Below are 53986 nucleotides of genomic sequence, written 5' to 3'. Positions count from 1 at the left end.
GATTTCTTGCCTCTGCACATGAAGAGGCTCTCAGGATTGCGTAATCCCTGGAAAGCGCATCGGTGATCATATTCATGATCATCTCGTCATCTTCTACAATGAGAACGAATTTCTGCTGCATCGCCTTTCCCTGAATGCCGTGCCTCATGTTACACTCACTTTCCGAGTCACGATAACAGTTTTAGCATCGACACTATCAAAAAACTTCCCTCTGTCAATGCATCGGTGCATCTCAATAAACATAATTCCGAGATTCTATCATGGCCCTGGTTATTCCTCACGAGTTCAGTAACAGCGACACCCTACACAGGTAGGATTGACTTGCGGTGCATAACCGATAAACTATGAGTATACTTTCCAGCAGACAAGGGGAGCTGTGATGGAAAAGAGAAGGGATATTCGGTTCCAGACAAAACTCTATGTCAGGCTCAAATCTGAGACACTGACCTCATGGGGTTTGCTGATTGACGTATCGGTAAATGGCGTTTTTTTGCAGTGCAACAGGGATTTCCCGGCAGGAACGCACATTGAGCTGGAAATATTCATGCCGGATAACTCTGTCTCTTTCTTGAAAGGTATCGTAAAAAGGAAAGTGCTCATGCCTGACACCTCACGGAAGTACGGCCTGGGAGTTGCACTTACCGAAAAGGGAACACTGTTCAGCCATTTTCTCAGGCTTCTGCAGGAACAGATTGCCTCACGTGCAAAAACCTCTTCAGCAGTACAGGAACACCATACCACAGTGTAGGTTATGCAGAGCTATTGCAGCCATTTATGCATACAAAGGTGCAGGCAGAACGCAACCCGGCATATGGTCAGGCACATGTTGCATAGTCTATTGGCAACCTTTTTTTTCCTGATACTTCAGGCAGACGCAATGGCTTCTCCTGATATCGCGGAGACGATGCTTGAGATCAGGGCAATCTCTTTTCCGCTGCTGCTCGTAAGTCTTGTCATTCTGCTCTATACCATCATGCGTTTGCTCGAATACCGGAGAGTGATTGAAAAGAGGACAAGGGAACTCAGGGAGAGTGAAGAACGATACGCATTGGCCGCGCAGGGTGCAAACGACGGGCTCTGGGACTGGGACCTCAAAACTGATCAGATATACTTCTCCCCCCGCTGGAAAACCATGATCGGGTATCAGGATGACGAACTCGGCAACAGCCCCGATGACTGGTTCAGGCATGTACACCCCGATGACATCGGGAATCTGCGGAATGAGTTTTCTTCACACCTGAAAGAACCCCGTGGCCACCTGGAAAAGGATTTCCGCATGAAGCACAAGGACGGTACTTACCGCTGGATGCTCTGCCGCGGCATCGCGGTGAGGGACGATGAGGGAACGCCTGTCCGGATGGCAGGTTCTCAGACCGATATTACTGACAGGAAAGACATGGAGGAGCAGCTGATTTTCGACGCGTTTCATGACAGGCTAACAGGACTGCCAAACCGCGCGTTGTTCATGGACCGCCTTACGGTCTCGTTTGCCCGCAAAAAGCGCCACAGGGATTACCGGTTCGCCGTGCTGTTTATGGACCTTGACAGGTTCAAGAACATCAACGACAGCTTCGGGCATCTGTTCGGCAATCAGCTGCTTGCAGAAGTGGCGGGGAGACTGAACACGAACCTCCGGGAAGGTGATACATTTGCCCGTTTCGGCGGTGACGAGTTTGCCATTCTGCTGGATGATATCGGCAACGCGGATTTTGCGCGACTTGTCGCCGAGAGGATTCACCAGGATATGTCCCTGCCATTTGATATCCATGACAGTCAGGTGTTTGTGACCGTAAGTATCGGCATTGCCGTCAGTGACCCTTACAACCGGGCGGAAGATATCGTGCGGGATTCGGATATCGCGATGTACAAAGCCAAGTTTCACGGTCGCGGATGCCACATGATATTTGATGAAGCCATGCGCAGGGATGTCCTGAGCAGCCTTCAGCTCGAAACCGACCTGCGTCACGCGATCAATAACAGGGATTTCCTCATTTACTATCAGCCCATTGTGTCCCTGGAAACCGGCAGGATATTCGGATTCGAGGCGCTTCTGCGCTGGTATCATGCAAAACACGGCTTCATCCCCTCGCCGGAATTCATCCCGCTGGCCGAAGAAACAGGGCTTATCATTCCCATCGGCAACTGGGTGCTTGAGGAATCCTGCCGGCAGATACGGAAATGGCAGGATCAGTTCCCCTCATCACCTCCGCTCACCATCAGCGTGAACGTGTCAAGCAAGCAGCTTTCGCATCCGGACTTTATCCCGCACATCAAATACGTGCTGGAAAGTTCCGGCCTGCAGCCGGGGTGCCTCAAGCTCGAGATCACGGAAAGCTTTCTCATGGAGGACCCGAAGATATCATCCGTGCTTTCGCTCCTGAAGTCAATGAATGTCAAGATTCATATCGACGATTTCGGAACCGGCTATTCGTCCCTGAGCTACATCCAGCAGTTTCCTGTGAGCGCTCTGAAGATTGACCGCTCCTTTATCCACAGGATAGGTGAACAGGGGCAGGATTCAGAGATTGTCAGCGCAATTGTGAATCTTGCGCATAACCTGAAAATGGAAATTATCGCGGAGGGAGTCGAAAAAGGGGAGCAACTTCCCCTCCTGAAGGCGCTGAAATGTCAGTATGTCCAGGGGTATTTCTTCTCGCATCCGCTCAACAGCACAGAGGCTGAAAAACTGTTGATGTCCAGCGGCATATCAGTGTAACGAAAGAGCGGCTCCCTTCCTTTCAGATTGTTCAATGATGTATTGCGCAGAAGCACAATCTATTTGCAGCATATTCGCGTGGGGTCCTGTGTCTGTTATCCGACAGCAGAAAATGAAAATTTTATCGATATCCAGATAAATATTGACCAGTAAAGAACGAAGAAGATGCTGGGAATCAGCCATGAAAAGAAGTTTGGCTTTGCGGCACCGATGAACCCGTCCATTCGTGTGAGACCTTCAGTTGGATATGTAACGTTTTCCTTCTTATCCGCGCTTTCAAGACTTCCCAGTGACGGGTTGAAAAAGATTGCTTCATCAGAGAATATGAACTCTCCGGCATCATCAAGCTGTCTCTCAAGGAATCTCAGATGAAAAAAGTGCAGCTTGAGTTTGAGATGCAGTCTGAGGGACGAGGATGCCCAATATGAGCAGATAAACATGCCGATCACGAGAATGACTAATATAAAAGACAGTTCAAGGGGCGTGATTAACAATCTTTTCGTCTGCATGAATGTTGAAATATAATGGAATGAAAACATAAAGATAAGCACGTTCAGGGTCAGAAGAACGAGTTCCGTCCACCGCAGGCGGTTTTCCATACTGTTGATTACAGATATGAGAGTGAGATATTTTTTCAGCGTATCCTGCCGACTATTTTCTTCCATCCCGTTCCTTTCCGTGCCATGCAATCGTATGGCACGCTTGTTTATCCCTATAAAATGTGAGACTTATACAGAAAATTGTATATAATTCCCGCCAAAAAAGCAAAATATATATGGATTCTTTCCGGAAAGATTCCGTTCCAAGCCCTACTTCAGTGTATCGATAAAAATGTCACTGAGCATCCCCCTTTTTCGTTTTTTTTTGGTATCATTCTATCATGCATTCTTTATTTGGTCTTCAGATGAGTACCGCGACAAAGAGATTTTCAGATATGAAAGGCTTTGCGCTTCTTGAACTCCTCATCGTATTTGCGGTTATCGGTATTATTGTCGCATTAGCCATGCCCGCATATCTCGGAATGCAGGATCGCCTGAAAAGAGGTGCTGTTCTCAGGGCATCGGCAGCAATCGAGCCGGAACTCCAGGCATGGCTTAATGGTGCTTTCAAGGGAAACACCGGGTTATCCGGTGCTTTCAGGGAAGTTGACTCAAACGGAGACGGATTAATCGACAATGCGGACATGAACAACAGTCAGCTTTTTTCCCTTTTTCTCGCCGGTACGCTCGACAACCAGTTTGTTCTCGCGAGACAGACTCTACATAAGGAGATGTCTCCGTGGGATCCGAATGTCAGCTTGTTTGCTGCGGGCGCTGCCAGCGTATCTCTGGTAAGCCAGATAAACGTTGCACAGAACGGGCCCGGCGAAGCTGCGTTCCTCAGGGTAATAGCAACAGATAAAGGCGGAGGCATTCTGCACAATAAGTCTGTCTACGCGGATTAATGCATATTTTGTGAATCAGGGGCAGGCTTCATGCATCCGAAGTGATACCATGAACATTATGGAGAGGCGGTGTTCCCCTTTTTTCGCCTGATATGGTAATTTTGGTGTGATTCGGCTTTGATTCCCGGTTAACCGAGATCAGGGCCTTCACGACATCCCATCGAAGTTTCTTTTCTTCCGCCATCCGGGTTATTTCCTCGAGCGCAGTCCGGTTGTCATACGCGGAAGAACGGTAAGGACGGGGTGCAATCAGGGCATCGTAGATGTCGCTGACAGTAATAATCTCCACTAAGATATCCTTCATCATAATTCCCCGGGGATATCCTGAACCGTCTTCCCTTTCATGATGCTCCAGCGCCACCTTGCAGACCAGACGCCTGCTGTTGTTGGAGTAATGGGAAAGCAGCACATACCCTGCAATGGTATGGTGCTCAAGGAGCGCCTTTTCCTTTTTCGTCAGCGGGGTGGTTTTTTGCAGCACAGACAGGGGCACGCAGATCTTGCCGATATCATGGGTGGGACCGGTTGCTGCCACCCTGATCCTTTTCTGGGTGTCTGACAGAAGAAGCTTCGTCAGCAGGGTAGACAGCGCAAATACTATGAGGATATGACAGTACGTCTGGAAGTCATTCTGCTTGACATACTCGATCGTTTCGAGAACAGGCACAGGGAGATTAATCGTGTCAAGCAGGTTCATCAGCTCATCAATCTGCCTCTGGTCAAAGAAGATGGTCACATACGGAGGGATGCTCAGAAAATTCAGGAGGTCTTCCTTTACCGTACTGAAGCCAAGAAGTGAACAGGTTTTATAGGGAATGCGCCTGAATGAGGAGAGTGCGTCATCAAGGGTGTTTCTTGTGAGAACGGTGCCTGGGGCAAACAATACCTGGTTATCAAGAGTGAATACCGGGTGGAGGAGTCTTAAATTCGGCATCTTTTTGTCCTCACGGACTACCTTATCACCGGAAATAAAGGGAAGTCAATACATTTTTGTCGTGTTTTCGGCTGAACCCTCAACCGCGCGCAGGGCTATTTCTTTTTTCCTGCCTTTTTCAGGAAAGAAACGATAAGCACTATCGCAATGATGAGAATAATGAATTTGCCCGCCATCGCACCAAGCGAACCGATGGTTCTCAACCCAACCTGGGTAATTGTTTTTCCGAAAAGCAATATGAGGATAATAGCCCCTATTAACAGGGCAATTTTCTGATATTTATTCATGCTCTTGTTTTCTTCTTCCTGAAATGCTGATAGCCTTCAGAAATAAACGGTTTTTCCCGCCCTTCTCTATCCACCATTACCATACCAGATTGTACAACATCTCCGATATAGTGTGCCTTTACCCTTGTTCCTTTCGGCACAGTGAAAAGGAGCTCATAATCCTCGCCGCCTGATAGCGCGAGTTTTTCCGGAGACATCCCGAGACGCGCCGAAACCGTTCTCAGTTCTTGTGACAGCGGAATCCTGTCACGATATATTCTGGCCCCGGTGCGGCTCTCATGGCAAATCCTCGTTAAATCGATCAGGAGCCCGTCGCTGACATCAATGAGCGCAGTTGCCTTTCCGGCAATGGGTTCCGGGGTCCTTGCCTCAGGCAGAAGATGCCGGGTAACGAGGGGCTGAACGTCTTTCCATGCGCACCCGAGACGGAGAAAGGCAGCCTTGGCGTCCTGAAGCGCTGCGCGCAGACCTCCGCCCTTCCCCTTACCACTTAATTTCATGGGTAAAACGCGATGATCTCTGACATTAACCCTTTTCAGAGACAGAGGCACGTGCGTATTTGCCCTTTTCAGCAGTTCCAGGCCGCAGGCGGAATCCCCGAGATCCCCGGTGACATAAATCCGGTCGCCTGCCCGTGCCCCTGAGCGCCGTATACACTTCTTCGCATGCCCCAAGACCGTAGCTGAAAGGCACATGTCCCTCACAGACGCCGAGAGATCGCCTCCGATGACCGTCACTCTGTACAAGGTGCAGGCATCTCTGATTCCTTCAAAAAACATATCAAGAAATTCCTGCGGGATATTTCTGTTTACCGCAAGATTGAGGAGACACGAAAAAGGTGTTCCTCCCATTGCATAAATATCACTGACATTCACGGACAGCAATTTAAACCCCAGCTGATAAGGTGTGATGAACCGGAGATCGAAATGCACCTTTTCGACCATCATGTCGGTAGTCGCGAGAAGCGTCTCACTGACCGGCCTGACTGCTGCGGCGTCATCTCCGATCCCGATTAGGACCCTGCCGGATTTTTCCGAAAACATCTTCCTGATCTGTTCCAAAAGGAGAATCTCGCCGATTTCCGAGATCTTCATATCACTCTTTGCTGCGGGTAAAGTGTGTCATATTTTGCTGCATACCCGGGGAATACCCCCTTCGCAGACATTGTTTTCCTCTGCCGTCATACCCCGGCAAGCCACCATTGCAGGATTCAGCCAGTAATTGGTGCCATGGGAACAGGTAGTGTTCGGGATAGAGCACGTTACCCCTCTCCGTCCCGTGAGAAACTGCCAGGAATCACGGTTGCAGGACTATTCGCATCTGTCCGGCAGCCATCATCGACGGCCTTTTTTAAGCTGACGGGCGTTATGTGCCGGAAGATTTTTTCGTGCTTTTTTGCCGCTATTCTTTAAGGCAGCCTTCAGCACTTCATCCATGGTCTCAACAAATATGAACTCCATGTCCTTCTTGATGTATTTGGGAATGTCTTCGAGATCCTTTTTGTTCCTCTTCGGGATGATGACTCTGTTGATTCCCATTCTCTTCGCAGCAAGCGCCTTCTCTTTCAATCCTCCTATGGGAAGAACCCTTCCGCGAAGCGTGACTTCTCCGGTCATTGCGATGTTCTTGCTCACCGCTCTTCCTGTAAGTGCTGATGCTATTGAAGTCCCCATGGTGATGCCTGCTGAAGGTCCGTCCTTCGGAATGGCACCGGCAGGAACATGGATATGAAGGTCAGTCCTCGAAAAGATATCCTCTTTGATTCCGAGTTTTCTTGCCCTCGATTTTACATAACTCAGGGCAGCCTGGGCAGATTCCTTCATGATGTCACCGAGCTGTCCTGTCAGAGTAAGCTGCCCTTTTCCCTTCATGGTTGTCGCCTCGACGTAAATAATGTCCCCGCCTGTCTCTGTCCATGCAAGCCCTGTAGCGACACCGACCTCGTCGTTTGCGATTTCCTCCTCGGGCAGGTACTTGGGTACCCCGAGGTACCGGTGAATGTTCTGTGCGCTTATCACAAAGATCTTGTCTTTTCCCTCAGCGATCTTCTTTGCCACTTTTCTGCAGAGGTTCGCAATTTGCCGCTCGAGATTTCTCACCCCCGCTTCCCTTGTATACTGGGAAATAAGGCCGAAAAGCCCGGGATCGGTTATTCTCAGGATCTTGTTGCTGATACCATGTTCTTCAAGCTGTTTCGGAATCAGATAGTTCTTTGCGATGCCAAGCTTTTCCTCCGTCGTATACCCGGACAGATAGATGATCTCCATCCTGTCACGGAGAGGGCCCGGTATGGTATCAACAAGATTGCCGGTTGTGATAAACATGACGTTGGACAGGTCAAACGGAACGGCGAGATAATGGTCAGCAAATGTATTGTTCTGCTCGGGGTCCAGCACTTCAAGAAGCGCTGATGAAGGGTCCCCCCTGAAGTCCATGCCTATCTTGTCAATCTCGTCAAGCATAAAAACAGGATTGTTTGTCCCTGCGGTCTTAATGCCCTGGATTATCCTTCCGGGAAGCGCACCGACGTAGGTTCTCCTGTGGCCTCTTATTTCTGCCTCGTCCCTTACTCCCCCGAGAGATATCCGTACAAATTCCCTTCCCAATGTCCTTGCGATGGATTTGCCCAGGGATGTCTTGCCGACACCGGGAGGGCCGATGAAGCTGAGGATCGGGCCCTTCATTTTCTCCTTTAGCTTTCTGACACTGAGGTATTCCAGAATACGCTCCTTCACCTTCTCAAGATCATAGTGGTCCTCATTCAGCACCTTCTCCGCGGCCTTGATATCAAGGTTATCCTTTGTTGATTTGGCCCATGGTATTTCTACCAGCCAGTCGAGGTATGTTCTGACCGTTGCAGCTTCGGCACTGTCCGGATGCATCTTCTCAAGCCGCTTTAACTGCTTTTCAGCTTCCTTCAGAACCTTTTCCGGCATTTTTGCTTCTTCGATCTTTTTTCTGAATTCCCTTATCTCTTCCGCCCTTTCATCGATGTCTCCGAGTTCTTTCTGTATTGCCTTAAGCTGCTCCCTCAGGAAATACTCGCGCTGGGTCTTGTCAATCTCTCCCCTTGCCTCGGACTGTATTTTCTGCTGGACCGTCAGGAGTTCGATCTCCCTTGACAGTATTTCACTCATTCTTTTCAGCCTGACCATCGGGTCTTTGATTTCCAGCATTTCCTGTGACTGCTCTGCCTTCAGACCGATATTCGACGCTATCAGGTCTGCAAGTCTTCCCGGCTCGTCGATATTTTCGACTACTCCCATGATATCAGGCAAAATGGATTTTCCCAGCGATACGACCTTCTCAAGCTGGCTTTTCACATTCCTGATCTGTGCTTCATCTTCAATGGTCAGCTTCTCCTGTTTGTCATCCTCAATCTTTTCCACAGTCGCGGTAAAAAAAGGATCAGTCTGGGAAAACTCCAGCGCCCTCGCCTTGGTCATGCCTTGCACAAGTATCTTCACCCTGCCGTCAGGGAGTTTCAGCATTCTCATGACAAGGGCGACCGTGCCGACAGTGAAAAGATCCTCCGGCGTGGGATTTTCTATGTTTAGATCCTTCTGTGTCAGGAGAAGTACCATCCTGTTTGAACTCAGTGAAGATTCAATAGCCTTTATCGAGATGTCTCTTCCCACAAACAGGGGAAGTATCATATAAGGAAACACCACAATATCCCGTACCGGAAGCACCGGCAAACTTTCCGGGATTTCTATCTCCTTATCGACCTTCTGTTCCGCATCCAGCACATCAACCATCGTAACCCCTCAATCTTATTTTTTTATTGCTGCAGCTACCTGGATAATATAGTCCCTGAACTGTTCGGAGACCGTATGGTTTCGCAACGCCAGATCAACTGTCGCTTTCAGATAGCCCAGTTTGTCACCCGCGTCGTATCTTTTTCCCGTAAAGAGATATCCGTATATCTGCCGCTTTTTCAGCAGCGCAAAAAGTGCGTCAGTCAGCTGAACTTCTCCTCCTTTTCCGGGACTCACACCCTCGAGTATATCGAAGATGTCAGGTGTCAGGATATATCTCCCGATTATTGCCATATCAGAAGGAGCATCGTTCAATGCCGGTTTTTCCACAAGGCTGTCGATTCTGAACACATTATCTCTTTCCTTTTTTCCGTCCACTATACCGTATTTGTTCACCTCTGATGCCGGAACCTTCTGCAGTGCCAGGATGGGCGAGTCGAACTCCCTGTAGAGGTGTATCATGTCCCTGAGCAGGCAATCCTCCGGATCGATAATGTCATCACTTAATATGACCGCAAACGGTTCATCCTTCACAAAAGGTTTGGCACAGGAGATGGCATGTCCCAGTCCGAGGGCTGCTTTCTGCCGTATGTATGCAAAATTGAGCTTGTTCAGCCTGTTGATCTCCTCAAGCTGCCTTTTTTTCCCGGTCTTTTTCAGGCTTTCCTCGAGCTCATATGCGGAATCGAAATGGTCTTCGATTGCCCTTTTATATTTGCCGGTGATAATAATGAACTCTTCTATTCCACAGGCACTAGCCTCTTCGATTGCATACTGTATCATAGGTTTGTCAACGATCGGCAGCATCTCTTTCGGTGAGGCCTTCGTTGCGGGAAGAAATCGTGTCCCAAGCCCGCCTGCGGGCAGTATTACCTTCCGGATTATTTTTTTCATATTACACATTAATATTACATCAATGAAAGTGATAATTCAAGAAACCGCAATGCCTGATCAGCGCAGTTGAAATTCCTTGACAACATTCAAAAAAGACTTCTAAAGTATATTTATATAGTTTTTTCTAAAAAAAGGGAATAATCATTTTTCGGACAGGAAAAACTGTCAGGCATTGCGGGAAACACATGCGCGCAGCACAGGACTCAGTGCATGACAGACCGGATTGACATATCGACGAAAGGAGGTGATGGGAATGAAATTCGCGAAGATAATCCTCAGTGTGCTGGTAGCAGTCGCTTTCGTCGGGAGCGCCATTGCTGTCGGACCAGGCAAGTCGGTCGAATATGCCGGAGGAGATGCCGGAAAGGTGCTATTCAATGGCGATACGCATGGTCCCAAGCAGGGGATGAAATGCGCTGACTGCCATCCAAAGCCATTCGGCATGAAAAAAGGCGCCTTCAAGATGACCAGGGAAGATCATGAGAAGCCAGATTACTGCGGCAAATGCCATGACGGCCAGAAGGCTTTTTCACAGACTGCAGAGGCTGACTGCGGCAAATGCCATATGAAGCAAACCGAAGAAGCACCGAAAACAGAAGAAGTCACGGCAGAAACACCTGCAGAGGAAAAGAAGTAATGACAGAGGAGGGCGGACGAGTGTCCTGCCCTCCTTCAGTTCAGACTTTTGTCAGCCACGATGCGAACGTGCCGTTCTTTCCCTTGACTATATCAAAAAAGATAGACTGAAGTTTTTTCGTTATTTTCCCCGGCCTTCCCTCGCCGATCACCCGTCCGTCTGCCTCCCGTATGGGCGTAACCTCTGCTGCGGTGCCGGTGAAAAACGCCTCGTCCGCGATATACAGCTCATCCCGCGTGAACCTTTCCTCCACAACCTTTATCTTCTGCTCCCGTGCGATCTGCAGGATGCTGTTTCTTGTAATGCCCTCCAGGATCGAAGTCAGCGGGGTAGTCTTCAACACACCATTCCTCACGATAAAGATATTTTCGCCGCTGCCTTCGGAGACATACCCTTCGGTGTCAAGCAGCAGCGCTTCATCATATCCGCAAGATATCGCTTCCTTTTTGGCAAGCTGGGAATTTACGTAGTAGCCGCATACCTTGCCTCTCGTCATGTTCGCATTCACATGATTCCTGATGAATGACGATGTCTTGATCCTTATTCCCTCTTTAAGCCCCTTGTCTCCCAGATACGCTCCCCACGACCAGACCGCGATTGATACGTGGACAGGGTTCCCCCTGGGATACAACCCCATTGCGCCATACCCGATGTATGCGAGCGGCCTGATATAGCATTCCCTGATCTTATTGACCTGTATCGTTTCGATAACTGCATCCCGTATCTGTTTCGGCGTATACGGAATTTCCATGAGAAAGATATGTGCGGAACTGAAAAGCCGGTCCACATGCTCGTTCAGCCTGAAAACGGCAGGGCCTTTTTTCGTCTCATAACACCGTATCCCTTCAAATACCCCGAGACCGTAATGCAGGGTATGGGTCAGGACATGCACGTGGGCCTTATCCCAGTCCACAAACTTCCCGTCCATCCATATCTTATCAGTCTTTGGAATCATACGTGTTAATTTATACCAGTATCCATATTATAAAGTCAATCACATCTTGTGGGGCGCGCTTATGCCGAGTATGCCAAGGCCCTCCATGAGGACGATCCGAACAGCCTCGCACAGGGCAAGCCGTGCCCTGGTCAGTTCTGGTTCGTCACCCACGATCCTGTATTTGTTGTAAAAGGGGTGGAACATGCCGGACAGTTCCTGGAGATAATAGGTGATTCTGTGCGGTTCATGCGAGAGCACAGCACCCTCAAAGACAATCGGATACATCAGGATTTTCTTGACAATCCTGCTCTCTTCCTGAGCGGTCAGGAGGGACAGATCAGCGTTATGGAGGGAATCCGTATCCGCTCCCGTCTCATTGGCATGGGCAAATATGCTGTTGATCCGGGCATTCGCATACTGGACATAAAATACGGGATTCTCGGATGACTGCACCTTTGCGACTTCCAGATCAAAGTCCAGATGGCTGTCGGGTCTCCTGGTAAGGAAGATGAATTTCGTGGTATCAGCGCCGACCTCCTCAATAACCTCACTGAGCGTCACGAATTCTCCTGCCCGCTTTGACATCTGCACGGGCTTTCCCCCCCTCAGCAATGATACCATCTGCACGAACAGAACCCTCAGTTTTTCCTTCGGATATCCCAGCGCTTCGATTACCGCGTGTACCCTGGGAATGTATCCGTGGTGGTCGGCACCCCAAATATTGATCAATTCATCGAATCTCTTTTCTATCTTTTTTCTGTGGTATGCGATATCAGACGTAAAATAGGTATATTCCCCGTCCTGTTTGATGATAACCCTGTCCTTTTCATCACCGAAATCGGCTGCCCTGAACCAGGTCGCCCCATCCTTTTCATAGACCAACCCCCGTAATCTCAGGTCTTCAATCGACTTTTCCACTTCACCGCTGGCAAAAAGCTCTCTCTCACTTTGCCAGACATCAAAGGTGATGCCAAACGACCGAAGATCATTCTCTATCGAGGAAAGTATTTTCTTGTACGAAAAATCTATGAAGATCTCCGCTGCCTCTTCAAAACTGGCCTGAAGGAACCTGTTGCCGTAATCATTGATAAGCTCTTTTGCAATATCTTCGACATATTCGCCTTTATATCCTTCCTCCGGGAAGGCATACTCGATGCCGAGAACCTGCTGATACCGGGCAAAGACAGAAAGTCCGAGCAGTCTCACCTGCTTGCCGGCATCATTGACGTAGTATTCGCGTTCAACCCTGAACCCTGCGGCGCCCAAAAGGTTTGCAAGCGCCTCCCCTGTTGCCCCGCCTCTTCCATGGCCGAGATGCAGGGGACCTGTCGGGTTCGCACTGACAAATTCAATCTGGACCTTCTTCCCTTTGCCGATGTCACTCCGGAGAAACCTGCCCTGCAATTCGAGCAGCTTTTTCACCTCACCGGAGAGATACTGTTTCGAGAACGTGAAGTTCAGAAATCCCGGCCCTGCAATATCGATCTTTTCGAAGACTCCACCGGTTTCCATAGCGTTGACCATGTCTTCCGCGATTTTTCTCGGTGGCTTTTTCAGTACCTTTGAAAGAGTCATTGCCACCGGAGTCGCAAGGTCTCCCATCGTTTCCTGCGGGGGAACCTCTACTTCCACAGGCGGAATTATTCCTACACCAAGTGCCTCAAGAGCTTTTTCAACAATTCCTGTGATGTCTTTTTTCATGAATAACTACTATACAATAAACAATCATGCAGAATGCAAACTATCTTTTTGCCTGTCCGGCTGTCAGGGGAGAAGAAATGCAGGCGAGTGAAATTACAACTAAAGTTGCAATTTCAGGGAAACCTTTTTCCTGATTCTCTCAAACCAACAGGTGATTGACAGGAGGAGGGTTTTCTATTATTAATGAATACCAGCATCTTGAAATATATGGAAGGGGGCCTGAAAAACTTCATTATGTCTGGCAACGCATGCTCGGCCTGTTCATGGACATCACCTTTTCCAGCGAAGAGTCTTCCGGTATTTGACGAACGATGATCAGGGAAAAGAGAACACACTACAGACTGCGGATAGTGCTGCCGCTTTTATACCGCAATTCCCGTCATGACGGAACTGTAAAAAAGGCTCTTACCTGCGACATCAGCGACTCAGGGCTTTCGTTTTACTCGAGTTCTCCCCAAAAAAAGGGAACAAAACTGCAAATAACGCTTATGAATATCTTTGCTGCTCCCAAAGACTGCACGGTCATCTGGCAGGAAAAAAAAGACAGCAGGACATACAGAGTTGGCGTGCATTTTCAGAAAAACAAAGTGCAATCTTACCTCCAGCGATAACGATTGTCATTTCGAGGAGCGAAGCGACGAGGCACTCCCCTTCATGAAGGCAACAAAACACTATTGTCACGCGCCTTCCAGGTGCCTGCGATGACCTTGTGATCACCCGTGTGAGATACGTATCGCTGGATTTGAATCAATGCTGTGTGATAAAGCACTGGGGATCATCGGCAAGGAAATCATTTTCATCCCGTGCCCTTGAAAAGGCATAGGCAATTGCCCTGCATCCCCTGCAATGTGCCCAGTTCTTGCAGTTGCCACATTTCCCCTTATATCTGCTCCTGTCCCGCAGAGCTTCCAGAACACCTGATTCCGCCCATACCGTTCTGAAGGAATCCGTGCGTATGTTTCCGACCGGGATATACATTCGTCTGCAGGGCACAAGTGTACCGTCAGGCAGAATAGTTATCCCTGATACCCCGGCGGCACATCCCCCGAGAGGAAGGTCCCCTCTGTCTTTATTGCTGTGTGCCGGAAATACCTGCGCAGCGAGAGGGTCTCCTGTCACAATCTCAAGTGAACCGGTATCACGAGTGAAGATCTCTCCATAAAGTTCCTTCACCCTCTCACGTTCCAGGGTATTGTGCACCATCGCGGCTCCCCTGCCATACGGAACGAGCCTTGAAAAACCGATTCTGTGTACACCGATTCCTGTCGCAAGCTCGATCATATCCACGAAATACTCCGCATTCAGGGATGAAAGTGTAACATTCAGTGTAACATTCAGCCCTGCATCAAGAAGACATCTCACCCCATTGAGAGAACGCGAAAACGCCCGCTTGCCCCGTATTGTGTCATGTATTTTTTCAGGACCTTCAATGCTTACCTGTACCCCCTTCACACCCAGATAAAACAGGGCTCCGGCCTTTTTTCTGTTGACAAGTATTCCATTTGTCAGCAGGTACATGTCGAACCCGCTGAAATCTATTTCGGACAGGATATCGAGGAGATCATTCCTGAGAAAGGGTTCGCCCCCTGTCACATTGAAGCTCGGGGTAAACTCTACGCCATACAGTTCCTTCCAGGTATGAAGCGTAGCTGAAACTTCACGGATCAGCCCCCGGATCTCTTCAACGGACATTTCATCCACGTGCATGCCGGTCTGATAGCAGTGACTGCAGTGAAGATTACACCTCTCGGTCAGATGCAGCTGGACAAAAAAGTCAAACAGATGACTGTTTGCCATTTACAGCTCCTTGTCACTCAATATACTATTAGGCTGGTAATAATGATACCTTTTTGATGAAACTTGTCAAGTACGTCCTGCCGGAGAGTGAAAAAACAGGGGCTGCATGAAGGACTTCGGGTTGTTCATCGCCGACACGCAGGACACCCGGCAGTCACCACATCATATCAAATATCATTGCATTGCATGAGAACCGCAGGTCTACTGCCGGTAATACCTTACTTTCTTGATGCCTGTTACCCAGGAGAGCAGCATACTGACAATGCTGATAATCAGGGCTCCCCAGAAGGCAGGCCAGAATCCGTATATCTGAAGTCCGAGGTTCAGGGGACCGGACAATTTTGCAGTGATCATCAGCATGAGGGTATTGACAACGAGCGTAAACAACCCGAGCGTCAGGATGATCAGGGGAAATGCAAAGATAGTAACAATCGGCTTTATAAAAGAATTTACTATCCCGAAGACTGCACCGATGACAATCATCTTCCACCATTCTCCTGAAAAGGCAATGCCGTCCAGAACTTTCACCGCAACCGCTATCGACAGGGCATTGATCATTATCCTCAGAAACAGATACATCATAGAAAATACTCCTGTTCCCCTTTTTTAAGTTCCTTTATTGTGGGTAACACGAAGTTTAAAGTCCTCTCAGCTTCTCCTTCCGTGGTCATGGAGGAGGCGTATTTTCCCGTTACCTGCGCCACCATCCCCTGTACCGGTGTCTGTCATATGGCGACCACCGGGGATAGCGACCGTGAAAGGGACGATCATAGTAGGATTTGTGGTAGGAATAGTAGAGCGAGAGTGAAAACGGGATATAGGCATACGGATAACCATCATAATAGGGATTATAGTAGTAGGTGTCCGGATAGTAGGAATCGTGCCAGTCAAGATAACGCTCAACAGAGCGGGCATTCCATGTGTCATAGTATGCGGGCGGGTAGCACCCGGCGAAAACCGCTATCAATAATGCAAAAACAGCTATTCTGAGCATTGCACACCCTCTCCTTCTGTTGAATGCTCACCCAAAACCTGCTCAGGACATTCACTGCTGCATACCATGAGTATAATGCAAACCTCACAGGGTCGTCCAGTCCTGCACTTCAGGGCAAAGGTTTTTGGCAGTAATCGTCAGCGTCCGGGCAGTATGCAGCGGAAGAAAACCGCAGAACACTCATTGCGCTTCGGTTTTTTCTCTGTGCTTTTTGGCATTTGTCGTTGGCTGTACATCCTCTTCTTCGTCCTTATAGTCCCTTTTCTTTTTCATGAGCCGGAAAAACCCGTATACAGTCACCAGAGCTGCAAGGAAGAATAGTATCGCATAGAGGTTGTTGCTGACATACAAAAACCAGGTATGCTTTCTTTTCAGATGTGCCTTCCAGTGGTTTTCGACTTCGAACAGACTGTGTGAAAGGTTTTTCTGCACTGCCTCATCCACCGGATGTCCTTCTTTCATATCTGCGAGAACCATTAATAACCGTGATGATCCGTATTCACCGACGATATATTCCATAAAACTCCTGCTTTCCTCATATGCAAGGATGAGCGAATGTTCATCCATGGGAAACCTCTCCAGTGCCCTCATCTCTATCAGCCTGTCAGATATCGTTGCCTTAGTGAGATATCTGTCTCCGTCTTCCATCATAATCTCTGCAATCCCGCCGGTCGACCACTGGCAGACTCCTTCATCCAGCCACCGCGGCAACCGCACTTTTTCGATATGGCGGTGCAAAATCAGGTGGCAGAGTTCGTGTTTGAGGGTCGTTTCCAGAGTAAACGGCCTGGTAAGAATTCGTGAGGTGTCAAACGCGATAAGGTTCCTGTCAGCTACCGCAAAGGCAAGAATAAGATCGCTGCCGGTTATTTTCCTGAAGGTCTCCCTGTCCTTCACCAGAAATATCTTCGGCCGGAAATCCACTTTCCAGTGAAAGGTCTCTTCAAGATCTTTTCTGACAGAAGGGTAAACCCTGAGAACCTCCCGGGCAAGGTTTGCTAATGACTCTTCGGCAAAGACCTCTGCTTCGTCCGACCGCACTGCACTGTCTGCAGCATGTAGAATCTGCAGGAAAATTCCGCAGACAAACAGCAGAGAGAAAACGCAGTGTCGCAGGAAAAACATAGTTCCCTATTGTTGCTTTTTTCACCGCAATATGGCAACAATCCTTTTTGTTGATTTTTTTATCTAGTGCTATAATATGCACAAGTTTTCCGGAAATTTCCCGTGTCATTCTACAAGACTGGATGGTAAAACGCACATGAAATCACTCAGGATCGCGCTTGCACAGATTAACCCTACTGTCGGAGATCTTGGAGGGAATGTTGCGAAGATTCTTGCATATATAAAACTCGCACAGAAATCCGGCGCTGAAATAGTCGCATTCCCCGAACTGGCGGTAACAGGCTACCCTCCTGAAGACCTCCTTTTGAAAACACAGTTTATTGATGACAATCTTGATGCTCTGAAACTGATACAGAAAAATGTCGGCGAAATAACCGCGATTGTTGGGTTTGTCGACAGGAAAGACGACATCTATAACGCTGCAGCCGTCATCAGCAATAAAAAACTCATCGACGTGTACCACAAGATGTACCTGCCGAATTACGGGGTTTTTGATGAATACCGCTATTTTCAGGCCGGCACAAGAATTCCTGTCTACCAGATCGGGGATACATGTATTGGTATCAATATCTGCGAGGATATCTGGTACCCTGAAGGTCCTGCCCGGGTTCAGGCACTTGCCGGTGCCGAAGTAATCATCAACATCAATGCATCACCGTACCATATCGGCAAGGGGAAATTCAGGGAAGATATGCTGTCTACCAGGGCTTCCGACAATATCGTCATACTTGCCTATCTGAATACCGTGGGAGGTCAGGATGAGCTTGTCTTTGACGGACAGAGCATGATCCTGGACCAGAGCGGTGCAGTAATCGCGAGAGGAAAGCAATATGAAGAAGACCTTATCATTATGGACCTTGACCTCGAGGGGATCATGATGAGCAGGCTTCATAATCCCCGGAGAAGGCAGGAAGTCATCAAACTGGATACGCACGCATACGAAAAAATTGCCCTCTTGCCAAAAAAGCGACCGGGCGGCAGAAGGGCAAAGATTCGTCCCCGTCTGCCCGCCCCTTACCGCCCTGCCATGGAACCATCCGAAGAAATCTACCGGGCCCTTATCCTCGGCACATCTGATTATGTCAATAAAAACGGTTTTACAGGAGTCGTCATCGGCCTGAGCGGCGGGATCGATTCCGCGCTTGTTGCCTCTGTTGCAACAGATGCTCTCGGCAGGGAAAACGTGATGGGTCTTTTCATGCCCTCTCCGTATACTTCGCAGGAGAGCAGGGAAGATGTCTATGCGCTCTGCTCAAATCTGGGCATAAAGGTCATGGAAATGCCGATAGATACGATATTGCAGGACTACCTCACCTCCCTCCACACGCATTTCAGCGAAAATCCGGGAGATGTGACAGAGGAAAACCTCCAGGCAAGGATACGGGGGAACATCCTTATGGCCTTTTCAAACAGATTCGGATGGCTTGTCCTGACAACCGGCAATAAGTCAGAGATGAGCGTCGGGTATGCAACCCTTTATGGTGATATGGCGGGCGGTTTCGCAGTTATAAAAGACGTACCGAAAACCATGGTCTACGAACTGTGCAGATGGAAAAATTCCCATGCAGGCGAAACGGTGATTCCCGAAAGGATTTTTTCGAAGGAACCGTCTGCCGAGCTCAGGCCCGGACAGAAAGATACTGATACCCTTCCGCCCTATGCTGTGCTCGATCCTGTTCTGAAGGCATATATTGAAGATGACAAAAACTTTACGGAGATATCTTCACTCGGCTGCGACCCCGAATGCGCAAAAACCATTATCAGGATGATCGACCGGAGTGAGTACAAGAGAAGACAGTCCCCGCCGGGCATAAAAATAACCCAGCGGGCATTCGGAAGGGACAGAAGATTCCCGATAACAAACAAATACAGGGGGTATTAATGGAAGAGTTCAGAGTATGTCCTGAATGTGATTACCAGAGAGGGTTTCACGTCTTTTTCAAAAAACTCCGGGCAAAGATAAGGATTTGCCTTATATGCCCCCAGTGCGGGCAATCCTATGCAATAGGATGGGCAACCGCAACGATTAAAAGATTTAAACCCGAGAAAGGACTGAAATACTGATGAGAAACCGCATATTGAGCTGTACGATACTGTTGCTTGCGCTGCTCTGTCTGTCCATTCCCGCTCTTTCTGCCGATACCAGAGTTACCACGGTCAGGAAACAGCCCGAGATACAGCAGATCAAGCCGAAAAAGCCGGTAAAGATCAAACTGAAAAGGACTTCAGACGGGAAATATACCTGGGACCTCACCGGCGACGATGTGGATGAAATTGTCAGGGCTGACAGGCGCCTGAAGAAACAGCTGAATATCGAGTGAAAGGCACCCTCTACATCGTCTCTACGCCGATAGGGAATCTTGAAGACATTACCCTGAGGGCGCTGCGGATTCTGAAGGAAGCTGATCTGATAGCTGCTGAAGACACACGGCATTCCCTCAAACTCCTCAGGCATTATGGCATAGCAAAGCAGTTGACAAGTTACTGGGGCGAAAGGGAAAAGACAAAATCAGAAGAGATCATAAGGATTCTTCTCGCCGGAAAATCTGTTGCCCTCATCTCAGATTCCGGAACACCGGGAATATCAGACCCCGGGACTGTCCTGATCGCGAAAGCTATTGGCGAAGGCATACCCGTTGTCGCAATACCCGGTCCCTCAGCGTTCCTTGCAGCATTATCATTATCCGGTCTGCCTGCTGACGAGTTCACATTCGTCGGGTTCCTTCCGTCAAAAAAGACGGAACGCCTTAAGGCTCTGGAAGATCTGAAACTTGAGAAAAGAACACTTATTTTCTATGAGGCGCCGCACAGGATAACTGATACTCTTGCGGACATGACCGGGTTTTTTGCCGGAAGAAAAGCGGTGCTGGTGAAAGAAATCACCAAATTCCACGAACACGTGTTCAGGGGTTTGCTGACTGACATAAGCGCAGAACTGCACGAAGCCACAATAGCGGGGGAATTTGTGATCATTCTTGAAGGAAACACAGAAAAATATCCCTTGTCTTCAGACGATGCGCTCGCTGAAATCCGCGCACTTATGAAGAAAGGTATGGGGAGAAAGGAAGCCGTCAAAAAGGTCGCGGAGGCTTACGGAATGCGCAGGAAGGAGCTTTATGACAGGAGCCTGCTATGAATTCGCTTGACTTTTTCGGCACTTAGCAATAAAATTTTTCAATAATATCTGAGAGGTGTAAGTTGGGACATAAGCTATTGCTTGCAGACGACAGCATTACCATCCAGAAGGTTGTTGAACTCATTCTCGCTGAAGAGAATTTCGAGATAAGATCAGTGAATAACGGAGAAGAAGCGCTGGCTATTATTCGCTCATTCAAACCTGACGTGGTGCTTGCCGACATAGAAATGCCGAAAATGAACGGTTACCAGCTCTGTGAAAAGATCAAGGAAAATCCTGCTACGTCAGGAATCCCTGTGATACTTCTCACCGGAGCATTTGAGCCGATTGACGAAGAGCTCGGAAAACAGGTTCATGCAGACGATTTTATCGTAAAACCGTTCGAATCTCAGGAACTGGTAAACAAGATACACGCAGCTCTGTCCGCATCTGAAGGGGTCGGGGTAGAAATAGTCAGTGCTCCGGATGAGATGGAAGGAATCGTTGAGGCCGAGGCAGTCGGTTTTGAGGAAGCCACTCTCGAGGAAGACCTCTGGGCGATGGAAGAACTACCGGAAACTGCCGACGAATTCAAGGGCTGGCCTTCGGAAGAAGGTACGGAAGCAGGCACCGAAGAATTTGTCGAGTTGGCAGAAGAGGCTGAAACGATCTCTGAAGCAGATATTGCGGAAGAGCCGGCATTTACCAAAAAACCGGCAGCCGCAGAATTTGCGGTTCCGGTTGCAGACGTTTCCGTTCCATCAGGCGACGAGCTGAAGGCAGTATTCGAAAAAGCTGTTCATGCAAAGATATCTTCATCTTTATCCTCGATTGATATAAAAGAAGTTCTTCTTTCCTCAATGATGCCCATAGTGAAAGATTCTGTCGAAAAGATACTCTGGGAAGTTGCACCTGACCTTGCAGAACGTATGTTGAAAGAGATGCTGAAAGGTTCACTCGAATCCCTGACAAAAGAAGTTGAAAAAGTCATATGGGAAACCGTACCTGACCTCGCAGAGACGTTGATTTCGAAGGAAATAGAGAGGATAAGGTCAGAATTTTAGACAAGGGTTTCAATCCACAGGGCATCGAGGAAAAGTGGTACCAGTACTGGGTTTCCCATGGGTATTTTTCACCCGATTCGGACTCTCGCGGTGCTGCTTTTTCTCTGGTCATTCCCCCGCCAAATGTTACAGGCTCCCTGCATATGGGGCATGCGCTGAATACCGTTATCCAGGATATTCTTGTCCGGTGGAAACGCATGTTGGGGCACAAGGTTCTCTGGTTGCCCGGCACAGACCATGCGGGAATCGCCACGCAAAATGTTGTGGAAAAGCAACTCACATCTGAAGGGCTCGACAGGCATACACTCGGGCGCGAAGCCTTTATCAAACGGGTTTGGACATGGAAGGCCGAATACGGGGGGAAGATCATCCATCAGCTCAAGAGACTCGGTGCCTCGTGCGACTGGTCACGGGAACGTTTTACGCTCGATGACGGCCTTTCAAACGCTGTCAGACAGGTTTTCGTCAGACTCTATGAGGAAGGCCTCATATACAGAGACAACAGGCTCATTAACTGGTGTCCGCGCTGCCATACTGCGCTTTCAGACCTCGAGGTCGAACATGAGGAGTTCGAGGGAAAACTGACGCATATTAAATATCCCGTTTCAGGCAAGGAAGGAAAATATGTCATCGTCGCGACAACACGGCCTGAAACGATGCTCGGCGACACGGCTGTTGCGGTCAATCCCAAAGACACCCGATACAAGAAACTTATTGGAAAGGAACTCAGGCTGCCTCTGACGGACAGAACAATTCCGATTATTTCCGATAATGCGGTCGATCCTTCATTCGGAACCGGCGCCGTGAAAGTGACACCTGCGCACGACTTCAGCGATGAAGCGATTGCAAGGAGACAGACCCCTCAACTTGAATTCATCAAAGTCATCGGGGACGACGGCAGAATGACTCCCGCTGCAGGAGACAGGTATGCAGGCCTCGACAGATATGAATGCAGAAAGCATGTCCTTGCAGACCTGAAAAAACTTGGTTTGATCGGAAAGGAAGTCCGGCATACATATGCAATCGGCCATTGTTACCGCTGCAAGACCATCACGGAGCCGTTGTCTACGCCCCAATGGTATGTAAACGTCCAGCCAATGGCGTCGGAAGCCATGAGGGTGGTCAGGGAACGTTCAATAAACATAGTACCCAGGTCATGGGAAAACACCTACTTTGCCTGGATGGGCGACATAAAGGACTGGTGCATTTCCCGCCAGATCTGGTGGGGACACAGGATACCTGTATGGTACTGCGGGAAAATGCAGAATGAGACATGCAGGGAGAAAAACGGAATGATTGTGTCCATGGAGACTCCCGGTCTTTGTCCGTACTGCGGTGCAGACTCTCTTTCACAGGACGAGGATGTGCTTGATACATGGTTCTCGTCGGCATTGTGGCCATTCTCTACACTTGGCTGGCCCGAAAATACCGATGATCTCAAAACGTTTTATCCCACCAGCGTCCTCGTGACCGGGTTCGACATAATCTTTTTCTGGGTTGCACGGATGATCATGATGGGAATGAAATTCATGGAAGATGTACCGTTCCGTGATGTATACATCCATGCACTTGTAAGGGACATAAAAGGCCAGAAGATGTCCAAGTCAAAAGGCAATGTTGTGGACCCGCTCATTATGATAGACAGATATGGCACGGATGCCTTCAGGTTCACTCTCGCTGCCTTCGCGGCACAGGGCAGGGACGTTAAGTTTTCAGAGGAAAGGGTCGAAGGATACCGGCATTTCGTGAATAAACTCTGGAATGCGTCCAGATTCATCATGATGAATACGGAAGAGTCTTCCGGCGCCAACCATATGCCGGAAAGCGAATTAAACATTTCTCTTCCCAGCAAATGGATACTGAGCAGGCTTGCGGTAACCGCAGATGAGGTCAACACCGCGCTCGAAGAATACCGGTTCAATGACGCATCAAGCAGTATATACCAGTTTATTTGGCACGAGTTCTGTGACTGGTATATCGAGATGGCCAAGACCGAATTCCGGGACCCGCAAAAGGAAAGAGGGGTCAAATGGTGTCTTGTCCATACGCTCGACACTTGTCTCAGGCTTCTTCACCCCTTCATGCCCTATATCACTGAAGAAGTCTGGCAGAAAATCAAACCTCGGAGAGCAGAGAAGGGAGATACCGGAGACAGGACGGCAGAGAGTATCATGAGATCCTCCTATCCGGGGGCATTACGGTCGGATCACAGGTCCGAGGCTGATATGTCACATATCATAGAAGCGATCACTGGAATCCGGACTATCAGGGGAGAACTGAATATCACACCGTCCACCAAACTGAATGCGTCCATTAAGCCTTATTCCGTTTCTTGCGAGAGGATCCTGAAAGACAATATCGGATATATAAAAAGCCTTGCCAGGCTTGACAGAATAGAAATAAGCACCACTATGCAAAAACCCCCGGGATCTGCGACCTCTGTCAAAAGTTCCATGGAGATCTTCGTTCCGCTCAAGGGGGTCTTGAATATTGACGCAGAACTCGATAGACTTATCAAGGACAGCGCTAAGATCGAATCAACGATAGCTTCGTTGAATAAAAAGCTCCTGAATGACGATTTCCTCCAGAAGGCACCAAGGGAGATTGTCGACAAGGAAAAAGCAAAATATGAAGAAATGATACACATGAAGGACAAAATTACCGAAAGCATAAGAATACTCAGAGAAGCGGAGGTGAAGGATGATAAATAAGAGAGAAAAAGAACTGGAAAAAAGTGATATCGACTTCATCGAAGGAGAGTTTATCAGCATCAAGCAGAGCACTATCAGAGCGGTCGAAGGCGGACATATAGAACTGCAGCAGGTTGGAGCCCTGAGCATTGACGGGGAAAAGATCGAAGTTACCCAGGGCGCCTCGGGAATACTCAGAGGAAATGATGTCAGTCTCAACCAGAGCATCAGCGGGGTAACCGCAGCGGATAATGTTTCAGTGAATTTTTCATGCGTTCCCCTGGCGATTTCACGCGACGAAATACGCTCAAACAGGTCAGCCGTCGGAATCATGGCAGCAAAGGATATCAAAACAGAGCATACTTCCGCGTTCCTCGTGATTGCAAATAATATTGAAGGAAATGTCAACACCCTGCTCGACTGGCGTTCTGCCATCGCCTTATCTGCGGTCTTTGGAGGTCTTTGGGGATTCTTTTCCCTGCTTTTCAGAAGGAAATAGGATGGATATTCCGTCAAGTGTGACTGGTTTTCTGCATCGTGCACTTGAGGAAGATATCGGTCACAGCGATGTCACTGCTTCTCTTCTGATACCTGAGGAACAGGAATCAAAAGCCCTTTTCGTTGCAAAAGAACCCTTTGTTCTCGCAGGGTTCCCGTTTGTCAGTGAGATCTTCCGTATACTCGACCCATCAACAGATGTGCAGGTTTTTTTCCATGAGGGTGCCCGGGCAGGACAAGGTGACATACTTGCTGAAGTGACAGGAAAAACCCGGGTTATTCTCCGGGGAGAGAGGGTCAGCCTGAACATTCTCCAGAAACTCTCGGGTATAGCAACCCTGACCAGTATGTATGTCGAGAAAATCAAGGGGCTGAAGGTAAAGATCGCCGATACCAGAAAGACATCGCCGTGTCAGAGGTTCATGGAAAAATACGCAGTGCGAACAGGAGGAGGAGTAAACCACCGATTCGGCCTTTTTGACGGGATTCTCATTAAGGACAACCATATCACAGCACTGGGCAGTATAGGCGAAGCAGTCAGACGTGCAAAAGCCTGCCATCATCTCCTGAAGATCGAGGTGGAAGTTGAAAATCTCGACGGACTTCGTGAAGCATTGGAAGCAGGAGCAGATGTTGTTATGCTTGATAACATGTCACTCAGCCACATACGGGAGGCGGTGACGATTTCATCGGGAAGGGTGATTCTGGAGGCCTCCGGTGGTGTCGGAATCGATACTGTCAGAGGAATTGCGGAAGCCGGCGTCGATCTGATTTCTGTCGGTGCACTGACCCACTCTGCAAAGGCGGTTGACATCAGCTTGAATATAGTCTGACAACGTGCTAAGGTGAAGCATATTGGAAGTTTTTTTTACTAATGTTTTCCGTTGAGGGAGATATACCATGACATTGAAAGAAATCAAGGGAATGGCGAAAGAAAAGGGAATTAAAGTCGGAAATATGAAGAAGGCGAACATGATCCGCGCAATACAGAAGTCAGAAGGGAACTTCGACTGCTTCGGAACTGCGACCAAAGGAATGTGCGATCAGATGCACTGCATGTGGAGAGAGGACTGCATGGTCTAACTGGTTTCCTTTGTAACAGATACCACGACAACCCTGTCGCGCCCTTCATCTTTTGCCTGATAGAGGGCCCTGTTTGCTTTTCTTCCCTGTTTCTGATTGACTTCTCTTATACCTTTCCAACCGACATACCAAGCTCCCACACATTTCATGATTGCCCCGTTCACCAGCAAGCAGGTCAAAAGGAACCGTCATCCCGGGCTAATCTGAAATAATGCTGTCTTCAGGAGAAGTGCTGCGGAGGAACAGGGAACCGGCTGCACCCAACAGCGCCACTCCCGCGGCAAGCAGCAACGCCGGGGATAAGGAATTGCTGGCATCCGCGATAACGCCGGCGACACTCGGACCGGCAGCTTGGCCAATCCCGAAAAAAAGCGTAATAAATCCGAGTCCGGCTGGCGCAAGTCGTGGACCAAGCAGATCTCCGCATGTTGCAGCCATAATTGCAGGGATACTCCATGCCGAGATGCCGAACAGGATAGCGGACAGGACAAAACCCGGAGCAGAAGGCCAGACTGCAAACAGTGCAAAAGAAGATGCCTGTATGATATAGACAATCACAAGAGCTGCCTTTCGTCCGAATTTATCCGAAAACGATCCCCAGATCAGTCCGCATAAGAGGCTTAGCCACCCCATCAGCATGAACAGCCTTCCTGCTGACTCCTGGGTGTATCCACCCTCGGCAATCAGGTATTTGGTAAAAAACGTCATATAAATAATATAGGAAAATCCGAATGCAACATAAATCAGACCCAAATGCCATACAACACCTGACTTATACACTTTTCCCCAGTTGAGCTCTTTTCCCTTCACGGTAACCGTTTTACTATCCTTTTCAGCTCCAATGGGAAAGAGTCCGATATCTGAAGGTTTATTGCGCAGGACGGTAAACGCAAGGACAGCCAGACCCAGGGTTATCCCCGCAAAAATAAACCAGCATAAACGCCAGCCATCCATGCCATACACCTTCAGCACATGAGGCACAAAAATACCGAGTACAATCAACGCGAAAGAAGAGCCCGTGACTCCGATGCCTGATGCCAGACCACGGCGATGCCTCACAAACCATGCTGCAAGCAGCCCCATGGCCGGCACATTGCTGGCGCCACTGCCTATGCCTGTAAGTGTTCTCCATACCGCAGCAGTGCCAAAACTGTTCGCAAGGCCCGTGAGCAGCATGCCTGCAGCAGCAACACTGAGCCCTGTAGTAATGACAACCCTTGGTCCGTAACGTGCTGCAAGGGCACCTCCCAGAACAGACAATACCAGGTATCCGACAAGATTGGTAGTTGCAAGACCGCCGGCCTGAGTGTTATTCATACCGAGCCCTGACTGCATGGAAGGCAACACCATCGTGTACCCAAACCTTGCCAGTCCAAGGGCACCGAAGACGACAAGAGTTCCGACAGCAAGAATCAGCCATGCGTAGTGAAAAGGCATGGCTCTTTTGGAATTTTCCGCGTGCATCCGCATATTCTTAATTACAGATTTCTATTCTCTTCCCATTCTCAATGTACCACACATAGCATAGCACCTGATCGTCCTTTTGGTGCTACAGGCTTCTTTCAGACACCTCTGCAAACAGTCTCAGTTTCGCCATCATCGCAGCAAAGTTTTTTGGTTTGAGCGATTGCGGACCATCGGAAGAAGCATGTTCCGGATCAGTATGCACTTCCACGATAAGCCCGTCCGCACCCGCAGCAATTGCAGCAAAGGCCATTGGCTCCACATAGCGATAATTCCCTGTGGCATGTGACGGGTCAACAACTACCGGCAGATGGGTTTTCTCCTTCAATACAGGTATTGCCGAGATATCAAGGGTGTTCCGGGTTGCTGTTTCAAAAGTGCGGATTCCGCGCTCGCACAGGATGACTGAATGGTTTCCTTCACTCAGGATGTATTCAGCGCTCATAAGCAGTTCCTGAACAGTCATGGACATCCCGCGTTTTAAGAGCACAGGCTTTTGGATCTGGCCAAGCTTTTTCAAAAGCTCAAAGTTTTGGGCATTTCTTGTTCCTATCTGGAGGATATCCGCATATTCTGCAACAAGGTCTGCTGTTTCAGGATTCACCACTTCGGTTATTATCGGCAATCCCGTTTCCTTCCCGGCTTTTGCAAGCAGTCTTAAGCCTGCTTCTTTCATACCCTGAAACGCATAGGGGGATGTCCTCGGTTTGAAAGCCCCCCCCCGTAATACCTTCGCACCCGCCTTTTTCACCGCTTCTGCCACCTCGATGATCTGCTCCTCACTTTCCACTGCACACGGTCCTGCCATGATTACAATTTCTTTGTCGCCTATGCTGACAGTGTCACTGATCCTGATGACGCTCGTCTCCTTCTTGACTTCCCTCGATGCAAGTTTGTAGGGCTTGAGTATCGGAACAACACTCTCCACTCCATGCATAAACTCGATTGACTGCAGAATCACCTTTCCCCTCTCATCCCCTACAGCGCCTATCACATCTCTCGTAGTACCATGTATTACATGGGGCTTGTAACCATATTCCCTGACTTTCTTGATCACCTCATCCCTCTCACGTTTTGTTGCGTCTGTTTTCATCACGATAATCATTTTGCCCTCTCCTTTTCCATGCCCGGAAACCAAAAAGGCCGGAGAGTTCTTCCGGCCCTTATATTTCTGTACATACAATAAAAAAAGCCGGGGTTACTTTCCGTCTACCCTCGGCTCCTGGTTGATCTTTTGTGTCAGTTCCGTCTATCTCTCACAATCGACCATTCCCTCAGGCAGACGGCCTAAAGAAAAAGCCGCACCAAAAGGTAAAGAGAATATATGAGAAACAGAACGAATGCATGAATATTATTAACAGATTCGTCAAACAGATGTCAAGATATTATCAGAGGTCTTCATGAGGGTACTTCTTCACGAACAGCAGGAACTCCTCAGTGGCGACCGGAAGATTCTTTCTGGAAAACACAATAAGAGAAAAATCCCTTACAATATTTCCTTCCCTTAGTGAAAACGCATGGATTTTTCCATCCTGTATTTCTTTCCTCACTGCCCACTTGGACACAACAGACATACCTGCCCCCCGTTCAACAGCTTTTTTTATAGACTCGGTGCTTCCCAGAGTAAGAGTGACATACAGATTGTTCGTATTAATACCATAGAGCGCAAAGAATTCCTCTATTTTCTGTCTTGTCCCCGATCCTTCTTCTCTGAGAATAAAGGGTTCTCTTGTTATATCAAGGATTGAAACCGTCTTTTTTCTTGCCAACGGATGAAACGACGATACAATCGGAACAAGTTCGTCAGAAATAATCGGCTCCGCCTTCAAAGTCGTCTTGGATATCTCTCCTTCAACAAGAGCGAAATCAATCAATTGCGAAGACAGGAGTTCTTCTATTCTTTTCGTATTTGTTACCAGCATGGTGATCTTGATTCTTGGATACCTCAGCTTGAAATCAGTAATAATGCGGGGAAGAACATAGTTCCCTATTGTTGTGCTTGCACCGACAGTTATTCCTCCTTTTATCGTCCCTGTTATTTTCGCAATCCGTTTTTCAATGTCTATATAGTGAGCAAGAACGTGTTTTGCCTGTTTGTAAAGAATCTCTCCGGCAGGTGTGAGAGTAATCATATCTTTTGACATGTCGCAGGTGAATTTTATGTTGCTGCAAAACAGGTCCATCCCGTGCTGAACGGCATGGCAACAGGCGCGGACTTCATGTCTGCTGCCTCGTTCATTTCAATGGCGGGAATGATTTCATTCCTCGGAAGAGACGGTGCAATGTACCTGATGGTCGGAATGGCCATTGTTTTTTTCTACGCCGTTCTTGGCGGCATGAAGGGCATTACCTACACGCAGGTTGCACAGTACTGCGTTCTGATTACCGCATACCTGATTCCTGCCATATTCATCTCAATCATGCTCACAGGAAATCCCGTCCCGCAAATGGGATTCGGAAGCTCTCTCAGTGAAAACGGAATGAGCCTGCTGAATACGGGTAGCGGGTATCTGTTGGACAAACTGAACAATATCCAAAAAGAACTCGGCTTTCCTGCATATACCGGACGTGGATCCAAAAGCATGATCGATGTGTTCATGATAACCTTTGTCCTCATGGTAGGGACAGCCGGGTTGCCTCATATTGTTATCCGCTTCTTCACAACCCCAACAATTCGCGGTGCAAGGGCATCAGCAGGATGGGCACTGCTCTTTATCGCAATTCTGTACACTACCGCACCGGCAGCTGCTTCCTTTGCCAGACTCAATATGATCCAGACCCTGAATAACAAAACCTATACTGAAGCTCCCAGCTGGTTTAAGAACTGGGAAAAGACAGGACTGTTTGCCTGGAAAGATAAAAATGGTGACGGGAAGATCCAGTATGCACCCGGGAGCGCCTTTAAGGGAAAGGTGGAATTTGTCAAAGATCCACAGGGAAAACCGGTCATAGGCCAATACGGAGAGAGAGTGGTTAAGACAGATGCGACACCCGTCGAGAAAAGTAAAAATGAGCTTTACATCGACAATGACATTATAGTTCTGGCAAATCCTGAAATCGCCAAACTTCCTGCCTGGGTAATTGCATTGGTAGCAGCGGGAGGGTTGGCAGCTGCGCTTTTAACAGCCGCCGGCCTGCTGCTCGTAATTTCCTCGGCCATATCACACGACCTCATAAAAAATGTGATTGCACCGAGGACTTCCGAAAAGGTGGAACTGATATGGGCGCGTATTGCAGCCGCGCTGGCGGTTATTGTAGCAGGATATCTGGGCATTCATCCACCTGGATTTGTTGCGCAGGTAGTCGCTTTTGCATTTGGGCTTGCAGCGTCTTCGTTCTTTCCCGTCATCATCATGGGCATCTTCTGGAAGAAAACAACAAAGAAAGGAGCCATTTTAGGGATGCTGAGCGGCATAATCTTCACCGCTGCATACATCATCTATTTCAAATTTGTCAGCCCGGAAATGAACAAACCCGAGAACTGGTTATGGGGCATTTCACCCGAGGGGATTGGTACAATAGGAATGGCAATCAATTTTGTCGTCACATATATCACTTCAAAATTCACCAAGGAACCCCCGAAAGAGGTTCAGGATATGGTTGCCACTCTCCGTTATCCAAGGGAGATATAACATAGAGAGAGGTTTTTTCCTGTGAGGAAAAATGAGAATGCCATCGGCCTTGAATGTTTCACGTTTATCGAACGTCTGAGGGGCTAATCGCCGGAATCAGAATAAAGGTGAATTTTGCACCAAGGTACAGGGATGCATAGCGCGATATTTTTGGACAGAGATGGTACGATCAATGAAGACGTAGGAGATCTGTTTTCTCCGGACAGGTTAGTCTTTATCCCCCGTTCGATCGAGGCTTTAAAGATCCTGCAGCTACGCTTCATCCTCTTCATCGTCACCAACCAGTCCGGAATCGGGGGGAATGCCTTCACCGAGGAGATCTTCCTGGAATTCAATGCACACTACCTCCGCGTACTTGACAGTCATGGCATCCATATAAGGGAAGTTTTTTATTGCCCGCACAGGAAAGAGGAAAACTGTTTTTGCAGAAAACCCAGTGTATATTTCGTAAAAAACGCCGAAAAAACACACAAACTGGACTTGCGCAGTTCCTATGTGATAGGAGATCATCCTCACGACGTTGAAATGGCATGCGGTGCGGGAGCCGGTTCAGTGTATGTTTTGACAGGTCACGGCAAAAAGCACTTTCGGGAACTCAAGACCAGGCCCGATTTGATTGCGAAAGACATCTTTGAAGCGGCTCTCTGGATTATATAGGGATGTGATAGCCTGCCTGCACGGCAGGTGACTATCACATCCCTTGGTACAACGAGGCTAATTGCCCTGTGTTCCTTTAGATCTTGAACTGGAGCTGCCACCTCAGGAATTGGGCGTTTTTCGCGCTGTCGGCATAGAAATCACCGGGAATAAAATACTCATACTGGAAAAATGCATCGATATTCTTATTGAATTTGTGGGTGAGAAAGAATGTTGGCAGATGTCCCCTCTCATAGCCATCGTCGAACATCGCCCTTCTACTGGGTACAGGATTTGCCTGCTCGTTTGCTCTGAAGTACTGATACGAGAGCGCCAGTTTTGTGTCCGGTGTCAGTTCCATGTTTACTTTTGCCATGTACAGCTGGAGATTTGTCCAGTAACCGGGAATCCCCGCAGAATCCGTCATTACTTCAAATATCTGGGTATAGATAAGGAGCTCATTCCAGTAAGGATTCCTTGAAAACAGAGGGTCCCAATTTTCGTTTTTGGAAGTGCCGGGATCATCGCCTGACAGATACACAAAACGGAGCTCAAGCTCGGGTTTCAGTTTCATATCCGCAAACTTGCGCTTTCCAAAGATATATCCTCCGTATCCGGCCCTGTCTCTCCCCCCGTCATATTCTCCGAACTGGTATGCAAATTCGCCTCCCATCGTCCATGGAGCCATTTGATATACCGCCCGTGCTCCGAGGGTATTCAGATCGAGATCAGGCGTTGGAGGTCCGATAGGATGCTTTTCCTCTTTCTTGAAAATATAATACGGCTCAAGATTCAGGTTTTCACTGAGTTTGTCTCTGCCATACAGGACAAAAGCCTGTTCGTCAGAGGTGTTCAGTATCCTCTTCTTGTCCAAGTAAGTTGCGCTGTTCTCAATGGCCGAGCGCCATGCCGGCAGATATCTGTCCTGGAACTGGTTCGTGATATACACGAAATCCACATTATGATTCTCGTTGATTTTCCATTTTGCCTTTGCCGCATTAAAATAGAACGTCCTCGAACCGTCATTCGGGTTTCCGTCAGCGATCAGAAATCCCTCTCCATACATATCCGGTCCCAGAAAATCCTGCCTTCCAATTTTCAGATCGACCGGGAGACCAAAAACATTGTTCGCCTTAACATACAGATTGTCGACAACCATCTCATTTTCATCAAGTGACGTGAAATGCCCCCTTTTGTCGCTTGGATACTTATAGGGCCCCAGGTTGAGATACACTTCACTGGTAAGCTTGAGATATGCACTGGTGTCCTTATTGAAGTCTACGCTGCCCCAGAGAGACGTCTTGAAGCGGAAAAAATTTCTGTCGTAAAGACTATTTGATTGAGGCAGTGTTTTTAAGTCGATCACATTATCCCATATTTCCTGCCTGATCCTTTCTGACGCACCGTAATTAAAGGTCATTTCAGCAGATGCATCAGAAACCAAAAAAATACCCCCCAGCAACAACAGCAATACTGCAGCGAAACACTTTCTCCTCATAATACTACCCTCCTTTGTCTAAAATAATGGGACAGAATAGCATAATCGCTATTTTTTTTAAACATTTTTATTCATCATTTTTTTCATGTCACAGCGGCCTGTTGTCTATGACCCTCTTTGCCTTTCCCTCAAACCTCCCGAGTGTCTGTTTCTCAACAGGTTTGACTTCCACAGATATGCCGAGCTCTGATGCAAGTCTCGATTTGATCCGGTCAATGAAATCCCTCTGTTTCCTGACCTGATCGAAAAATATGGACTCGGACACCTCGACAAGAACAGTCAATTCGTCAACCGCAGTCTTCCTGTCGATAATGATCTGATAATGAGGCTCTGTTCCTTCAATCTCAAACAATACGGATTCGATCTGAGAAGGAAAAACAGTAACCCCCCGTATTTTGATCATGTCATCGGTACGTCCCATAACCTTATCCATTCTCACGAATGTCCTTCCGCACGGACAGGGTTCAGTGATGAGGCTTGTCAGATCCCTGGTTCTGAACCGTATTACGGGAAACGCCTCTTTTGTGAGCGTCGTGATGACGAGTTCGCCGTGTTGTCCTTCAGGCAGGGGTTCGAGTGTCTCCGGATCCACAACCTCGACAAGGAAATGATCCTCATTGATATGGAGGCCTTTGCGCTCCTGACATTCCCCGGCCACTCCCGGACTCATAACTTCACTCAGGCCATAATTGTCAGTCGCGATGACTTTAAGCTTCCCCTGCAGTTCATTCCGCATTGCTTCCGACCACGGTTCTGCTCCGAACAGGCCGTATTTCAGGGAGAGAGAATTGACATTGATTTCCATCTCCATGATGGTATCAGCTATTGCGAGGGCATAACTCGGAGTACACATGAGTGCAGTCGTCTTGAAATCCTGCATTATTTTAATCTGCCGCTTTGTATTTACGCTCGAGATAGGAATAACCGATGCCCCGATGCGTTCCGCGCCATAATGAAGACCCAATGCCCCGGTAAAAAGTCCGTAATCAAAGGCAATCTGAACGATATCATTTTGATTAACCCCGCCTGCCGCAAGAATTCTTGCCGCAAGGTTAGACCAGTTCTTTATGTCATTCCGCGTGTACCCTACAGCTGTCGGCATACCGGTTGTGCCGGAAGACGTCTGAACCCTCACCACCTCGCGCATGGGAACTGCAAACATTCCATAGGGATAGCTCAGCCTCAAATCATCTTTTGAGGTATAGGGAAGCTTACTCAGGTCTTCAAGCGAGCGGAAGGCGTCAGGATCAATTCCCATCTTCTCGAACTTCTTCCTGTAAAAAGGAACATTTTTGTACACCCGTAACACCGTGGCCTGAAGTCTCTCGAGCTGCAACTGCCTGAGAGATTCTCTGCTGATGCATTCTCTTTCTCCTTCCCAGTACATACACATCCTCCGTCTAGTTTAGAATCAGATAGTGTAATCTACATCCCTGCCTAAGTAGGCTCTCTGGACATCTCTGTTCAATAGGAGGTCTTCTGCAGGGCCCTGGAGTATAATTCTCCCGGTCTCAAGAACATACCCTGTGTTCGCGATTCTCAGGGCACTCCGTGCGTTCTGCTCCACCAGAAGCACCGTAAGACCATAGGTATCCCGTAACTCGATAATGTGCCTGAATATCTCCTTTATTACTATCGGTGCAAGTCCCATGCTCGGTTCATCAAGAAGAAGAACCCTCGGCCGTGCCATGAGCGCACGTCCGATAGAGAGCATTTGCTGCTCTCCGCCTGAAAGTGTCCCGGCCAGCTGTTTCCTCCGTTTCTTCAGGATGGGAAACACCGTGTAGATCATCTCTATATCATCCCTGACTTTTGCGCGATTCTTCAGTGAATGCCAGTGAAAAGAGCCGAGCAACAGATTGTCCTCAGTGCTCAGGGGTTTAAATACAAGCCGGCCCTCGGGGACATGTGATATCCCTTTTTTTACTATGACATCCGGGTTTTGTTTCGAGATATCAAGACCATCAAATACCAGACTTCCGCTGCTTGCCCTGATAAGGCCGGATATAGTATGCAGAAGGGTTGTTTTTCCTGCTCCGTTACTCCCGATAAGCGTTACGATCTCTCCCTTGTTTACATGGAGAGAAACCCTCTTAATGGTGTGTATCTTGCCATAGTAGACATCGACATTCTTAAGTATGAGCATTATACCCTTTCTGCACCTCTTCCTCCTCTCCAAGATATGCAACAATGACATCCGGGTTTCTCTGTATTTCGAGGGGTGTGCCTTCGGCAATCACTTCACCGAAGTTGAGGACAGTGATTGAGTCGCTTATTTTCATTACAAGTTCCATGTCATGTTCGACAAGAACCACGGTTATCTTCAGCTCATCCCTTATTCTTTTTATTATCTTTCCAAGGTCGCTCGTTTCCTTAATATTCAACCCCGCGGCAGGTTCGTCAAGCAGGACAAGCCTCGGTTCCGTGGCTAAAGCCCTTCCAATTTCAAGAATCCTCTGCTCCCCGATCGGGAGATTGGAAGCGACCTCGTCTTTTCTGTGACCAAGATTGACATACTCAAGCACCTCTTCACTTTTTCGAAGAATTTCTTTCTCTTCCCTCAGGACGGAAGGAAGTTTAAACCCTGACGAGAAGAACCCGGCCTTGGTTTTCGAATACCGGCCGACCATGATATTCTCGATCACAGTCATGTTGCCGAACAGTTCAACATGCTGAAAGGTACGTGAGATACCTTTTCTGGCAATCTTTGAGGTCGGCAGGTTAACGATTCTCTCGCCCTGAAATACTACTTCGCCCTTATCGGGCTGATGAACCCCGCTCACAATATTGAGCAGTGTTGTCTTTCCTGCGCCATTCGGTCCTATGAGCGCTTTAATATCTCCCCGTGTGACATCAACACTGACATTTCTCAGGGCCATGAGCCCCCCGAAATTTTTCCAAACCTCTTTAATGCTCAGCAACAGCGGGACCTCTGAATTTCTTTAGTTTTTCAGCTATGAGGGGAACCAGACCTTTTCTGAAAAACATCAGGGTCAGCGTCAAAATCAGACCGTACACAAGCACATCCAGTTCCTCAAATTTTCTCAGGAGCTCCGGCAGTACAGTAATCACCACCGCGCCGATTATCGCCCCCCACAGATTTGTAATCCCTCCAACGATCACCATCATAAGCACCAGGATAGAGTAAAACAATGAAAAACTGCTCGGGCTGATAAATGTCACATAATGTGCATAAAGACTCCCGGCCAGAGACGCGTATACCGCACTCAGGATAAACACCTTTATTTTAATCGCGGTGACATTCAGCCCCATGGCATTGCATGCCAGTTCGCTGTCATGTATGGCTCTCAACGCCCTGCCGGTTCTTGATTTGATGAGATTGATAGAGAAGAACATTACTGCCGTCACAAGAACCCATATCAGATAAAAATACTCTTCTGTTGAAACCAGGGTATAGCCAAGGACACTGACATGCGGGATATCCCCGAACCCTGAAGGACCACCCGGGCCCCATTCATTCAGGATAATGTAAATTATTTCTCCAAAGCCAAGAGTGGCTACTGCAAGGTAATGCCCTTTCAACCTCAGGGCAGGGACTGCAAGTATCACCGCGGCGAAGGCAGCAACGATCATTCCGCAGACCGCGCTGAGTATCACCGGAAGCCCTGCATGCAGGCTCAATATCGAGGAGACGTATGCACCGATGCCATAAAACCCTGCCTGGCCCAAAGAGACCTGTCCTGCATATCCCATAAGGATGCATAAGCCTATCGCCACCAGGGAATTTATTCCTGCAAATATCCCTATGGTCAGTGTATATGAGCTGTTCGAGAGGAGAGGAAACAGAACAAAGAGCAGGACAAGAACCAGCAAGGACAACACATCCTCTTTTTTCATCTGTAAATCCTTACTTCCCTCCTCTCCCCATGGTAAAGGGAGCTATTTTTTGTCCTTTGCGCCTTCTGCAGACAAGAATGCTGCACGGGCTAAAACTTTCTCAGCTGGAGCATGGTTTTACTGACAAATAATCCGGAAGGTTTGAAGAAGAGAATCATCAGGAGAATAACCAGAGCAACTGCATCCTTCGATCCGGAATGCAGATACCCTGCGGTCATGGATTCGAGCACACCGATGATAAATCCGCCGAGCACAGCCCCCCTGTTGCTGCCGAGGCCTCCCATTATTGCCGCACAAAACCCTTTTACCGCAAGCATAGGGCCCTTGTCATACTCCATAAGAGAAATGGGAGTTATCGCCATGCCCCCGATTGCGCCGACGATGGCACTCAATATAAAAGACAGCATGACCATCTGCGACACATTGATACCGACAAGTTTCGCTGCAGTAGGATTCACCGCACAGGCAAGCATTGCTTTTCCCATCATCGTCTTTTTAAAGAAGAGAAACAGCAGCACGATGCAGAAACCTGTAATGCCCACGACCCAGAGCGCCTGTTGCTGGATAATGGCCCCTGAAATATTCAAAGGTTCTCCCTCCGTAAAAGCAGGGTACACATAGGGCTCCTTGCCGAAGCTGAACATCAGGATACCGCGCAACACGATCGAAACCGCAATGGTAATCATAATCATCAACAGTAAATCCGGATTTTTCAGGGGTTTGATCGTCAGCCTTTCCATCAAAAGCCCGACAACCCCCGCAGTAAAGATGGTAAGTGCGACCGATACGAAAAAAGGGAGTTTCAGTGATATGTAAAAAAACCACATCATGAGTCCGCCAATCACAACAAACTCGCCCTGCGCAAGATTGATGATGGACGTAGCATTGTAGGTAATATTGAAACCTATTCCGACCAGGGCATACACTGCCCCGACGGTAAGACCTGAAAAAAGAAATTGTAAAAAGACTGTAAGCAAATTGTGATATTCCCTGAAGAGAATCGGGGGGATGCTGTCATCCCCCCAATCGTTCAATCCATAATTTATTTCAGCAGTGACCAGTCACCGTCTTTAACCACAACCATCTCAAACGCATTCTTGTCCAGTCCGCAATGGTCGCTCTTCGACATATTGAAAACACCACCGGTCCCCGGCCAATTCTTGATCTTTGTCTCTATGTAATCCCTGATCTTCTTTTTATTAGGGCCAACTTTTTTTATTGCATCAACCAGCATCATGATGGAGTCGTACGCATGCCCTCCGAAGGTGCCCGGTTCGCTTTTATACCTTGCCTCATAATCCTGGGTATACTTTTTCAATAATGCTTTCTGCGGGTGCTTATCAGGGAGTTTTTCCCATACCACCAGTCTTCCAAGGGGTGCGATGACACCTTCTGCAGCCTTCCCTGCCAGCTCTATGTTCTTCTTGCTTCCCCAGCCATGACTTTGATAGAGCGGGATGTCCATCCTCAATGCATGCCAGTTCTTCGTCACAATAACCTGCCCCGGACCTACTGACCAGTTGATCACTGCCTGGGCACCCGATGCCTTTATCTTGGTAAGCTGGGTAGTCATATCCGAATCTTTCGGGCCATATTTCTCATCTGCAAGAATTGTGATGCCATATTTCGGCGCAATTTCCTGGAGTGCTTTTCTTCCTGCATCACCGAAACCGGTCGATATCGTGATGATGCCCACCTTTGATATGCCCTGTTTTTTCATGTACTCATAGATTGCCTCTACCGCGCTGGTGTCGTATTGGGGAGTTTTGAAAATCCAGTACCGCTCACTGACAGGCTGGGTTATCGGGGCTCCTGCCGCACAGGATAAAAGGGGTGTTTTGGCGTTATTCATAATAGGAACCAGTGCCATTGATTCACCGGTAGTAGACGGTCCCACAATTGCCAGCACCTTGTCATTTTCAAGTAGTTTCTTTGCGGAGAGAACTGCCTGCGTTTCATCACTTTTTGTATCCTCAATAATAATCTTTACGGGATGTCCGTTTATTCCGCCTGCTTTGTTAATCTGTTCCTCAAGCATGAGCGCAGTATTTTTTTCAGGTTCTCCCAAAAAAGAGGCGGGACCGGTTACCGCAAAAAGCGCTCCTATTTTATACGGTTCTTTTGCGTGGACATTTCCGATCAGCAGTACAACAGTCAAGACCGCTAACAGCACTACCAGTAACTTCTCCGTTACTTTGTTCATGATCTCCTCCTTGCATTAAATTATTCAGGGATACTTGGTATTTTTCCCCGGTTCCATAAAATACGCTTATGCTGCATATCACAGGAAAAACTTCATACTATGCGCAACTGTTACGATCCTCCCTCCGGTTTCCGTACCGAACGATTCTTGGGATCGGATATATCAATTCAAGTTTCTTATAGCGCAGAGAGTTCTTCTCCTTCCAGGATTCTTACCCCCGCCTTTCTTAATATGCTGACAGATTTTTCCAGCTCATCAAAGCGGAATATCACGATCGCATTCTCTCCGCTCTTCTCGACGAAGGCATACATGTACTCCACATTTATTCCTTCATCCTTTATCGTGTTCAGGATATTTGATAACCCCCCTGGTTTGTCCGGCACTTCAATTGCCACTACCTTCGTCTTTTCAACGGTGAAACCGCTTCCTTTCAGCACCTGCCGCGACTTTTCGGTATCATTGACAATGAGCCTCAGTATGCCAAAATCCCCGGTATCAGCAAGATAAAGTGCCCTGATATTGATCCCTGCTTCGGATAACACGGAGGTTACCTCCGCAAGTCGCCCCGACTTGTTCTCCAGAAATATGGAAATCTGCTCAACATTCATGGTCCACCGCGCGAAAAAACCTGGATATAACACTATCACATTTTGGAGCAAGAAAACAATATTTTAAACTCTTTTTCATGCAACGCATTTTCTTAATTGATTGCTTAAACAGCGCGATTCACCGCTGTTTACAGGAAATTTGAATATATGATAGAATGATAGACTTTTTATGCCGTTTTCTTGTTTTTCGGAATTTTGTTTATATAGCTTGCGATTGCGGCAAAATCACGGTTTACGGCAACCGGCAATTAACGAGGGAAAATGGAAACAACAAACGTTCTTTTTTCGGGTGTGGGCGGACAGGGTATAATACTTGCCAGTGCGATTTTAACCAAGTGTGCTTTTGTCTCGGGATATATGGTAAAAGAAAGCGAACTGCATGGCATGGCACAGAGAGGAGGAAGTGTGACAAGCCATGTGCGCTTCGGGGAAGAAGTATATTCGCCTTTGATCCGGAAGGGCAAGGCTGATTTTCTTATCGCGCTTGAAGAGCTTGAGGGACTGCGATATGCAGACTTTCTCAAACCTGACGGCTATGTGATACTCAACCAGAAAAAAGTGATGCCTTCTGTGCTCAATCCGGACCTTGCCCCGTATCCTGAAAATATAAAATTCCAGTTGGAGGCAATGGGGTTTCACGTTGATGCAGTAAATGCCTTCGAAATCGCAAATACGCTTGGGAACCCGAAACTGGACAATATTATCATCATGGGAATGCTTTCCCGGTACCTGCCCTTCACTATCTCAACATGGGAAACGGTGATACGGGAATCTGTTCCCGCAAAGACAATTGAGCTCAACCTTTCGGCGTTCAAGATAGGGCGTGAAATTACCGAGGTGAAAGTATAGGAATGTTCTGGCAAAAAGATATTGAAACGGTCAGCCGCAGGGCTCTGGAAGAACTGCAGCTTAAAAGGCTGAAGCAGACTGTACGGCAGGCCTATAAGAATATTCCGTTCTATAAAAACCATTTTTCAGAATTGCACATTCATCCAAAGGATATCGCGTCCCTGAAAGATATCCGGAAACTTCCTTTCACTACCAGGGAAGATCTCCGTGAATATTACCCTTTTGGCATGCTTGCGGTTGCAAAACAACAGGTTGTGCGCCTCCATACTTCAAGCGGAACCACAGGGAAACCGAAAGCCATCTTTTTTTCGAAGAAGGACGTGGACCGCGCAGCAGAACTCATCGCACGATGCCTCGTTATGACAGGTGTAAAAAAAGATGACGTGCTCCAGAACATGATGACCTATGGACTCTTTACCGGCGCACTCGTCATGCATTATGGCGCGGAGAAAGTGGGAGTGCTGGTCATTCCTGCAGGTCCGGGCAATACAAAAAGACAGATTGCCCTCATGCAGGATTTCAGGACCACCACACTCCATATCACTCCCAGTTATGCACTCTATCTTGCCAGTGTAATGCAGCACGAAGGACTGAATCCGAAAAAAGACTTTGCTCTCCGGAGGGCATATCTCGGTTCCGAACCTTATTCTGAAGAGACGAGGAAAAAGATTGAAAAGTTCTTTCACATTGATGTATATAATTCCTACGGTTTGTCTGAAATGAACGGTCCGGGAGTTGCGTTTGAATGCAGGGAAAAGAACGGAATGCATCTCTGGGAAGACAACTTCATCATGGAAATCATAGATCCTGAGTCTGGTAAACCGGTGCCTGAGGGGGAAAAGGGTGAACTTGTCCTTACTACCCTCTGCCGTGAAGCGATGCCTATCCTGCGTTACCGTACACGCGACATCACCATGATTCTTCCTGGCAGATGCAGTTGCGGCAGAACCCATCGCAGGATCTCACGCATCATAGGCAGGACAGACGACATGATCATTGTACGCGGGGTGAACATCTTCCCTCAGCAGATCGAGCGTGTCTTAATGGGCGTGAGGGCCGTTGCGCAGAATTACCAGATCGTCCTTGAGTCTTATGACCAGATGACCGTGAGAGTGGAAATTGTGAAGGAACTCTTCGACGGGAAAGTGGAGCATTTGGTAAATCTGCAAAACGAGATTACAGAAAAACTGCGATCAGAAATCCTTATAAGACCAAAGGTGGAACTTCTTGAACCCGGCACTCTGCCGGTAAGCGAGGGAAAATCTATAAGAGTCATCGATAAAAGAACATTGTAAGAACAGATGCAGGCACCTTAGTCATCTGTACAAGGAGATCCTTATGGAACAATTAAGGCAGCTTTCCATCTTTTCCGAGAACAAGCCCGGGAGACTCAGGAAAATCACCAAGGTTCTCTCCGAAGAAGGCGTGAATATTCTCGCAATAAACATCGCGAGTTCAAACGGGTTCGGGGTCATAAAGTTTATCGTCGATAAATTTGAACCTGCCTATCAAAAACTCAGACAAAAGGGGTTTACTGTCTCTTCCAATGAAGTACTCGCAATCGAGCTTGTGGACCGTCCCGGAGGATTGTATGAAGTCGCCACGATTTTGTCAAAAAAACGAATTAATATAGAGAACGCATATGTATTGATCCTGGAATCAAGAAAAAAAGCCTTCCTGATAGTTGATGTGAGCGACATCGAAAAAGCCAGAAAGCTTCTGAAGAATGAAAAGCTGCGTTTTTTTGCCCCGGGAAAGAAGGCAAAAAGAAAAAGCGGATAAGGAGAGAAAAATGATCTGGAATAAGGAAGCAGAATGCATGCGCATCGGGGAACGGGAAAAATTGCAGATCGAAAGATTGAGGGCAATCCTGAGGCGTGCATATAAGAATGTTCCCTATTACCAAAAACGGTTTGGCGAAAGCAAAGTGAAACCTGCTGACATCAGGAGCCTTAAAGACATAAAAAAATTGCCGTTCACCACAAAAACTGACTTGAGAGAAGGATATCCTTTCGGATTGTTCGCGGTTCCGCGCAAGGAAATAGTCGAGGTGCATACCTCTTCCGGAACAACAGGAAAGCCGACGGTATCAGGATATACAAGAAAGGACATTGAAATCTGGGGTGAAGTGGTAGCCCGGGCCCTCACGATGTGCGGAGCAACAAAAGATGATATTATCCAGAACGGATACGGGTATGGTTTGTTTACCGGGGGACTTGGCGTGCACTACGGAGCCCAGAGGATCGGTGCGACTGTAGTCCCTGTGTCTGCAGGCCAGACAAAAAGACATCTCGACATTATGCAGGACTTTGGCTCCACCATCCTCACCTGCACCCCTTCGTATGCACTGTATCTCACGGAAGCAGTTGCAGAAGCAGGCATAAACAGAAAAAAATTAAAACTCAAGGCGGGATGTTTCGGTGCGGAGATGTGGACCGACAGAATGCGTGATGAAATCGAAAAGAGGTTCCGCCTGCTCGCACTGAATATTTACGGGCTCACTGAAATAATAGGTCCGGGTGTAGCCCAGGAATGTGATCAAAAGAACGGCCTCCACATCTTTGAAGACCATTTCTATCCCGAGGTTGTCTCTCCCGAGACGCTCGAGCCTCTCCCTGACGGTGAAAAAGGAGAACTGGTTCTCACCACGTTAACCCGCGATGGAATGCCGATGATACGCTTCAGGACGAGGGATATCACCACTTTGAGGAGAGAACCCTGCAAATGTGGAAGGACTCTCGTAAGGATGGACCGGGTCACCGGACGCACGGACGATATGCTGAAAATAAGGGGCGTTCTCATCTTCCCCTCCCAGATCGAAAAAGCGCTTCTTGAGGTCAGAGAAGTGGAGCCGCACTATCAGATCATCGTAACGCGGCCACAGCATCTTGATGAGATCGAGGTCCAGGTGGAGACTTCCAAGAAGTTATTCTCGGATGAAGTCAGGCATCTTGAAGAAGCAAGGAAAAAAATCGAAAAACACATTGAAAACTCGATCGGTCTTAGGGTAAAGGTTACGCTTGTTGAACCGAAAACCCTTCCGAGAAGCGAAGGCAAAGCAAAAAGGGTAATAGACAAACGTCAATTATAAAGGAGACTGCAATGGAAGTAAAACAGATATCCCTGTTTCTGGAGAACAAGAAAGGAAGATTGTGGGAAGCGCTGAATGTCCTCGCAAAGGCACATATCAATATCCGTGCCCTCTCAATCGCTGACACCTCAGATTTTGGAATCCTGCGTCTGATTGTCCCCGATCCGGATAACGCAAAAAAGGTTCTTGCGAAGAGCAACTTCACCGTCAGGGAAAGCGACGTAATCGCTGTCGGCGTTCCCGACAGTCCCGGAGGTCTTGCGAGTGTTCTTAAAATTCTGACCGATGCCGATATAAATGTCGAATACATGTACGCCTTTGTCGAAAAAAGCGGAAAAAAGGCGATTGTGGTACTACGCACAGACAGCATCAGCAAAGGGAAAAAAGCGCTGAAAAAAGCCGGAGTTACTGTGCTTTCTTCTCAGCAGGTGTATACTTTATAGTTTTTCTCCTCATTTTCATGAGGCGCCTCGTCACAAACACACAGGCTCTGCGTGAAATAATGACGTTCACTCCGTCGGCATCCAGCTTTTCTTTCAGCAGCGCTTCTGTTTTTTCGACATTGTAAGGATCGACAACTTCGACCGATTTCACGCCGCAGGCCTTGCAGAGTTCCTCAAGAGAGATTTTTCCCCCCTCTTCTCCTTTTGCGGTAATGCCGGTTACCGGTGTAGGCTGGTTCCCGGTCATCGCAACCGCTGAATTATCCAGAATAAGCACAAGGATATCCGCCTTGTTATACACTGCATTGATCAATGCAGGGATTCCGGAATGAATAAAGGTTGAATCACCAATCACTGCCGCCACTCTCTTCACACCCTGCTTGGCAATCCCTGCCGCCTTACTGATGCCGGCCCCCATGCAGAGGCAGGTATCTACTATCTGATAGGGCGGATTTGCTCCAAGGGTATAGCAGCCTATATCGCCGGCGGTGAATGCCGGCTGCGCTGCCTTAAGCGCTTCGTAAAACCTGCTATGCGGACAACCCGGACACATTATGGGCGGTCTTGCAGGCAAGGGCGTCGAAGGCTTATGACTGCGCTGACCTGTATCCCAGTCAGGAACATATTCCGCTAATACATCAGGGCCAAGTTCCCCTGTGATGCTGATTTCCCCGGAAATCTTCCCCCTCACCTTATTGGAATATCTTCTCGCGATCTCTTCCACTAAGGGCTCGCCTTCTTCCAAAACCCAGACCTCTTCAAGCCCCTCAACAAAATCCTTAATCAATGTTTCGGCAAAAGGGTAATAAGATATCTTGAGAACCGCATATTCAGGGCCGTACTCCTTTGCATAGACATATCCGATGCCACAGGCTATAATTCCTTTTTTCTGTCCATTCTGAAAAACCCTGTTCAACCCTGCTTCTTCGCCCCAGATTCTTAATCCTTCCTGTTTTGCAATCAGATTTCTGTGACATCTCAGCACATTGCTCGGAATAGCAATCATGTTCCCGGGGTCTTTCTGCAATGAAAGAGGATTCTGTTCACGAACATCCCCCCACCTGACCGGTGAGTAGGCATGGCAAATCCTTGTCAATGTCCTCAACATCACCGGAAGCCCTGTCTTTTCGGATAATTCGAAGGCCATGATCGTCATGTCCTTGGCTTCCTGTGAATCACACGGCTCAAGGCATGGTATTTTTGCAAATTTTGCATAGAATCGGGAATCCTGTTCATTCTGCGAAGAAAATGCGCCCGGATCATCAGATACCGCGAGGACCAGCCCTCCTTTAATCCCGAGGTATGACGCTGTCATTAACGCATCTGATGCGACATTGAGTCCTACATGTTTCATGGAGCATAACGCTCTTTTTCCCGCATAGGACGCGCCGATTGCAGTTTCCAGACTTACTTTTTCATTTACTGCCCATTCCACTTCGCCCGCGAAATTACGTGCGATATATTCGAGGATTTGTGTCGCAGGAGTTCCGGGATAGCTTGTTGCCAGAGATATGCCTGCCTCTATTGCCCCCCTTCCGATTGCATCGTCACCCAACATGACAATTATATTATTCGCCTGATTCTGTTTCACCTGAAGATACTCCTTTGCCCTTTTTTATGCAGATAAATTTTCTCATTATACCACTAATATCAGACAAAATGCGTTGCTGCATGCACTGCTTCGCGATACAGTAGAAACAGTACAGGAAATGATATTCATTTTTCCCCCTACCAATTGTCAGAATGATACGTGTAGAATATCTGTACAATGAAAGGAATTATAGATTTCCATACCCATGCCTTTCCGGATAATATGTCTGAAAGGGTAATCAGGATGCTCGAAGAGGAAGGCGGTATCAAAGCCCATCTCGACGGCAAAATATCTTCACTTCTCTCTTCCATGGACGACTGCGGGATCGAAAAAAGCGTGGTATGCAATATCGCCACCAAACCCCCGCAATTTCACTCGATCCTGGAATGGTGCAAGCAGGTAAGATCAGAAAGAATTATTCCATTTCCTTCTTTTCATCCGTATGACCCGGAATATATCAGCAGAATCGATGAAATAAAAGCTGAGGGATTCAAAGGCATAAAATTCCATCCCTACTATCAGAATTTTACCATTGACGAGGAAAAGCTCTTCCCGATTTACAAAAAAATATCTGACGAGAATCTGCTTCTCGTAATGCATACCGGGTTCGATTTTGCGTTTCCGTTTACCCCGATAGCAGATCCGGAAAAGATTTTCAGGATTTTGAAAAACTTCCCTTCTCTCAAACTGGTTACTACACATCTCGGATCATGGAAACAATGGGAGGAGGTCGAGCAGTTTTTGCTCGGAAAACAGATTTATATGGAGATATCATTCTCGCTTGAGTTTCTGGACAGTGCCTCCGCAAAAAGAATTATTTCACTTCATCCCCCGGAATATGTTCTTTTTGGCACTGATTCTCCCTGGACAGAACAGCAAAAGACTTTGGCGTTATTGAGAGGATTACAGCTCGGGAAAGCTGCGGAAGAACGCATTTTGCGGGAAAACGCCATTCAGCTTCTGAACTCTGTGTAACAACCGGCCGTTTCTCACAGAAAGCCTGTGATACTTCAGAAAACTATGTCCGAATTGCGCGTTTCCTGTGCTTACCCGGATTATTCATAAAGCGTGGAATAGCAGAAGAGATACTGCATATCTTCCGTATTGAGAAAAAAAATTATGAATAATAAAGGCTTAGGGGGCTTCGACCTGACGGCTCAACCTTTCGGATACTTCATCCTGCGGTATTTCTCCCGTAACGCCTTCTCGACTGCTTTGGGGACAAGCCCTCTCACGGAACCTCCGAATGAGGAGATTTCCTTAATGATACTCGATGTCAGGTAACTGTATTCCTGACTCGGCATCATGAACACCGTCTCGATATCCTTGTTCAGCCTCCTGTTCATATGGGCAAGCTGCAGCTCATATTCAAAGTCAGACATCGCCCTCAGGCCGCGGAGAATCGCGCTTCCCCTCTGTTCTTTTGCATAATCAACGAGAAGGCTGTGAAATGTGTCCACCCTTGTCCTTCCCAGTCCGTCCACTGCCTCATGAATCAAGTGCAATCTTTCCTGAATGGTAAAAAGAGGCTGCTTTTTCAGGCTCGGGGCGATAGCAATAATAACCTCATCAAATGTCCTGAGTGCTCTTTTTATCAGATCGAGGTGTCCGTTCGTAATCGGGTCAAAAGTCCCGGGATAAATAGCTATTTTTTTCATGCTTCAACCTTTCTGCAGCCAGCGCACGTGATATCAATATGCCGGATGCATATTACTCACCATTGCGTGCATGCGCGCGTTTCCTTTGCCTTGAATCCCTGTGCCCCTGCTTCAAAACAGTCTTGCCTGTCCCTTGATCTTTTTTCTCTCGACCGACTCAAAAATCTTTATTTTTCCGTATTCCCCGTCAAAGCCCGGAACAATATGGACATCTCCGGACCGCACCCTGTGTATAGCCTCTCTCAATAGATACCCTCCTGCGCGCTCTATGTCATCAAGCGGCAACTCCATAAGGATTCCGAATTCATTGCCCAGTTCCCCGATGAGATGGAAATATTCCCTGATCACCGTCTTGCTGTTCACTCCTGCCTTCTTCGTCTCCCCGATGATCTCCTGAAGCGGGATGAGAGGATAGAAAGGAGGTGCGCCTTCAGGTCTAAGACCGTTTACCCTGTCTGCCAGTTTCTCCACCCTGTTCATCACTCCTACAGTCACTTTTTTCCCGCATACCGGACAGAGATAATTGTTTTCAATGGTTTCCTGAGGGGAGAGATTCACTCCGCATGACCTGTGCCCGTCATAATGATATTTTCCTTCCTGAGGGAAAAATTCTATTGTTCCACTAAATCCCTTTCTGTGCCTGATCGCATCCGTTAATCCCTTGAAAGACAGGTCCGTTTCAAAGATGTTTGCTTCGCGTCCGAGTTTTGCGGGCGAATGCGCATCCGAATTTGAGACCAGCGTTATCCTGTCAAGTGAGGATACCCTCCAGTTCATTGCCGGGTCTGAAGACAACCCTGTTTCTATTGCGTGGATATGCGGCGCCAGTTCATCAAAACATTCTTCCAGTGAGTCAAATCCTGAACTGGCACCAAAAACCGAGAAATGCGGCGTCCAGGCATGGGCAGGTATGAGCATGGCTTCGTCAGAGATATCCCGCACAATCTGAAGCAGTGTTTTTGCATCCAGCCCGAGTATCGGCCTTCCATCAGAGGAGAGATTCCCGATCCCGGACAGTGCGTTGTTGATTTTTGCAGTTATGGAAAAATCCGGAGCAAGTATGAGGCAATGGATTTTTCTTGTTTTTCGGTGTTTGGAATAGATGCAGCTGATTTCTGCCGTCAGCACAAACCGAACCTCTCCCTTACAGGACTGTGGAACATCAATGACACTGCTATTATCTTTTAATTTCAAAATATTATTTTCGCAATATTCAAGTTTTTCTTTCAGTTCCTGATGCCATTTCGGATGGGTAAAATCACCGGTTCCCAGAACCGTGATCCCTTTTATCTGTGCCCATTTCCAGAGCCCTTCAACTGACATGTCTCTGCTTGTCGCACGTGAATATCTGGAATGGATATGAAGGTCAGCAAAAAAACGCATGGCAGAGTCTAATGTTTCCGTTTTTTCTTATGCCAATATATATAGAACGCAATCAGGAACACACATGCGATGACGATATATACAGTCCACTGCCTGCTTGCTTCCATGATCTTTTCACTGTTGTTCCCCACAAAATACCCGATATACGCGAGAATCCATACCCAAATGCCTGCACCAAACGCGGTATAGAAGCAGAACTGCAGGATATTCATTTTGCAGAGTCCGGCAGGAAAAGAAATATAATGTCTGACACCCAGAATAAGTCTCCCGATAAATGTGCTGATATGTCCGTGTCTGAGAAAAAAACTCTCTCCTTTTTCAAAATGCGCCTTTGAAACCCCAAAGTACTTTCCGTATTTGAGTATGAAGGGCCTTCCGAGATATACCGCAATAGCATAATTGAACAGGGCGCCCAGAACACTTCCGACTGTACCCGACAGAATTACGCCTGTCCAGCTCATCTGATTCTTTGATATGAGATACCCTGCGGGCGGTATGACGAGTTCCGAAGGAAGAGGAATAAACGTGCTCTCAATGAACATCAGGAACACTATTCCCGGATATCCCAAAGTGCTGATCGTATCAACTAACCAGTTAAGAAACGCGTGCATATGTTGTTCTTCCCTCTGCCATCTTACAGCCTGTCCGGGCTATAAATACACCTGATCTGAAGAGCAGACGTATCCATGCCGTTGAGGCAACCTGAAAATGACTTCTGCAACTGTTGAAAAAGATCGACTGCATGCCTTCATGAGGATATGTGAATCCCTTCGCAATGTCTTTGGCATGCGATCTTTTTTTGTAAAATGGTCGGGGCGAGCAGATTTGAACTGCCGACCACTCACACCCCAAGCGAGTGCGCTACCAGGCTGCGCTACGCCCCGATTTGTAATGATTTTACTGAAGCTGACTCAGTATATCCCTGAGCCTTTTTTTGATATGTTCGACTACTCTGGCAGGCTGACGAACTTCCTTTTTCTGCAACTCCTGTTCAGGTTTATTTTCAGTTTCTGCAGGACCGAGTCCAAGCCTCTTCCTGACACCCTCTATCGTATACCGCTCCTGATACAGCAGATTTTTTATTGCCAGAAGAAGCTCAACATCCTTCTTTACATACACCCTCTGCCCTGATTTGTTTTTTCTGGGTTTAAGAAAAGGGAATTCTGTCTCCCAGTATCTGAGCACATATGGTTCAACCCCCAAAATTTTACTCACCTCTCCGATTTTATAGAAAAGTTTATCCGGGAAATGTATGTGAGGCTTGACTCTTTCCGGAGCAGACTTATACATTCTGTTTTACCATTTCCGATTTCAGCTGGTTGCTGGCCCTGAATGTAATCACCCTTCTCGGGGTAATCTCAAGGTCGCTCCCTGTTTTAGGATTGCGTCCTCTTCGTGCGTTTTTTTGTCTAACATTGAATGTGCCGAAGCCTGATATCTTTACTGATTCGCCCTCAATAAATGTCTGTTTCATTGTATCAAACAGTATTTCGATAATCTCCTGAGCCTCCTTTTTGGAGAGTCCGATCTTCTCAAATATTCTCTCAACTAAATCTGCCTTTGTCATAAATTACCTGCCTCGATTTTTCTTAATTATATTAAGGACATACATAGTTGTCAAGGATAATTTAGTTTAATAGTAAATATTCTGGCCTGTCAATTATATTCTATGTTGGCATATTCCTGTCAACAAAAACGTACAAGTATGCTATTTATATAAAAAAACTTGCTTTCTTGAAAAAATTCAGATTATGATTTATGAACATCCGGAGGAGCTTTCGCACAATTTTTTTATGATTTTCGGCATCGGCATTGATATCGTCAGGATTGAACGGATAAGGGAAGTCACCGAGAAATGGGGCACGAGGTTTCTTCAGAGGGTCTTCACTGAAGAAGAGATTGCCTACTGTTATCAGAAAAAATCCCCCTACCTCTCGCTTGCTGTCCGTTTTGCCGCAAAAGAGGCATTCATAAAAGCCATTTCATCAGATGTGTTCGTCTCCATGAACGAGATAGAAGTAAGGAACTCCGAAAACGGAAAACCTTTTCTGAAAATCAGCGGAAGACTTGAGGATTTTTTCAGAAAAAAACAGATAACAAAAGCCCACCTGAGCATGAGTCATGAGCATGACTACGGAATCGCATGTGTAGTATTGGAGCAGTAATATCCGGTTATCTGGCCGGAGGCATGTGAGGTTCCGCTGTTTCTACAGGAGATTCCTTGAGAGGAGGCATTATTTCCTGCGTCGGCTCCTCCTCCGCCTGTCCGGCGGTTTCCTCAACAATTTCTTGATATTCCGGCACAACAATCCCCCGTCTTACCATTATGCTGTATATCAGATTCGACCTGTTCAGGACATATCTGCTTTCTCCGAGAGGATTAAATTTTCTCGGGTTAGGCAGAACCGCAGCAAGTCGTGCCGCTTCTTCCGGATTCAGATCAGATGCCGGTTTGCCGAAGTAATGCAATGCGGCGGTTTCGATGCCAAATATGCCCCGGTCTCCCCATTCGGCCACGTTCAGATAGAGTTCGAGAATACGTTTTTTGGATAGCATCCTTTCCATTCTCCAGGTAATAATCGCCTCCCTGATTTTTCTGACAGGATTTTTTGCGGGAGAAAGATAGAGATTCTTTGCTAGTTGCTGGCTTATCGTACTCCCCCCCAACTTGAACTTCTTTGCCCTGATATCTTTTTCGAGAGCCTTCTGCATCGCAGCGTAATCAAACCCTTCATGGCTCCAGAACTTGTCGTCTTCCGCAATAAGCACTGCTTTTATGAGATACGGGGATATGCGCGATAAGGGAACCCATTTCTGCTGAATCCGGTATTTTTTCCCCTCCCGTTTCCACTCGTTCTCCCGATATTCCATAAAGGAAGTCTTTTGGGGGTTCTCTTTCTTCAAACGCGAGACATTTGGGACCAGCAACAGATAGAGGGCCAGAACACCAAGGGAGAGAGAGACAAAAAGGAAAAGCCGCTTCTTATTTCTGGATTTCCGTGCCAATGCCTTCTTTGGTGAAAATCTCGAGCAGCAGGCAATGGGGAACCCTGCCATCGATTATATGGGTCTTGCGGACACCTCCTTCGATTGCCCTCAGACAGGCCTGCACCTTCGGCAGCATCCCCCCGCTGATCGTACCGTTGTCGACAAGCTTCTTAATCTGCTGCTTCCTGAGGGTCGAAAGGATTGCCCCGTGTGCATCAATGAGTCCGGGCACATCAGTCAGAAGAATCAGTTTTTCAGCGGTCAATGCCGAGGCAACCGAAGCTGCCACATAATCGGCATTGATGTTGAGGGTCTCTCCCTTTGGTCCCACTCCGACAGGAGATATGACAGGGATGAAACCTTCCTTCTGAAGGCTGATGATGATCTGCGGATCAACATCAGTCACCTCTCCCACGAGACCGATATCAATAAGCTCATCAGTTCCAGTTCCTGATGATTTCGGTATCAGCTTCTTTTTTGCCTTAATAAGACCACCGTCCTTCCCGCTCAGCCCGACCGCCTTGCCGCCATGACTCGCGATCAGGGAAACGATCTCCTTGTTTACCAGACCACCAAGGACCATTTCCACGATATCCATGGTCTCCTTGTCTGTAACGCGCTGTCCATGGACAAAGGTAGGTGTCTTGCCCATTTTTTCCATATAGGCGGTTATCTTGGGCCCTCCGCCATGCACGACTGCTGTCCTGATACCGATAAAATTCAGCATGGCGATATCTTTGGCGAAATATTCCTTCAGGTCGTCCTTTACCTGTGCAGCTCCACCGTATTTAATAACAAATGTCTTTCCGAAAAAATTCCTGATATACGGCAGGGCCTCAATCAGAATCTCAGCTTTTGTGATGATATCTTTCATGTTCATCTCCGGATTTCAATATTACTATACCCTCCAGCTTCATACCATGATTCATTTCTTCTGGAAACACGGAATGCAGATACACTTTCCTTCCTTCACCCTTGCCCTTGGTTCCATCACCTTTTCCCCGCAGAGCGCGCAGGTAAGGCTCGGATAGATTCCCGCTTCTTCCGGGAGGGACATTTTCCCTTTCGATATCTTCAGAAGATCACTATCCCCGGCGCTCAGGACATGCCTGATCTTTTTTGCTTTCCTGTTATGCACGGTATGCAGGACTTCCTCGGAATTATCACCTTTCATATAGCGGTCCCACATTTCCTTTTCTTTGCCCGTTTCTCTCGGAGGGGTCCAGTTTACCGTAATCCTGATCCCCCTTCCCGAAGGTCTTCTGATGAAAGTATACACCTGTTTCCCGAAATCCCTGAAGATCAGATTCCCCTTGCCGAATGTGCATCCGGTAACGACCTGAACCGCATCAACCGCACATGAGCTGTTCTCGACAATCGCAACCAGTTCTTCATCTTCTGAACGATGTCCAAATTCCTTCAGCGCGGCCAGTGCAACACGGTATCCCAGCGCAAGGCCGGGGCATGCATGCCCGTGGAAGTCTACAACTTCATCAAATGTCTTCATTGGAATGATTTTACCTCAAAAAAAGACTTTTTGTCAGTCAGAACATTCCTTGTTCAGTACCCATAAGGAGAATACAGTCCACTCCCTCGAAACCTGATATAATTGTGCTGAGTACGATAAGAAATAAAATATATAAAGATCAATACAACACTCGGGGGATGGCTCCATTGAAAAACATTATTCTCTGCATAGACGGTGAACAGGCAACAGCGAACGCTATCGGGTATGCCATAGAGATAACAAGGGCATGCAATGCCTGCCTGACCGCCCTCCACGTGATTGACCCTTACCTGAAGAAATTTGCGGACGAGATCTATGCAGTGGGGAGGATTGAATACAAAGAACATATAGACAGGGAACTGCGAAAAGAGGCAGAAGAGATCATTCACAAATTCACGCAGGCGGCAGACTCCGCGGGGCTGACGTATAAAATAGTCCTTCGCTGCGGGCCTCCTGAGGAAGAAATTGCGAAGGAGGTTTCTGCACATGACTATGACCTGCTGATCCTCGGCGTAAACCCCAAAAAGACTTTTTCTGCAAAGATACGTTCCTTTCGTCTTCCGGAGAAGATATTCCGGAATCTCAGAGTACCTACGCTTTTTGTTCCATGAATGCCGTGGATATCAGGGCTCCTTTCGAAACCGCAAAGGCTTTTTTCCTGGTACCTGAAAAGGTTCTGAGGCTGCATCCCGCATGGTACATAACGGATCTCAAATGTTCTGATAAAGGCATCTACGATATTACGCTTTATGATGACCGTACAAATGATTCCCGCCAGATGAAACTGGAAGTGGTCCTCAGGGAAAAGACGATCAATTACATATTTGACTCAGATGTGATAGAATTTTCCATAAATGAACTTGAGCCGGCGATGACAAGGGTAGAAGTTTACGGCGATATCCT

Annotated in this window: 57 protein-coding genes, 1 tRNA gene and 1 pseudogene (1 of these 59 running past the window's edge); 25 read left to right on the top strand and 34 right to left on the bottom strand. The window is 47.7% G+C overall.

Annotated features, from left to right (window positions below):
• The first annotated feature begins 379 nt into the window (after positions 1 to 379).
• Both AB1552_06585 and AB1552_06580 read left to right on the top strand, forming a co-directional pair.
• Positions 380 to 748: a PilZ domain-containing protein gene (locus tag AB1552_06585; protein MEW6053443.1), complete on the top strand. Its 369-nt coding sequence runs from the start codon at positions 380 to 382 to the stop codon at positions 746 to 748.
• 90 nt (positions 749 to 838) lie between these two features.
• On the top strand, positions 839 to 2716 hold the full coding sequence (locus AB1552_06580) for an EAL domain-containing protein (protein MEW6053442.1): 1878 nt from the start codon (positions 839 to 841) through the stop codon (positions 2714 to 2716).
• 95 nt (positions 2717 to 2811) lie between these two features.
• Here the strand turns inward: AB1552_06580 and AB1552_06575 are convergent, their stop codons facing one another.
• Complete coding sequence (locus tag AB1552_06575) at positions 2812 to 3381, bottom strand: hypothetical protein (protein ID MEW6053441.1); 570 nt, start codon at positions 3379 to 3381, stop codon at positions 2812 to 2814.
• A 269-nt stretch (positions 3382 to 3650) separates the two neighbouring features.
• Here AB1552_06575 and AB1552_06570 point away from each other — a divergent pair, with 269 nt between their 5' ends.
• Entirely contained in the window at positions 3651 to 4160 is a 510-nt protein-coding gene (locus AB1552_06570; GenBank protein MEW6053440.1) for a prepilin-type N-terminal cleavage/methylation domain-containing protein, read from the top strand.
• Positions 4161 to 4188: 28 nt separating this feature from the next.
• On the opposite strand, the gene AB1552_06565 is transcribed toward AB1552_06570, so the two are convergent.
• From AB1552_06565 to galU, 5 genes are all read right to left on the bottom strand, one after another.
• On the bottom strand, positions 4189 to 5094 hold the full coding sequence (locus tag AB1552_06565; protein ID MEW6053439.1) for an HD domain-containing phosphohydrolase: 906 nt from the start codon (positions 5092 to 5094) through the stop codon (positions 4189 to 4191).
• Positions 5095 to 5189: 95 nt separating this feature from the next.
• Positions 5190 to 5381, bottom strand: a complete 192-nt coding sequence (locus AB1552_06560; GenBank protein ID MEW6053438.1) for a hypothetical protein — start codon at positions 5379 to 5381, stop codon at positions 5190 to 5192.
• On the bottom strand, positions 5378 to 6475 hold the full coding sequence (locus AB1552_06555) for a thiamine-phosphate kinase (GenBank protein ID MEW6053437.1): 1098 nt from the start codon (positions 6473 to 6475) through the stop codon (positions 5378 to 5380). The genes AB1552_06560 and AB1552_06555 overlap by 4 nt, the downstream gene beginning before the upstream one ends.
• A 240-nt stretch (positions 6476 to 6715) precedes the next feature.
• Positions 6716 to 9139: an endopeptidase La gene (gene lon, locus AB1552_06550; GenBank protein ID MEW6053436.1), complete on the bottom strand. Its 2424-nt coding sequence runs from the start codon at positions 9137 to 9139 to the stop codon at positions 6716 to 6718.
• Positions 9140 to 9154: 15 nt separating this feature from the next.
• Positions 9155 to 10033, bottom strand: a complete 879-nt coding sequence (galU, locus tag AB1552_06545; GenBank protein MEW6053435.1) for a UTP--glucose-1-phosphate uridylyltransferase GalU — start codon at positions 10031 to 10033, stop codon at positions 9155 to 9157.
• Positions 10034 to 10286: 253 nt separating this feature from the next.
• Between galU and AB1552_06540 the strand changes: the two genes are divergently transcribed.
• Complete coding sequence (locus AB1552_06540) at positions 10287 to 10670, top strand: c(7)-type cytochrome triheme domain-containing protein (GenBank protein MEW6053434.1); 384 nt, start codon at positions 10287 to 10289, stop codon at positions 10668 to 10670.
• A 40-nt stretch (positions 10671 to 10710) separates the two neighbouring features.
• Here AB1552_06540 and AB1552_06535 read toward each other — a convergent pair whose 3' ends face one another.
• Positions 10711 to 11625 (bottom strand): branched-chain amino acid transaminase, encoded by a 915-nt coding sequence (locus tag AB1552_06535; GenBank protein ID MEW6053433.1) that lies wholly within the window; start codon positions 11623 to 11625, stop codon positions 10711 to 10713.
• A gap of 39 nt (positions 11626 to 11664) precedes the next feature.
• A complete protein-coding gene (argS, locus tag AB1552_06530) occupies positions 11665 to 13308 on the bottom strand; it encodes an arginine--tRNA ligase (protein MEW6053432.1) in 1644 nt (547 codons plus the stop codon).
• 311 nt (positions 13309 to 13619) lie between these two features.
• Here argS and AB1552_06525 point away from each other — a divergent pair, with 311 nt between their 5' ends.
• Positions 13620 to 13919 carry a PilZ domain-containing protein gene (locus tag AB1552_06525; GenBank protein ID MEW6053431.1) on the top strand — a complete coding sequence of 100 codons (300 nt, stop codon included), beginning with the start codon at positions 13620 to 13622 and terminating at the stop codon, positions 13917 to 13919.
• Positions 13920 to 14055: 136 nt separating this feature from the next.
• Here the strand turns inward: AB1552_06525 and AB1552_06520 are convergent, their stop codons facing one another.
• The 4 genes from AB1552_06520 to AB1552_06505 all read right to left on the bottom strand — a co-directional run bounded on the left by AB1552_06520 (position 14056) and on the right by AB1552_06505 (position 17140).
• Positions 14056 to 15105: a radical SAM protein gene (locus AB1552_06520; protein ID MEW6053430.1), complete on the bottom strand. Its 1050-nt coding sequence runs from the start codon at positions 15103 to 15105 to the stop codon at positions 14056 to 14058.
• 201 nt (positions 15106 to 15306) lie between these two features.
• A complete protein-coding gene (locus AB1552_06515) occupies positions 15307 to 15687 on the bottom strand; it encodes a phage holin family protein (GenBank protein MEW6053429.1) in 381 nt (126 codons plus the stop codon).
• A 109-nt stretch (positions 15688 to 15796) separates the two neighbouring features.
• Positions 15797 to 16099, bottom strand: coding sequence for a hypothetical protein (locus AB1552_06510; protein MEW6053428.1), 303 nt, complete (start codon positions 16097 to 16099; stop codon positions 15797 to 15799).
• A gap of 180 nt (positions 16100 to 16279) precedes the next feature.
• Positions 16280 to 17140, bottom strand: coding sequence for a peptidase MA family metallohydrolase (locus AB1552_06505; GenBank protein ID MEW6053427.1), 861 nt, complete (start codon positions 17138 to 17140; stop codon positions 16280 to 16282).
• A gap of 220 nt (positions 17141 to 17360) precedes the next feature.
• Here AB1552_06505 and AB1552_06500 point away from each other — a divergent pair, with 220 nt between their 5' ends.
• The 9 genes from AB1552_06500 to AB1552_06460 all read left to right on the top strand — a co-directional run bounded on the left by AB1552_06500 (position 17361) and on the right by AB1552_06460 (position 25674).
• Complete coding sequence (locus tag AB1552_06500) at positions 17361 to 19106, top strand: NAD+ synthase (GenBank protein ID MEW6053426.1); 1746 nt, start codon at positions 17361 to 17363, stop codon at positions 19104 to 19106.
• Positions 19106 to 19288: a hypothetical protein gene (locus AB1552_06495; protein ID MEW6053425.1), complete on the top strand. Its 183-nt coding sequence runs from the start codon at positions 19106 to 19108 to the stop codon at positions 19286 to 19288. Before AB1552_06500 ends, AB1552_06495 begins: the two co-directional genes overlap by 1 nt.
• 14 nt (positions 19289 to 19302) lie before the next feature.
• A complete protein-coding gene (locus AB1552_06490; GenBank protein ID MEW6053424.1) occupies positions 19303 to 19545 on the top strand; it encodes a hypothetical protein in 243 nt (80 codons plus the stop codon).
• Positions 19542 to 20360, top strand: a complete 819-nt coding sequence (rsmI, locus tag AB1552_06485; protein ID MEW6053423.1) for a 16S rRNA (cytidine(1402)-2'-O)-methyltransferase — start codon at positions 19542 to 19544, stop codon at positions 20358 to 20360. The genes AB1552_06490 and rsmI overlap by 4 nt, the downstream gene beginning before the upstream one ends.
• 62 nt (positions 20361 to 20422) lie before the next feature.
• The gene (locus AB1552_06480) at positions 20423 to 21403 is read left to right on the top strand and encodes a response regulator (GenBank protein ID MEW6053422.1); all 981 of its coding nucleotides are present in this window, start codon (positions 20423 to 20425) and stop codon (positions 21401 to 21403) included.
• A complete protein-coding gene (locus tag AB1552_06475) occupies positions 21397 to 24114 on the top strand; it encodes a valine--tRNA ligase (GenBank protein ID MEW6053421.1) in 2718 nt (905 codons plus the stop codon). The genes AB1552_06480 and AB1552_06475 overlap by 7 nt, the downstream gene beginning before the upstream one ends.
• A complete protein-coding gene (locus AB1552_06470) occupies positions 24104 to 24592 on the top strand; it encodes a hypothetical protein (GenBank protein ID MEW6053420.1) in 489 nt (162 codons plus the stop codon). The genes AB1552_06475 and AB1552_06470 overlap by 11 nt, the downstream gene beginning before the upstream one ends.
• A 1-nt stretch (position 24593) precedes the next feature.
• A complete protein-coding gene (gene nadC / locus AB1552_06465) occupies positions 24594 to 25424 on the top strand; it encodes a carboxylating nicotinate-nucleotide diphosphorylase (GenBank protein ID MEW6053419.1) in 831 nt (276 codons plus the stop codon).
• Between the two features lie 67 nt (positions 25425 to 25491).
• A complete protein-coding gene (locus tag AB1552_06460; protein MEW6053418.1) occupies positions 25492 to 25674 on the top strand; it encodes an SAP domain-containing protein in 183 nt (60 codons plus the stop codon).
• Here AB1552_06460 and AB1552_06455 read toward each other — a convergent pair.
• The 4 genes from AB1552_06455 to AB1552_06440 all read right to left on the bottom strand — a co-directional run bounded on the left by AB1552_06455 (position 25671) and on the right by AB1552_06440 (position 29270).
• Positions 25671 to 25823: a hypothetical protein gene (locus AB1552_06455; GenBank protein ID MEW6053417.1), complete on the bottom strand. Its 153-nt coding sequence runs from the start codon at positions 25821 to 25823 to the stop codon at positions 25671 to 25673. The two genes, AB1552_06460 and AB1552_06455, sit on opposite strands and share 4 nt — an antisense overlap.
• Before the next feature lie 49 nt (positions 25824 to 25872).
• Positions 25873 to 27138: an MFS transporter gene (locus AB1552_06450; protein ID MEW6053416.1), complete on the bottom strand. Its 1266-nt coding sequence runs from the start codon at positions 27136 to 27138 to the stop codon at positions 25873 to 25875.
• An 85-nt stretch (positions 27139 to 27223) separates the two neighbouring features.
• The gene (gene aroF, locus AB1552_06445) at positions 27224 to 28243 is read right to left on the bottom strand and encodes a 3-deoxy-7-phosphoheptulonate synthase (protein ID MEW6053415.1); all 1020 of its coding nucleotides are present in this window, start codon (positions 28241 to 28243) and stop codon (positions 27224 to 27226) included.
• Positions 28244 to 28526: 283 nt separating this feature from the next.
• Positions 28527 to 29270 (bottom strand): LysR substrate-binding domain-containing protein, encoded by a 744-nt coding sequence (locus AB1552_06440; GenBank protein MEW6053414.1) that lies wholly within the window; start codon positions 29268 to 29270, stop codon positions 28527 to 28529.
• Between the two features lie 21 nt (positions 29271 to 29291).
• Between AB1552_06440 and AB1552_06435 the strand changes: the two are divergent.
• Positions 29292 to 30770: pseudogene (locus AB1552_06435) on the top strand (sodium:solute symporter family protein).
• A gap of 132 nt (positions 30771 to 30902) precedes the next feature.
• Positions 30903 to 31427 (top strand): HAD-IIIA family hydrolase, encoded by a 525-nt coding sequence (locus AB1552_06430; GenBank protein ID MEW6053413.1) that lies wholly within the window; start codon positions 30903 to 30905, stop codon positions 31425 to 31427.
• A 76-nt stretch (positions 31428 to 31503) separates the two neighbouring features.
• Here the strand turns inward: AB1552_06430 and AB1552_06425 are convergent, their stop codons facing one another.
• The 8 genes from AB1552_06425 to AB1552_06390 all read right to left on the bottom strand — a co-directional run bounded on the left by AB1552_06425 (position 31504) and on the right by AB1552_06390 (position 39573).
• Complete coding sequence (locus AB1552_06425; protein MEW6053412.1) at positions 31504 to 32904, bottom strand: alginate export family protein; 1401 nt, start codon at positions 32902 to 32904, stop codon at positions 31504 to 31506.
• 88 nt (positions 32905 to 32992) lie between these two features.
• Positions 32993 to 34291, bottom strand: a complete 1299-nt coding sequence (locus AB1552_06420; protein MEW6053411.1) for a phenylacetate--CoA ligase — start codon at positions 34289 to 34291, stop codon at positions 32993 to 32995.
• 24 nt (positions 34292 to 34315) lie between these two features.
• Positions 34316 to 35050 (bottom strand): ABC transporter ATP-binding protein, encoded by a 735-nt coding sequence (locus AB1552_06415; GenBank protein MEW6053410.1) that lies wholly within the window; start codon positions 35048 to 35050, stop codon positions 34316 to 34318.
• Positions 35037 to 35783: an ABC transporter ATP-binding protein gene (locus AB1552_06410; GenBank protein ID MEW6053409.1), complete on the bottom strand. Its 747-nt coding sequence runs from the start codon at positions 35781 to 35783 to the stop codon at positions 35037 to 35039. The genes AB1552_06415 and AB1552_06410 overlap by 14 nt, the downstream gene beginning before the upstream one ends.
• A 28-nt stretch (positions 35784 to 35811) precedes the next feature.
• On the bottom strand, positions 35812 to 36762 hold the full coding sequence (locus AB1552_06405) for a branched-chain amino acid ABC transporter permease (protein MEW6053408.1): 951 nt from the start codon (positions 36760 to 36762) through the stop codon (positions 35812 to 35814).
• Between the two features lie 89 nt (positions 36763 to 36851).
• On the bottom strand, positions 36852 to 37796 hold the full coding sequence (locus AB1552_06400) for a branched-chain amino acid ABC transporter permease (protein ID MEW6053407.1): 945 nt from the start codon (positions 37794 to 37796) through the stop codon (positions 36852 to 36854).
• A gap of 8 nt (positions 37797 to 37804) precedes the next feature.
• Positions 37805 to 38965 (bottom strand): ABC transporter substrate-binding protein, encoded by a 1161-nt coding sequence (locus AB1552_06395; protein MEW6053406.1) that lies wholly within the window; start codon positions 38963 to 38965, stop codon positions 37805 to 37807.
• A gap of 176 nt (positions 38966 to 39141) precedes the next feature.
• Positions 39142 to 39573, bottom strand: coding sequence for an ACT domain-containing protein (locus AB1552_06390; protein MEW6053405.1), 432 nt, complete (start codon positions 39571 to 39573; stop codon positions 39142 to 39144).
• A gap of 261 nt (positions 39574 to 39834) precedes the next feature.
• Between AB1552_06390 and AB1552_06385 the strand changes: the two genes are divergently transcribed.
• Genes AB1552_06385 through AB1552_06365 form a run of 5 tightly spaced genes read left to right on the top strand, consistent with a single transcriptional unit; the run spans position 39835 to position 43956 of the window.
• Positions 39835 to 40422, top strand: a complete 588-nt coding sequence (locus tag AB1552_06385) for an indolepyruvate oxidoreductase subunit beta (GenBank protein ID MEW6053404.1) — start codon at positions 39835 to 39837, stop codon at positions 40420 to 40422.
• A 2-nt stretch (positions 40423 to 40424) separates the two neighbouring features.
• Positions 40425 to 41717 carry a phenylacetate--CoA ligase gene (locus AB1552_06380; protein ID MEW6053403.1) on the top strand — a complete coding sequence of 431 codons (1293 nt, stop codon included), beginning with the start codon at positions 40425 to 40427 and terminating at the stop codon, positions 41715 to 41717.
• Between the two features lie 43 nt (positions 41718 to 41760).
• Positions 41761 to 42204, top strand: a complete 444-nt coding sequence (locus tag AB1552_06375; GenBank protein MEW6053402.1) for an ACT domain-containing protein — start codon at positions 41761 to 41763, stop codon at positions 42202 to 42204.
• A gap of 10 nt (positions 42205 to 42214) precedes the next feature.
• Positions 42215 to 43513, top strand: a complete 1299-nt coding sequence (locus AB1552_06370; protein MEW6053401.1) for a phenylacetate--CoA ligase — start codon at positions 42215 to 42217, stop codon at positions 43511 to 43513.
• 11 nt (positions 43514 to 43524) lie between these two features.
• Complete coding sequence (locus AB1552_06365) at positions 43525 to 43956, top strand: ACT domain-containing protein (protein ID MEW6053400.1); 432 nt, start codon at positions 43525 to 43527, stop codon at positions 43954 to 43956.
• Here the strand turns inward: AB1552_06365 and AB1552_06360 are convergent.
• Complete coding sequence (locus AB1552_06360; GenBank protein MEW6053399.1) at positions 43919 to 45547, bottom strand: thiamine pyrophosphate-dependent enzyme; 1629 nt, start codon at positions 45545 to 45547, stop codon at positions 43919 to 43921. The two genes, AB1552_06365 and AB1552_06360, sit on opposite strands and share 38 nt — an antisense overlap.
• Before the next feature lie 177 nt (positions 45548 to 45724).
• Here AB1552_06360 and AB1552_06355 point away from each other — a divergent pair, with 177 nt between their 5' ends.
• Positions 45725 to 46522 (top strand): amidohydrolase family protein, encoded by a 798-nt coding sequence (locus AB1552_06355; GenBank protein MEW6053398.1) that lies wholly within the window; start codon positions 45725 to 45727, stop codon positions 46520 to 46522.
• Positions 46523 to 46704: 182 nt separating this feature from the next.
• On the opposite strand, the gene coaD is transcribed toward AB1552_06355, so the two are convergent.
• The 6 genes from coaD to AB1552_06325 all read right to left on the bottom strand — a co-directional run bounded on the left by coaD (position 46705) and on the right by AB1552_06325 (position 50155).
• Positions 46705 to 47205, bottom strand: coding sequence for a pantetheine-phosphate adenylyltransferase (coaD, locus tag AB1552_06350; protein MEW6053397.1), 501 nt, complete (start codon positions 47203 to 47205; stop codon positions 46705 to 46707).
• Positions 47206 to 47316: 111 nt separating this feature from the next.
• The gene (locus AB1552_06345) at positions 47317 to 48588 is read right to left on the bottom strand and encodes an endonuclease Q family protein (GenBank protein ID MEW6053396.1); all 1272 of its coding nucleotides are present in this window, start codon (positions 48586 to 48588) and stop codon (positions 47317 to 47319) included.
• 8 nt (positions 48589 to 48596) lie between these two features.
• Entirely contained in the window at positions 48597 to 49199 is a 603-nt protein-coding gene (locus tag AB1552_06340) for a DedA family protein (GenBank protein ID MEW6053395.1), read from the bottom strand.
• A 196-nt stretch (positions 49200 to 49395) separates the two neighbouring features.
• Positions 49396 to 49472: transfer RNA gene (locus tag AB1552_06335), tRNA-Pro, on the bottom strand.
• Between the two features lie 13 nt (positions 49473 to 49485).
• Positions 49486 to 49878 (bottom strand): MerR family transcriptional regulator, encoded by a 393-nt coding sequence (locus AB1552_06330; GenBank protein ID MEW6053394.1) that lies wholly within the window; start codon positions 49876 to 49878, stop codon positions 49486 to 49488.
• Positions 49871 to 50155, bottom strand: coding sequence for an integration host factor subunit alpha (locus AB1552_06325; protein ID MEW6053393.1), 285 nt, complete (start codon positions 50153 to 50155; stop codon positions 49871 to 49873). Before AB1552_06325 ends, AB1552_06330 begins: the two co-directional genes overlap by 8 nt.
• A gap of 184 nt (positions 50156 to 50339) precedes the next feature.
• Here AB1552_06325 and acpS point away from each other — a divergent pair, with 184 nt between their 5' ends.
• Positions 50340 to 50753, top strand: coding sequence for a holo-ACP synthase (acpS, locus tag AB1552_06320; GenBank protein MEW6053392.1), 414 nt, complete (start codon positions 50340 to 50342; stop codon positions 50751 to 50753).
• Between the two features lie 7 nt (positions 50754 to 50760).
• Here acpS and mtgA read toward each other — a convergent pair whose 3' ends face one another.
• Genes mtgA through AB1552_06305 form a run of 3 tightly spaced genes read right to left on the bottom strand, consistent with a single transcriptional unit; the run spans position 50761 to position 53083 of the window.
• Positions 50761 to 51594 (bottom strand): monofunctional biosynthetic peptidoglycan transglycosylase, encoded by an 834-nt coding sequence (gene mtgA / locus AB1552_06315; GenBank protein MEW6053391.1) that lies wholly within the window; start codon positions 51592 to 51594, stop codon positions 50761 to 50763.
• A complete protein-coding gene (gene argB / locus AB1552_06310; protein MEW6053390.1) occupies positions 51572 to 52450 on the bottom strand; it encodes an acetylglutamate kinase in 879 nt (292 codons plus the stop codon). The genes mtgA and argB overlap by 23 nt, the downstream gene beginning before the upstream one ends.
• Before the next feature lie 51 nt (positions 52451 to 52501).
• Positions 52502 to 53083: an FmdE family protein gene (locus AB1552_06305; protein MEW6053389.1), complete on the bottom strand. Its 582-nt coding sequence runs from the start codon at positions 53081 to 53083 to the stop codon at positions 52502 to 52504.
• Positions 53084 to 53250: 167 nt separating this feature from the next.
• On the opposite strand from AB1552_06305, the gene AB1552_06300 reads away from it, so the two are divergent.
• Positions 53251 to 53694, top strand: coding sequence for a universal stress protein (locus tag AB1552_06300; GenBank protein MEW6053388.1), 444 nt, complete (start codon positions 53251 to 53253; stop codon positions 53692 to 53694).
• A gap of 5 nt (positions 53695 to 53699) precedes the next feature.
• A protein-coding gene (locus AB1552_06295; GenBank protein ID MEW6053387.1) for a hypothetical protein crosses the window boundary here: on the top strand, positions 53700 to 53986 show its 5' portion. Its footprint extends 214 nt past the window's final position; only the first 287 of its 501 coding nucleotides appear in the window; its start codon is at positions 53700 to 53702; its stop codon lies beyond the right edge, outside the window.

It is taken from the genome of Nitrospirota bacterium, assembly GCA_040754395.1.
Taxonomy (GTDB): domain Bacteria; phylum Nitrospirota; class Thermodesulfovibrionia; order Thermodesulfovibrionales; family SM23-35; genus JBFMCL01.
This window is presented reverse-complemented; position numbering and strand designations above follow the sequence as displayed.

Bases quoted from the DNA above. Each gene is read 5' to 3' on its own strand.
- AB1552_06510 (MEW6053428.1), bottom strand. From the start codon at position 16,099: ATGCTCAGAATAGCTGTTTTTGCATTATTGATAGCGGTTTTCGCCGGG.
- argS (MEW6053432.1), bottom strand. From the start codon at position 13,308: ATGAAAAAAGACATCACAGGAATTGTTGAAAAAGCTCTTGAGGCACTT.
- AB1552_06345 (MEW6053396.1), bottom strand. From the start codon at position 48,588: ATGCGTTTTTTTGCTGACCTTCATATCCATTCCAGATATTCACGTGCG.
- AB1552_06375 (MEW6053402.1), top strand. From the start codon at position 41,761: ATGGAACAATTAAGGCAGCTTTCCATCTTTTCCGAGAACAAGCCCGGG.
- AB1552_06535 (MEW6053433.1), bottom strand. From the start codon at position 11,625: ATGATTCCAAAGACTGATAAGATATGGATGGACGGGAAGTTTGTGGAC.
- AB1552_06520 (MEW6053430.1), bottom strand. From the start codon at position 15,105: ATGGCAAACAGTCATCTGTTTGACTTTTTTGTCCAGCTGCATCTGACC.
- AB1552_06560 (MEW6053438.1), bottom strand. From the start codon at position 5,381: ATGAATAAATATCAGAAAATTGCCCTGTTAATAGGGGCTATTATCCTC.
- AB1552_06370 (MEW6053401.1), top strand. From the start codon at position 42,215: ATGATCTGGAATAAGGAAGCAGAATGCATGCGCATCGGGGAACGGGAA.
- AB1552_06420 (MEW6053411.1), bottom strand. From the start codon at position 34,291: ATGTACTGGGAAGGAGAAAGAGAATGCATCAGCAGAGAATCTCTCAGG.
- AB1552_06495 (MEW6053425.1), top strand. From the start codon at position 19,106: ATGGAAGAGTTCAGAGTATGTCCTGAATGTGATTACCAGAGAGGGTTT.
- aroF (MEW6053415.1), bottom strand. From the start codon at position 28,243: ATGATTATCGTGATGAAAACAGACGCAACAAAACGTGAGAGGGATGAG.
- AB1552_06470 (MEW6053420.1), top strand. From the start codon at position 24,104: ATGATAAATAAGAGAGAAAAAGAACTGGAAAAAAGTGATATCGACTTC.
- AB1552_06405 (MEW6053408.1), bottom strand. From the start codon at position 36,762: ATGAAAAAAGAGGATGTGTTGTCCTTGCTGGTTCTTGTCCTGCTCTTT.
- AB1552_06460 (MEW6053418.1), top strand. From the start codon at position 25,492: ATGACATTGAAAGAAATCAAGGGAATGGCGAAAGAAAAGGGAATTAAA.
- AB1552_06515 (MEW6053429.1), bottom strand. From the start codon at position 15,687: ATGATGTATCTGTTTCTGAGGATAATGATCAATGCCCTGTCGATAGCG.
- AB1552_06395 (MEW6053406.1), bottom strand. From the start codon at position 38,965: ATGAACAAAGTAACGGAGAAGTTACTGGTAGTGCTGTTAGCGGTCTTG.
- AB1552_06430 (MEW6053413.1), top strand. From the start codon at position 30,903: ATGCATAGCGCGATATTTTTGGACAGAGATGGTACGATCAATGAAGAC.
- AB1552_06380 (MEW6053403.1), top strand. From the start codon at position 40,425: ATGTTCTGGCAAAAAGATATTGAAACGGTCAGCCGCAGGGCTCTGGAA.
- AB1552_06565 (MEW6053439.1), bottom strand. From the start codon at position 5,094: ATGCCGAATTTAAGACTCCTCCACCCGGTATTCACTCTTGATAACCAG.
- AB1552_06330 (MEW6053394.1), bottom strand. From the start codon at position 49,878: ATGTATAAGTCTGCTCCGGAAAGAGTCAAGCCTCACATACATTTCCCG.
- AB1552_06385 (MEW6053404.1), top strand. From the start codon at position 39,835: ATGGAAACAACAAACGTTCTTTTTTCGGGTGTGGGCGGACAGGGTATA.
- AB1552_06365 (MEW6053400.1), top strand. From the start codon at position 43,525: ATGGAAGTAAAACAGATATCCCTGTTTCTGGAGAACAAGAAAGGAAGA.
- AB1552_06305 (MEW6053389.1), bottom strand. From the start codon at position 53,083: ATGAAGACATTTGATGAAGTTGTAGACTTCCACGGGCATGCATGCCCC.
- AB1552_06340 (MEW6053395.1), bottom strand. From the start codon at position 49,199: ATGCACGCGTTTCTTAACTGGTTAGTTGATACGATCAGCACTTTGGGA.
- AB1552_06325 (MEW6053393.1), bottom strand. From the start codon at position 50,155: ATGACAAAGGCAGATTTAGTTGAGAGAATATTTGAGAAGATCGGACTC.
- AB1552_06540 (MEW6053434.1), top strand. From the start codon at position 10,287: ATGAAATTCGCGAAGATAATCCTCAGTGTGCTGGTAGCAGTCGCTTTC.
- lon (MEW6053436.1), bottom strand. From the start codon at position 9,139: ATGGTTGATGTGCTGGATGCGGAACAGAAGGTCGATAAGGAGATAGAA.
- AB1552_06425 (MEW6053412.1), bottom strand. From the start codon at position 32,904: ATGAGGAGAAAGTGTTTCGCTGCAGTATTGCTGTTGTTGCTGGGGGGT.
- AB1552_06455 (MEW6053417.1), bottom strand. From the start codon at position 25,823: ATGAAATGTGTGGGAGCTTGGTATGTCGGTTGGAAAGGTATAAGAGAA.
- coaD (MEW6053397.1), bottom strand. From the start codon at position 47,205: ATGAAAAAAATAGCTATTTATCCCGGGACTTTTGACCCGATTACGAAC.
- galU (MEW6053435.1), bottom strand. From the start codon at position 10,033: ATGAAAAAAATAATCCGGAAGGTAATACTGCCCGCAGGCGGGCTTGGG.
- AB1552_06410 (MEW6053409.1), bottom strand. From the start codon at position 35,783: ATGGCCCTGAGAAATGTCAGTGTTGATGTCACACGGGGAGATATTAAA.
- AB1552_06415 (MEW6053410.1), bottom strand. From the start codon at position 35,050: ATGCTCATACTTAAGAATGTCGATGTCTACTATGGCAAGATACACACC.
- AB1552_06575 (MEW6053441.1), bottom strand. From the start codon at position 3,381: ATGGAAGAAAATAGTCGGCAGGATACGCTGAAAAAATATCTCACTCTC.
- AB1552_06390 (MEW6053405.1), bottom strand. From the start codon at position 39,573: ATGAATGTTGAGCAGATTTCCATATTTCTGGAGAACAAGTCGGGGCGA.
- AB1552_06555 (MEW6053437.1), bottom strand. From the start codon at position 6,475: ATGAAGATCTCGGAAATCGGCGAGATTCTCCTTTTGGAACAGATCAGG.
- argB (MEW6053390.1), bottom strand. From the start codon at position 52,450: ATGAAAGATATCATCACAAAAGCTGAGATTCTGATTGAGGCCCTGCCG.
- acpS (MEW6053392.1), top strand. From the start codon at position 50,340: ATGATTTATGAACATCCGGAGGAGCTTTCGCACAATTTTTTTATGATT.
- AB1552_06355 (MEW6053398.1), top strand. From the start codon at position 45,725: ATGAAAGGAATTATAGATTTCCATACCCATGCCTTTCCGGATAATATG.
- AB1552_06525 (MEW6053431.1), top strand. From the start codon at position 13,620: ATGATCAGGGAAAAGAGAACACACTACAGACTGCGGATAGTGCTGCCG.
- AB1552_06570 (MEW6053440.1), top strand. From the start codon at position 3,651: ATGAAAGGCTTTGCGCTTCTTGAACTCCTCATCGTATTTGCGGTTATC.
- AB1552_06450 (MEW6053416.1), bottom strand. From the start codon at position 27,138: ATGCACGCGGAAAATTCCAAAAGAGCCATGCCTTTTCACTACGCATGG.
- nadC (MEW6053419.1), top strand. From the start codon at position 24,594: ATGGATATTCCGTCAAGTGTGACTGGTTTTCTGCATCGTGCACTTGAG.
- AB1552_06440 (MEW6053414.1), bottom strand. From the start codon at position 29,270: ATGATTACTCTCACACCTGCCGGAGAGATTCTTTACAAACAGGCAAAA.
- AB1552_06500 (MEW6053426.1), top strand. From the start codon at position 17,361: ATGAAATCACTCAGGATCGCGCTTGCACAGATTAACCCTACTGTCGGA.
- AB1552_06585 (MEW6053443.1), top strand. From the start codon at position 380: ATGGAAAAGAGAAGGGATATTCGGTTCCAGACAAAACTCTATGTCAGG.